This is a genomic window from Adlercreutzia sp. CNCM I-6215 (genome assembly GCF_977072315.1).
In genome coordinates this window covers 57,314-112,039 of sequence record NZ_CDRVMA010000010.1, presented here as the reverse complement: position 1 = coordinate 112,039, position 54,726 = coordinate 57,314, and the positions used below count along the sequence as shown (strand labels likewise).

Annotated in this window: 44 protein-coding genes (1 of these 44 running past the window's edge); 31 read left to right on the top strand and 13 right to left on the bottom strand. The window is 64.3% G+C overall.

Features of this window, described 5'->3' with window-relative positions:
- Nucleotides 1-214 precede the first annotated feature (214 nt).
- Nucleotides 215-451: a hypothetical protein gene (locus tag ACW4LP_RS08885; protein WP_114548826.1), complete on the bottom strand. Its 237-nt coding sequence runs from the start codon at nucleotides 449-451 to the stop codon at nucleotides 215-217.
- 212 nt (nucleotides 452-663) lie between these two features.
- Here ACW4LP_RS08885 and ACW4LP_RS08880 point away from each other — a divergent pair, with 212 nt between their 5' ends.
- Together ACW4LP_RS08880 and ACW4LP_RS08875 are read left to right on the top strand one after the other, a co-directional pair.
- Nucleotides 664-1,218, top strand: a complete 555-nt coding sequence (locus tag ACW4LP_RS08880; RefSeq protein ID WP_455803739.1) for a DJ-1 family glyoxalase III — start codon at nucleotides 664-666, stop codon at nucleotides 1,216-1,218.
- A 292-nt stretch (nucleotides 1,219-1,510) separates the two neighbouring features.
- The gene (locus tag ACW4LP_RS08875) at nucleotides 1,511-3,223 is read left to right on the top strand and encodes an FAD-dependent oxidoreductase (protein WP_455803738.1); all 1,713 of its coding nucleotides are present in this window, start codon (nucleotides 1,511-1,513) and stop codon (nucleotides 3,221-3,223) included.
- A gap of 99 nt (nucleotides 3,224-3,322) precedes the next feature.
- Here ACW4LP_RS08875 and ACW4LP_RS08870 read toward each other — a convergent pair whose 3' ends face one another.
- Nucleotides 3,323-4,942 (bottom strand): response regulator transcription factor, encoded by a 1,620-nt coding sequence (locus tag ACW4LP_RS08870; RefSeq protein WP_455803737.1) that lies wholly within the window; start codon nucleotides 4,940-4,942, stop codon nucleotides 3,323-3,325.
- Between the two features lie 48 nt (nucleotides 4,943-4,990).
- Complete coding sequence (locus tag ACW4LP_RS08865) at nucleotides 4,991-6,094, bottom strand: endonuclease/exonuclease/phosphatase family protein (RefSeq protein WP_455803736.1); 1,104 nt, start codon at nucleotides 6,092-6,094, stop codon at nucleotides 4,991-4,993.
- A gap of 321 nt (nucleotides 6,095-6,415) precedes the next feature.
- Here ACW4LP_RS08865 and ACW4LP_RS08860 point away from each other — a divergent pair, with 321 nt between their 5' ends.
- The 4 genes from ACW4LP_RS08860 to ACW4LP_RS08845 all read left to right on the top strand — a co-directional run bounded on the left by ACW4LP_RS08860 (nucleotide 6,416) and on the right by ACW4LP_RS08845 (nucleotide 11,913).
- Nucleotides 6,416-7,054, top strand: a complete 639-nt coding sequence (locus tag ACW4LP_RS08860) for a TetR/AcrR family transcriptional regulator (protein WP_022740496.1) — start codon at nucleotides 6,416-6,418, stop codon at nucleotides 7,052-7,054.
- Nucleotides 7,055-7,278: 224 nt separating this feature from the next.
- On the top strand, nucleotides 7,279-9,348 hold the full coding sequence (locus tag ACW4LP_RS08855; protein WP_455803735.1) for a glycoside hydrolase family 2 protein: 2,070 nt from the start codon (nucleotides 7,279-7,281) through the stop codon (nucleotides 9,346-9,348).
- Complete coding sequence (locus ACW4LP_RS08850; RefSeq protein WP_455803734.1) at nucleotides 9,323-10,735, top strand: galactokinase; 1,413 nt, start codon at nucleotides 9,323-9,325, stop codon at nucleotides 10,733-10,735. Before ACW4LP_RS08855 ends, ACW4LP_RS08850 begins: the two co-directional genes overlap by 26 nt.
- Nucleotides 10,732-11,913 carry a hypothetical protein gene (locus ACW4LP_RS08845; protein WP_455803733.1) on the top strand — a complete coding sequence of 394 codons (1,182 nt, stop codon included), beginning with the start codon at nucleotides 10,732-10,734 and terminating at the stop codon, nucleotides 11,911-11,913. Before ACW4LP_RS08850 ends, ACW4LP_RS08845 begins: the two co-directional genes overlap by 4 nt.
- Here the strand turns inward: ACW4LP_RS08845 and amrA are convergent.
- Nucleotides 11,910-13,364, bottom strand: a complete 1,455-nt coding sequence (gene amrA / locus ACW4LP_RS08840; RefSeq protein WP_455803732.1) for an AmmeMemoRadiSam system protein A — start codon at nucleotides 13,362-13,364, stop codon at nucleotides 11,910-11,912. The genes ACW4LP_RS08845 and amrA overlap by 4 nt on opposite strands.
- A 259-nt stretch (nucleotides 13,365-13,623) precedes the next feature.
- Here amrA and ACW4LP_RS08835 point away from each other — a divergent pair, with 259 nt between their 5' ends.
- Nucleotides 13,624-14,751, top strand: coding sequence for an aldo/keto reductase (locus tag ACW4LP_RS08835; protein WP_455803731.1), 1,128 nt, complete (start codon nucleotides 13,624-13,626; stop codon nucleotides 14,749-14,751).
- A 76-nt stretch (nucleotides 14,752-14,827) separates the two neighbouring features.
- Here the strand turns inward: ACW4LP_RS08835 and ACW4LP_RS08830 are convergent, their stop codons facing one another.
- Complete coding sequence (locus ACW4LP_RS08830) at nucleotides 14,828-15,622, bottom strand: DUF3800 domain-containing protein (protein ID WP_418980409.1); 795 nt, start codon at nucleotides 15,620-15,622, stop codon at nucleotides 14,828-14,830.
- A 189-nt stretch (nucleotides 15,623-15,811) separates the two neighbouring features.
- Between ACW4LP_RS08830 and ACW4LP_RS08825 the strand changes: the two genes are divergently transcribed.
- From ACW4LP_RS08825 to ACW4LP_RS08810, 4 genes are all read left to right on the top strand, one after another.
- A complete protein-coding gene (locus tag ACW4LP_RS08825) occupies nucleotides 15,812-16,846 on the top strand; it encodes a hypothetical protein (protein ID WP_114548818.1) in 1,035 nt (344 codons plus the stop codon).
- Between the two features lie 334 nt (nucleotides 16,847-17,180).
- Complete coding sequence (locus ACW4LP_RS08820; RefSeq protein WP_455803730.1) at nucleotides 17,181-17,822, top strand: DUF4230 domain-containing protein; 642 nt, start codon at nucleotides 17,181-17,183, stop codon at nucleotides 17,820-17,822.
- Nucleotides 17,823-17,847: 25 nt separating this feature from the next.
- A complete protein-coding gene (locus tag ACW4LP_RS08815; RefSeq protein ID WP_181815534.1) occupies nucleotides 17,848-18,288 on the top strand; it encodes an XRE family transcriptional regulator in 441 nt (146 codons plus the stop codon).
- 81 nt (nucleotides 18,289-18,369) lie between these two features.
- A complete protein-coding gene (locus ACW4LP_RS08810) occupies nucleotides 18,370-20,079 on the top strand; it encodes a protein kinase domain-containing protein (RefSeq protein ID WP_455803729.1) in 1,710 nt (569 codons plus the stop codon).
- Nucleotides 20,080-20,127: 48 nt separating this feature from the next.
- Here ACW4LP_RS08810 and ACW4LP_RS08805 read toward each other — a convergent pair whose 3' ends face one another.
- Nucleotides 20,128-21,072, bottom strand: a complete 945-nt coding sequence (locus tag ACW4LP_RS08805) for an AEC family transporter (protein WP_455803728.1) — start codon at nucleotides 21,070-21,072, stop codon at nucleotides 20,128-20,130.
- Between the two features lie 431 nt (nucleotides 21,073-21,503).
- Here ACW4LP_RS08805 and ACW4LP_RS08800 point away from each other — a divergent pair, with 431 nt between their 5' ends.
- The gene (locus ACW4LP_RS08800) at nucleotides 21,504-22,340 is read left to right on the top strand and encodes a deoxyribonuclease IV (RefSeq protein ID WP_455803727.1); all 837 of its coding nucleotides are present in this window, start codon (nucleotides 21,504-21,506) and stop codon (nucleotides 22,338-22,340) included.
- An 8-nt stretch (nucleotides 22,341-22,348) separates the two neighbouring features.
- Here the strand turns inward: ACW4LP_RS08800 and trhA are convergent, their stop codons facing one another.
- From trhA to ACW4LP_RS08785, 3 genes are all read right to left on the bottom strand, one after another.
- Entirely contained in the window at nucleotides 22,349-23,089 is a 741-nt protein-coding gene (trhA, locus tag ACW4LP_RS08795; RefSeq protein ID WP_455803726.1) for a PAQR family membrane homeostasis protein TrhA, read from the bottom strand.
- Nucleotides 23,090-23,110: 21 nt separating this feature from the next.
- On the bottom strand, nucleotides 23,111-23,947 hold the full coding sequence (locus ACW4LP_RS08790; RefSeq protein ID WP_278981985.1) for an epoxyqueuosine reductase QueH: 837 nt from the start codon (nucleotides 23,945-23,947) through the stop codon (nucleotides 23,111-23,113).
- 98 nt (nucleotides 23,948-24,045) lie between these two features.
- A complete protein-coding gene (locus ACW4LP_RS08785) occupies nucleotides 24,046-24,561 on the bottom strand; it encodes a ferritin (protein WP_161127646.1) in 516 nt (171 codons plus the stop codon).
- Between the two features lie 250 nt (nucleotides 24,562-24,811).
- Between ACW4LP_RS08785 and ACW4LP_RS08780 the strand changes: the two genes are divergently transcribed.
- Nucleotides 24,812-28,006: an ABC transporter ATP-binding protein/permease gene (locus ACW4LP_RS08780; RefSeq protein WP_455803725.1), complete on the top strand. Its 3,195-nt coding sequence runs from the start codon at nucleotides 24,812-24,814 to the stop codon at nucleotides 28,004-28,006.
- On the opposite strand, the gene ACW4LP_RS08775 is transcribed toward ACW4LP_RS08780, so the two are convergent.
- Nucleotides 28,007-28,378 carry a phage holin family protein gene (locus tag ACW4LP_RS08775; RefSeq protein WP_022740483.1) on the bottom strand — a complete coding sequence of 124 codons (372 nt, stop codon included), beginning with the start codon at nucleotides 28,376-28,378 and terminating at the stop codon, nucleotides 28,007-28,009.
- Nucleotides 28,379-28,422: 44 nt separating this feature from the next.
- Between ACW4LP_RS08775 and rlmD the strand changes: the two genes are divergently transcribed.
- The 9 genes from rlmD (at nucleotide 28,423) to ACW4LP_RS08730 (ending at nucleotide 39,796) form a co-directional block, all read left to right on the top strand.
- Nucleotides 28,423-29,835, top strand: a complete 1,413-nt coding sequence (rlmD, locus tag ACW4LP_RS08770; RefSeq protein WP_455803724.1) for a 23S rRNA (uracil(1939)-C(5))-methyltransferase RlmD — start codon at nucleotides 28,423-28,425, stop codon at nucleotides 29,833-29,835.
- 59 nt (nucleotides 29,836-29,894) lie between these two features.
- Nucleotides 29,895-31,019 (top strand): tRNA lysidine(34) synthetase TilS, encoded by a 1,125-nt coding sequence (gene tilS, locus ACW4LP_RS08765; RefSeq protein WP_114548810.1) that lies wholly within the window; start codon nucleotides 29,895-29,897, stop codon nucleotides 31,017-31,019.
- Entirely contained in the window at nucleotides 31,012-31,758 is a 747-nt protein-coding gene (locus ACW4LP_RS08760; RefSeq protein WP_173112145.1) for a Maf family protein, read from the top strand. Before tilS ends, ACW4LP_RS08760 begins: the two co-directional genes overlap by 8 nt.
- A gap of 227 nt (nucleotides 31,759-31,985) precedes the next feature.
- Nucleotides 31,986-32,534 carry a hypoxanthine phosphoribosyltransferase gene (gene hpt / locus ACW4LP_RS08755; protein WP_114548831.1) on the top strand — a complete coding sequence of 183 codons (549 nt, stop codon included), beginning with the start codon at nucleotides 31,986-31,988 and terminating at the stop codon, nucleotides 32,532-32,534.
- 15 nt (nucleotides 32,535-32,549) lie between these two features.
- Nucleotides 32,550-34,898: an ATP-dependent zinc metalloprotease FtsH gene (ftsH, locus tag ACW4LP_RS08750; RefSeq protein ID WP_455803723.1), complete on the top strand. Its 2,349-nt coding sequence runs from the start codon at nucleotides 32,550-32,552 to the stop codon at nucleotides 34,896-34,898.
- Between the two features lie 391 nt (nucleotides 34,899-35,289).
- Nucleotides 35,290-36,603 carry a dihydropteroate synthase gene (gene folP, locus ACW4LP_RS08745; RefSeq protein WP_114548808.1) on the top strand — a complete coding sequence of 438 codons (1,314 nt, stop codon included), beginning with the start codon at nucleotides 35,290-35,292 and terminating at the stop codon, nucleotides 36,601-36,603.
- A gap of 2 nt (nucleotides 36,604-36,605) precedes the next feature.
- Nucleotides 36,606-37,451 carry a biotin--[acetyl-CoA-carboxylase] ligase gene (locus ACW4LP_RS08740; protein WP_114548807.1) on the top strand — a complete coding sequence of 282 codons (846 nt, stop codon included), beginning with the start codon at nucleotides 36,606-36,608 and terminating at the stop codon, nucleotides 37,449-37,451.
- Between the two features lie 39 nt (nucleotides 37,452-37,490).
- Complete coding sequence (locus ACW4LP_RS08735) at nucleotides 37,491-39,029, top strand: MATE family efflux transporter (RefSeq protein ID WP_455803722.1); 1,539 nt, start codon at nucleotides 37,491-37,493, stop codon at nucleotides 39,027-39,029.
- 122 nt (nucleotides 39,030-39,151) lie between these two features.
- Entirely contained in the window at nucleotides 39,152-39,796 is a 645-nt protein-coding gene (locus tag ACW4LP_RS08730; protein ID WP_114548806.1) for a biotin transporter BioY, read from the top strand.
- A 250-nt stretch (nucleotides 39,797-40,046) separates the two neighbouring features.
- Here ACW4LP_RS08730 and ACW4LP_RS08725 read toward each other — a convergent pair whose 3' ends face one another.
- On the bottom strand, nucleotides 40,047-40,742 hold the full coding sequence (locus ACW4LP_RS08725) for a response regulator transcription factor (RefSeq protein ID WP_455803721.1): 696 nt from the start codon (nucleotides 40,740-40,742) through the stop codon (nucleotides 40,047-40,049).
- Nucleotides 40,743-40,878: 136 nt separating this feature from the next.
- On the opposite strand from ACW4LP_RS08725, the gene ACW4LP_RS08720 reads away from it, so the two are divergent.
- From ACW4LP_RS08720 to ACW4LP_RS08700, 5 genes are all read left to right on the top strand, one after another.
- Nucleotides 40,879-41,649 carry a type III pantothenate kinase gene (locus tag ACW4LP_RS08720; protein WP_114548805.1) on the top strand — a complete coding sequence of 257 codons (771 nt, stop codon included), beginning with the start codon at nucleotides 40,879-40,881 and terminating at the stop codon, nucleotides 41,647-41,649.
- Between the two features lie 213 nt (nucleotides 41,650-41,862).
- Nucleotides 41,863-43,551, top strand: coding sequence for a formate--tetrahydrofolate ligase (locus ACW4LP_RS08715; protein WP_114548804.1), 1,689 nt, complete (start codon nucleotides 41,863-41,865; stop codon nucleotides 43,549-43,551).
- A 170-nt stretch (nucleotides 43,552-43,721) separates the two neighbouring features.
- On the top strand, nucleotides 43,722-44,336 hold the full coding sequence (locus ACW4LP_RS08710) for a cyclodeaminase/cyclohydrolase family protein (protein ID WP_227070346.1): 615 nt from the start codon (nucleotides 43,722-43,724) through the stop codon (nucleotides 44,334-44,336).
- Nucleotides 44,336-45,196 carry a bifunctional 5,10-methylenetetrahydrofolate dehydrogenase/5,10-methenyltetrahydrofolate cyclohydrolase gene (locus ACW4LP_RS08705; protein ID WP_114548802.1) on the top strand — a complete coding sequence of 287 codons (861 nt, stop codon included), beginning with the start codon at nucleotides 44,336-44,338 and terminating at the stop codon, nucleotides 45,194-45,196. The genes ACW4LP_RS08710 and ACW4LP_RS08705 overlap by 1 nt, the downstream gene beginning before the upstream one ends.
- 111 nt (nucleotides 45,197-45,307) lie before the next feature.
- Nucleotides 45,308-46,747 (top strand): LuxR C-terminal-related transcriptional regulator, encoded by a 1,440-nt coding sequence (locus ACW4LP_RS08700; RefSeq protein ID WP_455803720.1) that lies wholly within the window; start codon nucleotides 45,308-45,310, stop codon nucleotides 46,745-46,747.
- A gap of 39 nt (nucleotides 46,748-46,786) precedes the next feature.
- Here ACW4LP_RS08700 and ACW4LP_RS08695 read toward each other — a convergent pair whose 3' ends face one another.
- Nucleotides 46,787-48,484: an FAD-dependent oxidoreductase gene (locus ACW4LP_RS08695; protein ID WP_114539608.1), complete on the bottom strand. Its 1,698-nt coding sequence runs from the start codon at nucleotides 48,482-48,484 to the stop codon at nucleotides 46,787-46,789.
- Nucleotides 48,485-48,834: 350 nt separating this feature from the next.
- On the opposite strand from ACW4LP_RS08695, the gene ACW4LP_RS08690 reads away from it, so the two are divergent.
- The 3 genes from ACW4LP_RS08690 to tsaD all read left to right on the top strand — a co-directional run bounded on the left by ACW4LP_RS08690 (nucleotide 48,835) and on the right by tsaD (nucleotide 52,897).
- Complete coding sequence (locus ACW4LP_RS08690; protein ID WP_114548801.1) at nucleotides 48,835-49,653, top strand: formate/nitrite transporter family protein; 819 nt, start codon at nucleotides 48,835-48,837, stop codon at nucleotides 49,651-49,653.
- A gap of 103 nt (nucleotides 49,654-49,756) precedes the next feature.
- Nucleotides 49,757-50,269 (top strand): tRNA (adenosine(37)-N6)-threonylcarbamoyltransferase complex ATPase subunit type 1 TsaE, encoded by a 513-nt coding sequence (tsaE, locus tag ACW4LP_RS08685; RefSeq protein WP_114539610.1) that lies wholly within the window; start codon nucleotides 49,757-49,759, stop codon nucleotides 50,267-50,269.
- A 105-nt stretch (nucleotides 50,270-50,374) separates the two neighbouring features.
- A complete protein-coding gene (gene tsaD, locus ACW4LP_RS08680) occupies nucleotides 50,375-52,897 on the top strand; it encodes a tRNA (adenosine(37)-N6)-threonylcarbamoyltransferase complex transferase subunit TsaD (RefSeq protein ID WP_114548800.1) in 2,523 nt (840 codons plus the stop codon).
- 151 nt (nucleotides 52,898-53,048) lie between these two features.
- Here tsaD and ACW4LP_RS08675 read toward each other — a convergent pair whose 3' ends face one another.
- Nucleotides 53,049-53,414, bottom strand: a complete 366-nt coding sequence (locus tag ACW4LP_RS08675) for a NifB/NifX family molybdenum-iron cluster-binding protein (protein ID WP_455803719.1) — start codon at nucleotides 53,412-53,414, stop codon at nucleotides 53,049-53,051.
- Nucleotides 53,415-53,908: 494 nt separating this feature from the next.
- Here ACW4LP_RS08675 and kdpA point away from each other — a divergent pair, with 494 nt between their 5' ends.
- Nucleotides 53,909-54,726, top strand: partial view of a potassium-transporting ATPase subunit KdpA gene (gene kdpA / locus ACW4LP_RS08670; RefSeq protein ID WP_331880081.1) — the beginning only. The gene runs 970 nt beyond the window's last position; only the first 818 of its 1,788 coding nucleotides appear in the window; it begins with the start codon at nucleotides 53,909-53,911; its stop codon lies off the right edge, out of view.

Here is a 54,726-nt window from a genome sequence, read left to right as displayed (position 1 = left end):
TTCGACGAGGGAGGGCGCAAGGTGTACGATACGATAGCCGGCCGCAGGAGGCGGCTGGGGCTGGCCGCCTAGGCCGTCCGGAAAAACGTCCGCACCCCCAAACAAGGACGTAAAAGTGTTAGAACTTACACAAATCAGGACGTAATGGGAGATATTACCGTGGTGCGCCGTTGGCCTCGGCGAGAGTGGACCCGGGCGAGGCCGAGTAGATCGGCTAGCCGTTCTTCTTCTCCTGCTCCCACACGAAGCGGAGGTTGTCGGGGCCTTCGGCCCACTGGCGCGAGGAGAAATCGAACAGCAGCTCGTAGGTGCGCGATGAGGCGAAGGCGTCCAGTGCATCATCGAAGGGAGCGCCGGTGTCGTCGCACCAGTCTTCCAGCATGGTTCGCATCACCACAACGGCGCACGCTTCGCGCTGCTCGTCGGTCACGGCCTCTTCGTCAAATCCCATAGGGCTCGCTCCCCTCGAACGTAAGGCATTCGAGGGGAGCGTAACTGCCGTGGTAGAGGGTGAGATCGTCTTTCAAAGCTAGCATAGCGAATACCCTTTTGCGGTAAGGTAGGTCTCGATGTTGTCGAGGGCTTGCGGGTTGAACTACAATGGGGCGCTGGACAGAGGCGCTCATTGCGGGGTGCTGGAAGGCTCTCTTGAAAGGACAAATTATGGCGAAATCGGCAGTGGTATTTGTAGCGAACGGGTGCGAGCCCGTGGAAGTGGTGGCCCCGGTGGACGCCCTTCGGCGCGGCGGGGTGGACGTGGTGCTGGCCGCCGTGTCCGACGATCTGACCGTGCGGGCGGCTCAAGCGGTGACGCTTCAGGCCGATGCGCCGCTTTCCACCCTCGATCTGACGCAGTTCGATATCGCCATCGTGCCCGGTGGCTCGGTGGGCGTGGACAACCTGGGCAAGAGCGCCCGTGTGGTGGCCGAGCTGCGGCGCCGCATGGAAGCCGGCGAGCTGGTGGCCGCCATCTGCGCCGGGCCCATGGTGCTCGCCAACGCGGGGCTGCTCACCGGGTGCAAGGCCGTGTGCTACCCCGGTTGCGAGGAGGGCTGGCCGGCTGGCATCTACCAGGCGGGCAAGGACGTCTTCGTCGACGGCAACCTTATCACTGCCACGGGCCCCGGCACGGCGCTGCCCTTCGGCATCCAAATTTTGCGCACGCTCGAAGGCGACAAGGTTGCCGATGATGTGGCTTCGGGAATGCTGCTGAAATAATCATCGCATTGCCATAGCGCGACGAGGGTTGCGCGGCGGCGGGCGAAGGGGCGGCGCAGGAAGCGCAACCCCTTCGCCCGTCGTGCGTTTCGGGTCGAAACCTTCTCACCCATTCTCGGGTATATTTTACGTTTTCCCAGGTGACCGCTGGGTGAATACCCGAATGCGGGCGATGTGCGGCCTGCTGCATTCCACTTAAGATGTGTCTCGTTCGGTTCGCTTATGGGAGGGCCGGATGCGTGCCGGTTCACGTAAGGGAGGGCCGGGCGCGAACCGTCTTTAGGAGGATGCAATGGAAACCAATCTTTCCCGTCGTGGATTTCTGACCGGTGCCGCCGCGGCCGGCGCCCTGGCCGCCATGGGCCTTGCGGGCTGCGCACCGACCCCCGCGGCCGAGGGCAGCACGAAGACCGCCGAAACCGGGGCCGCCGCTCCCAGCTGGCGCGACAAGCCGGAGATGCCCACCGAGTTCGTGGAAACCGTCGATGCCGACATCGTGGTCGTGGGCGCGGGCAACGGGGGCCTTGTGGCCGCCACCACCGCCGCTCAGAACGGCGCGAAGGTGGTCGTGCTGGAGAAGGCCGGCGCCATCGCCGCCGCTCGCGAGGCCATCGGCGCTCTGAATTCCAAGCTCGCCCCCGACCATCAGGAAGACGTGCCGACGCTTTTGAACCACGCCAACCAGACTCAGGCCGGCGACGCGAACATGCTCATGTACAAGACCTGGGCCGAGAAGTCCGGCGAGATGATCGAGTGGATGGCCGACACACTGGGCCCCAAGGGCATGCTCTTTCCCTTTGAATGGCATTGCCCGGACGACCCGCACGCCTACTACCCGGCCATGTGCTACAACCCCTGCATCGGCGAGTACAACCCGGACGGCCCGAACTACAACTCCTACGCGCACCTGGAAGTGATGCGCGACGTGTTCACCGAGGACCTCGGCGGCGAGATCCGCTTCGAGTGCCCGGCCCAACAGCTCGTCATTGACGAGTCTGGCCGCGTGACCGGCGTGGTGGCCGAGGGCAAGGAGGGCTTTATCCAGGTGAACGCCGCCAAGGGCGTCATCATCTGCACCGGCGGCTACGGCGCCAACAACGAGATGCTGGCCGATCTGGCTCCGGGCAACTCGGCCTGGTGCGCCCTGCGCGATTCGGTGACCGAGACCGGCGACGGCATCCGCATGGCGCTGTGGGCCGGTGCCGAGCTTGAGGCCGGGGGCGCCTGCATGATCTGGAACCGCGCCATTCTGCCCGACGGCTTCGAGTTCAACGAGGATCGCATGGGCGGCGACATCTTCCTGCCCGGCAGCCAGCCCTTCTTGCACGTGAACGTGAACGGCGAGCGCTTCATGAACGAGGATCAGTGCTATCCCATGAGCTACGCCGCCGGTGCGAATCAGCCGAAGCACTACAGCTGGATCGTCTGGGACGGCAACTACTGGGATGACATCGCCCAGTTCGACACCTGCGGCTGCTCCCGTCTGTACCCGGCGCCCTCCGGCACTGCCTTCAACGCCGACGTGTACGACTGCGAGGCCATGTCCAAGGAGCACCTGGACGAGTTCTGGCTGAACCCGCGCCTGGAGGCCGGCACGCTGAAGAAGGCCGACACCTTAGAGGCGCTGGCCGACATGATGGAGTTCGACGCCGACCAGAAGGCCACGTTCCTGGCGACGGTGGAGCGCTACAACGGCCTGGTGGCCGCAGGCGAGGACACCGATTTCGGCAAACCGGCCTACCGTCTGTCCGACGTGGAGACCGCGCCCTTCTACGCGGCGCGCATTGGCGGCGAGCTGCTGGTGACCATTCACGGCGTCATCACCGACGTGAACTCGCGTCCGCTCAAGAACGACGGCACGCCCATCGAGGGCCTGTACGTTTGCGGCAACGACCAGGGCGGCTTCTATCCGCACAACTACCCGAGCAACTTCACGGGCATCAACGCTGGCCGCACGGCCACCTTCGCCCGCATCGCCGCCAAGCACGCCTTGGGCGTCGAATAGGGCGACCGCTCGCTTTTCCCGAGCCTGCCAACCCTCCCTTCAGCAGGCGTTTTTCAGGGCTCCCCTTCGAGGGAGCCCATTTTTGCGTTTTGGCCAAAATCACCGCCGGACGAGGTCGATGAGCTCTTGGCGGGAGTGGACGCCCAGTTTTGCGTAGATATGCTTGGCGTGGGTGGCCGCCGTCTCGCGGCTGATGATGAGCTCGTCGCGGATGTAGGGGATGGAACGGCCCTGGGCGAGCAACGCGAGCACCTCGGTCTCGCGCGGCGTGAGGCCGCCGACGCGGGCGAGCTCGTCGATGCGCGCCGCGCCGTGCACCTCGCCAGATGCGTCGGCGGTTGGTGCGGTAGTGGGCGCCGGTGCATCCGGCTGAGGCTCACCGGGCTGGTCCATGGCATCGTGGGCATCCGGCGATTCGGTCACGATGCCCTTCCCATGCGCGTGGGGCTGATCCTTTGCGGTCTCGGGGATGCGCAGGAATGTGGAGGTCTCGCCCATGACGGCCATGGTGACCGTCACGAGAACGACGATGCACCCCACGCTCACCGCGGTGAGCCCCGCCGGCTGTGCCAACATCAGCGGTTCGAAAACGATCCACAAAACGACGCCGAGAAGGTCGCCCGCATGCACGAACAGCCACCCCAAGCTGGAGGCCTGGGCGGGGGTCGCGCGGCCGGCGGCAGCGTAGTTGGCGAAGTAGATCTGGGCGATCAGGCAGAAGGTGAAACGGCCTCCAAGCGATGCGGCCACGGCAACAAGGGCGCCGGCCTGCCCGAACAGGATGACGGCCGCAAATCCGATGACCAGGGTGGGGCATATCCAGCGGTAGAGGAAGAACAGGGATATGCGGCGCGGTCCCGATACGGCCATGGCCGCTACCACGGCCATCATGAGCGCGCTGAACAGCAAGATGGCTTGAAGGGGGATGCCTTCCACCCGCTCCGCGCTCATCATGCCCGCGATGCTCACGATAGAGAAAACGACGAGGATGCCGACCCCCGTGCGCCCGAGTCCCGCCAAAGGGGAGCGACGCTCGGTTGCGAAGCGATGGGCGGTTGCGAGCGCATCTTCGGTTCGGGCGGCTTCCGACGTCCATACGAGATAGAAGCACAGGCCGGAAAAAAGCGGCAGCGCCGCGGCGACGGCGGCGGGCACCCAACCGTCCATGGCGGACACCAACAGCACGATGAGAGCCGCGGACACGGCGGAAACCGGCGCGAGCCATTCCGCTCGATCGCGGGGAATGACGGCGTAGTACTCGCCCCACATCGCCCACAGAAGCGCGCTTCCGATGCCCGTGGCCACGGCGCCGATGCCGAAGAGCGCAGCGTTCAGCCCTGGATCGGCGACGGAGACGAACATGAAGGGAGTGCTCGCGGCCGTAAGGGCGGGGGCGACGACGAAGAGGGGACGATGGCTTGTGGGCGAGCCGATGCGCGGCTCGGCGAGCACGATGGCCGCCAGGGTCGCCACCGACGCGGCCAAGGGGAGCACGGCGTAGAAAAGCGCGGCGCCCATCGAAGAGGGTCCGGAGGGCGCGCCAGCCGCAGCGCCGCCTCCGCCGGGTATTTCGTCCCCGCTCAGCACGCCGGCTGCGTTGGTGTAGAACACGCAGAACACCCAGGCGAGCAGAAACGCCCATCCCAGCTGCCGCAGCGGCGCGACCTCTCGGCGCTCGTCGTTCTGCGGCGCCAGCCATGTTTCGAAGCGTTCCTTCACAGCCCTCCCTTTCCAATCCCCCTCATTGTAGCGCTAATGGCGCGAAGGCTACCGCAGCATGAACTTCATGGCGACGGGGTTGTGGTCGGAGTAGGCGAAGTCCAGATCCACGGTGGAGCAGTCGAGGCACTCCACGTTGTCGGAGTAGATGAAGGTGTCCATGACCCAGCGGTCGTTGGTGCCGTCGTAGGGGCGCCCGGCGTCGCGGCAGGTGGCGGCATCGGGGAAGGCGGCGGTGCCCGTCTCGTCCAGCTTCGCCTTGGCGGCCACGGTGAAGCCTTCGGGCACGCCATCGAAGTCGTAGGGCTTCGCCCAGCTTTCCACGGCCTGGGCGGCGTTGCCGTACACCTCGCCGGAGACGCCGATCATGTCGTGGTTGTAGTCGCCGCCGGCGATGACGTAGTTGCCGGCGGCCCGCTCAGCCGTCATGTCCTCGTAGAGCTTCTCGCGCTGGGCCGCCATGATGGAAGCGTCGGCCCCGTAGGCGGACAGATGCACGTTGAAGAGCACGAGCTCGGCGTCGCCCGCGGGCACGCGTACGATGGAGTAGCAGCGATCCAGGTCGAGGAACTTGCTGAAACTCTCGGAAATGGGCAGGCTCTTGCGCACCGGGTCGCCCACGGGCAGGCGCGAGAACGTGGCCAGCCCCGCGCGGTTGGCGCCGTGAGGTGCGTAGAGGGGCCAGGCGAGGAAGGCCGAGTCGTAGTTCTGGCAGAACACCGACCAGTCGCTGGGGAACTGGGTGCGCAGAAGCTCGTACTCGTCGATGTGGTGGCTGCGGGTGCCGTCTGTGTCCACTTCTTGGAAGAGAACGAAACCGGGCGAAAGCGCACGTATGGCCTCAGCCGAGCCGAGAATGTCCTCGCGCACCACCTCCGGGCTTTCCGCCACCGATCCTGTGCCGCCGTCCATGAAGAAGTCGAAGTCGCGGTTGTAAGCGCCGAAACCGAGGTTGGCTGTCACCACGGTGAACTCCTCATCAGCGGAAACGACCGGCGCAGCCTCGTCGGCAGCCAAAGGCGCGTCCACGGTGAGCGCCAGATTGTCGGGGAGTCGCTCGTAGGTGACCATGACGTAGGCGACGTAAACAAGGGCCACGGCCAGAAGCGCGCCGAGCAATGCGAGCAGAACCGTTATTATGCGTTTGGCCACAAAAGGCTCCTTTGACGAGGGAAAAATCCATTCGGGTCATTGTACTTCACCCTGATACACGGGTCATTGTGGAATACCCTAGCTTAACCATATCGTTAGGCAGTCGCATTAGATGACTAAAAACTCACCATTGAATTTTAATCTGAACACTCTGTATCCAGATAATGACAGGGAGGTAACAGAGACCTGACGCGACAGCGACAAGCTAGAGGAAGCTATAAGGTACGCTCCATCGGATTGCACAGGTAGCAAGCATTCCCTTTGGCACCCTTCTTCTCGCGGGTTGGTCGCTTGGGTGCGCTTAAAGACAGGAGGTCCCTCATGCAGTCGAACAAGAAGAGCACCCGAGGTGTGGCGACGCGCGAGGTACTCCGCAGCAACGACACGGCCAAGCGGTCGGCGGAGATCGTCGTCGCCGCGCGCGAGCTGTACGAGGAGAAGGGCCTGGCCCGCACCTCCATTCAGGACATCACCAACCATGTGGGCGTGACACGCTCGCTGTTCTACCACTACTTCCAGAACAAGGAAGAAGTGACGAGCGCCGTGCTCGACCAGTACATCACCGATTTTCTGGAGGCCATGCAGCACTGGCACGAGAGCCAGACGGCGTTGGCCACCGACGAATCGCTGCACTCCATGGTGAAAATCATGCGCATGGTGCTGTTCGAGAAGAACACCTTCCGCATGGCCCTTTCCACCCAGGAGAATGCGGCGCTGTACCTGGATTTCCTCAATCGCTTCGCCGCCCAGGGCGCCGAGTTCATGGTGACGCACCCCATGGTGGAGCAGACGAAGTACGGCGAGCAGTCCGACCATCTGTACGAGACGTTCTACGTGCTCATTGTGGGGCTGGTGAGCTATCTGCGCTCGCATCCGGATGTGGAGGACGAGGTGCTCATCGACGTCGTCACTCGCATGCTCAACATCGAGCAGGCCGAGGAGGCCCGCGAGCTCGCTTAATTCGGGGTTCCGCACTGCTTCTGGTTGGAAGGTCGGCGATCTTGCCAAGCTGCTCTGGCGCTCTTCGCGGCCGGATCCTGCGTCGCGCCGCCGTTGCGCGGCGGTATGGCGAATCGGTTACGATCTGTGCGCCGCGCCGCCTATCGGCTATCATCTTACTCGTAAGGTAACGGGCCCGCCCGCGTAAGCGGCGGGCCCGTGCGCGATTGCGGGAAGGAGGGGCCATGGACATCAAACGAGTGCTGGCGAGCGCGCCTCGCGACCACGATCCGGGCGCTGCCCGTCCGCTGCTCACGCGCTGGGGCGAGGCGTTGGATCCGGAAACCGTGCGCGGCGAGCACCCGCGCCCGCAATTCGCCCGCGACCGCTTCATATCCCTCAACGGTTGGTGGGACTACGCTTTCGTTCCCATGGGAGCTCATCGTACCGTGCGGCCGCCCGATGCGTTCGACGGGCGCATCCTCGTGCCCTTCTCGCCCGAGTCTCTGCTGTCGGGGGTGGGTCGCCAGCTTCAGCCCGACGAGCTCCTGTGGTACGTGCGCCGGGTGCCCGTCCCCGCCATGGGCGAGGGCGAGCGCTGCCTGCTGCATTTCGAGGCCGTGGACTTCGCCTGCGCCTGCTGCGTGAACGGCCAGGTCGTGGGCACTCACGAGGGCGGGTATCTGCCGTTTTCCTTCGACATCACCGAGGCGCTGCGGGCAGAGAAGACAGCCGGCGAGGGGAGTGCGGAAGCGCGTTTCCAGGGCGCGGAAGCAATGACTGGGGACGTGGCGGTTGAAGGTGCCGGAGACGCGAAAAGCGACGCCTGCGGGGAGGGAAAGGCCGATCTCGAAGAGGCGGCCGACTTGGCTCCGGCGCCGCCGCGGGAGTTCGTGGTCGCCCTGTGCGTTCGCGACCCGAGCGATGCGGGCACCCAGCCGCGGGGCAAGCAGAGGCTCAAGTCGGGCGGCATCTGGTACACGGCCCAAAGCGGCATTTGGCAGCCGGTGTGGATGGAGGTCGTTCCCGCTCGCCGCGTGCTGGCCCTGGCGCTGCATCCCGATGCCGATGCCGGCATTCTGACGGCGGATGTCGATGTGAGCGGAGACGCGGGCCTGGTGCGCATCTACGTTTGCGACCCGACGGGCCGCCAGGTGGGCGCCGGCGCCGCTTTCGCCGAAGAGGGCTCGGTGCCGGTGGGGGTTGAATCCTCAGGGCAAGCAGGGCCGGCCCGTCGCGTGCGCTTGCGGCTCGATCTCGGTGAGGTGCGCCGCTGGAGCCCCGACGATCCGTGCCTCTACGATATCGTCGTGCGATTCGGCACCGATGCGGTGCGCAGCTACACCGCCTTCCGCACGGTGAAGGTGGCTCCGGACGGCGCCGGCCGCTTTCGCTTCTTCCTGAACGGCGAGCCGCTGCTTCTGCGCGGGGTGCTCGATCAGGGCTACTGGTCCGACGGCCTCATGACGGCTCCCTCCGACGAGGCGCTCGCCTTCGACATTCAGGCCATGAAGGACGCCGGCTTCAACATGCTGCGCAAGCACTTGAAGGTGGAGGCCGACCGCTGGTACTACCATTGCGATCGGCTCGGCATGCTGGTGTGGCAGGACATGGTGTCGGGCGGCGGCGCTTACGACGGGTGGGAAACCAGCTACAAGCCGACGCTGTGGCGCGGAAGTTGGGACGGCTACGAGGACACCTCGGCATCCCATCAGCGGCGCCTCGGTTCCGATGACGACGCCTACCAGCGCCAATGGCTGCGGGAGTGCCGCGGCACGGTGACCCACTTGCGCGCTCATCCCTCGGTGGTCACCTGGGTGCTGTTCAACGAGGGCTGGGGGCAGTTCGACGCCCTGGCCTGCGCCGAAGAGGTTCACCTGCTGGATCCGACGCGTCCCATCGACGCCGTGAGCGGCTGGTACGACCAGGGCGCGGGCGACTTCCAGAGCGTGCACAACTATTTCCGTCCGCTTGCGGTCTACCGCGACCGGCGCGACCTGACGGGTTACGCGCGGCTGGCGGGCGGTCGTGCCTTCACGATTTCGGAATTCGGCGGATTGGTTCACGCCGTGGCGGATCACAGCGCCTTTGCGGGCACCTACGGCTACGGGGCCACCGACACGCCGGCCGAATGGCGCACGGAGGTGCATCGGACGCTGGACGCTGCGGCGGCTTTGGAGGGGGCGGGGCTTTCCGCCTATGTGTACACGCAGCTGTCGGACGTGGAGGAGGAGTGCAACGGCATCCTTACCTACGACCGGCGGGTGAACAAGCTGAAGGAGGACGGCGATGAGTGCGGTAGCGCTGAGATGTGATGCCGATGCCGACCGCATGTTGGCGCATCTGCGGGAGCGGTTCGCCGAGGTGTTCCCCGTGACGGGGTCGGCGGGCGACGGCGCCGGAGGAGACGCCGGCGGAAATCCCGACGAAGGCGCCGATGGAAGCGCTGACGCGGCCGTCCGGTTCGCGCCCGTGGCGGATCGGGGCTCTTTCGCGTTCGCCTCGGCGCCGGGGCGTCTGGAAGTGGCGGGCAACCACGTGGACCACCAGGGCGGCCGCGTCATCTCCTCGGCCATCGGCGAGCGAACGTGGGGGCTGGCGTCCGAGAACGGAGGACGCCTGGTGCGGGTGGCCATGGAGGGTTTCGGCACCGATGTGATCGACTTGGACGATGCGGACTGGTGGGCACCCCATGGTGTGGAGACCCAGTCCTCCGCCGCCCTTCTGCGCGGCATGCTGGCCGCTTACGATGAGGCCGGCGGCACGTTGCGCGGTTTCGATCTGGCCACCTGCTCGGAAGTGCCCGCCGGCTGCGGCCTGTCCTCCTCGGCCGCCTTCGAAGTGATGGTGGGCGCCGTTTTAGAGGGGCTGTTCGGCCCCGGGCCCTTCGCGGGCGTGCCAGCGCCGACGCCGGGCCGGGACGCTGCGGAAGGGGAGGGGGATGGCTTCGTTCCCCTGAATCCCGTGGCGCTGGCCCTGGCGGGCGTTACCGCCGAGCAGCGCTACTTCGGCAAGCCCTGCGGCGCTCAGGATCAGCTGGCCAGTGCCTGCGGCGGTACGGTGCTGCTCGATTTTGCGTCGACGGTGCCCCAGGTGACGCCGCTTGCCTTCGACGCGACGGGCGTCGGCTACGCCGTGGTGCTCATCGATTCGCGCCAGGACCACTCGGTGCACACCGAGGAGTTCGCCTCCGTACCCGCCGACATGCGCATGGTGGCCAACCACCTGGGCGTCGCGCGTCTGGGAGACACGACCGCGGACGTGCTGCTCGCGAACCTGCAGGATGTTCGCGCGGCGCTGGGCGACGGGCGCGCCATGCGGGCGCTGCACTACTTCGACGAGGTGGCCCGGGTCGATCGGCAGCGTGAGGCTCTGGAGGCGGGGGATTTCCCGCTGTTTCTGAAGTGCGTGCGCCTGTCGGGGGCCTCGTCGGCCCAGTTTTTGCAGAACGTGTCCCCGCGCGATACCGGCTCCGGGGAGCGCCAGCCGGCCATGCTCATCCAGGGGCTGTGCGCGCACCTGCTCAGCGAAGAGGGCGCCTGGCGCATCCACGGCGGCGGCTTCGGCGGCTCGGTGCTGGCACTCGTGCCCCGAGCCGAGGTCGCCGACTTCATGGAGACGATGGACAAGCTGCTCGGCTACCGTGCCTGTCGCGAGGTGGTCGTGGGCGGCCCCGGCGTGCTGGCGAGGCGGCTGCCGTGAGCGGAGTCGCAAGAGGCGTGGAAGGTGCCTCAGAGTATGCCGTGGACGAGCGCGGCAATCCTTTCTGGATATACAGTTCTCCGGCGGGGCCGCTGGAGATCACCATCAACCTGGCCAAGCCCGAAAAGGATCCGCGGGATATCGCCGCTGCTGCGGGGGCAACCCTCGGTGGCGCAGCGCTTGAGGCGACGCCTGCTGGGGAAGGCGAGGCTGCGGCGGCAACGGTGGAGGGCGACGCGAGGGAAGGGGCTCCCTCTGTCCCGACGACCTGCGACTTGTGCTGGGAGCCGTCGGGGGAGGACGGTCCGGCGCACCTGCGGCGCTCGGGCGCGCCCGTGACCGAGGTCGCCCTCGGCGGCGAGCCCTGGGCCTGGTGGTTCTCTCCCTACGGCTACTTCCCCGAGCACCTCATCGTGGCGTCTTGCGAGCACCGTCCCATGGCCATCGATCACGGCACCATCGCGCGGCTGCTCGATTTCTCGGACGCCTATCCGCGGTGGTTCATCGGTTCCAACGCCGATCTGCCCATCGTCGGCGGTTCCCTTCTGGGGCACGACCATTTCCAAGGCGGCGGCCACCGCTTCCCGTTGATGAATGTGCCGATTGCGCGCGCGTTTTCCATCGAAGGCTTGGAAAGCGTGGAGGCTGGCATCGTGCGCTGGCCCGCGTCCGTGGTGCGACTGCGCAGCCGCGATCGCTCCGCTCTCGCTGAAGCGGCTTGTCGCGTCCTGGATGCCTGGCGTCCCTTCAGCTTCGAGGAATGCGATATTCGGGCTTTTTCGCTCGTCCCGGACGACGGCCGCGAAGGCGCCGTGAGCGCTTCGGGCGCCCTGGCCTCGCCCGCGCGTTTCGTACAGCACAACACGGCGAATCCCATCCTGTGGCGCGAGGGCGACGACTACGTGATGGATCTCGTGCTGCGCAACAACCGCACGACGCCGGAGCACTCCTTCGGGCTTTTCCACGTGCCGGAGCGACTCTTCCACATTAAGAAGGAGAACATCGGCCTCATCGAGATCATGGGCCGCGCCATCCTCCCCACGCGCCTGGCAGCCGAACTGCCTGTTATCAAGGACGAATGCAGCCGCGCCTTCTACGAGATTCTCGTGGCCACGGGCGTCTTCAAAGACGATGCCGCCGGCCGCCGCGGCTGGGAGGCCTTCCTCGCGACTATCTAGGAGCGCCGCGGCTTACCGCCGGCGGTGTGGCGGACGACCTCGAAGCGCTCGAGGTGCACCTGCTCATCCGGCCGGATGCCCGCTTTCTGCTTGGCGATGGCAATCTGGTCGAAGACGGTGTCGACGCCTTCCAAATCGGGAAGCAGAAGGCCCCGGCGATGTCCGCGGGTCACGATGACGCCGTAGCGCTCAGGGTCGAGCTGTTCCAGGTTGTCGACGGCCTCCGGTTCGCCGAGCACGTCCACGGAATATTCGAGGTGGGGAAGTTCCTCGGGGCGCACGGGGGCGAAGCGCGGATCCTCGGTGGCCGCCGCCACGCCGTTGCGGATGATCTCCTCGGCAAGGCTTTTGCGCACCGGCGCGATGGTGCCGATACAGCCGCGCAGCTGCCCGTGCTCGTGTAGGCTCACGAAGGCCCCGGCGCGCCGGCCCGTCAGCTCCTCGGGTGCGTCGGCGGGAAGGGGGAAGACGGTGCCCTGCGCGACGATGGACTCCACGCTCGCCCGGGCAAGGGCCACGATGGGGTCGTCTCCGGGGCGCGGCGGCCACGCCGGCGAACCGCCGGGAGCCCCGCCGATCTCGCGATCCTCTTCCCGCACGATTTCGGACGCCGCTTCCTCTTCGGTGCTCTCGGGAGCGTTCTCAATCTCGAAGGCGGCCACGGCGTAGCCCACGCCGAAGGGCTCCTCGTAGCTTAAGAGCACGGAAGCGAAAGGCTCGCCGGTCGCCTCTAGGGCGCCGGCCATGATCTGGAAGGAGCGCAGCCCGCACTCGGCGGCACCATCGCAGAGGGCGGCGTCCAGGCCGAACAGGCCTTCCAAATCCCCATGGGCGAAAAGCTCGGTCACGATACGATCGAACTCGGGTCCTTCCGGGGCGAACCCGTAGGGGCCGTCCTCCTTCAGCTTGTGGGACACGTCCCCGCTTGCGACAAGCACGCAGCGGCGGTTCAAGGAGCGGGCGGCCTCGGCAATGGCCCGGCCCAGGAAGCGGTGATCGGCCTCGGAAAGCCCCGAGAGCCCCATGCGCACCACGGCCACCGAGCCCAGGTCGACGGTCTCTTCCAAGAAATGGAGCGGCACGAAGGTGGCGTGGTCGATGTCGGCCATGGACGCCGGGGCACCGGCCGAGGGAATGCCCCGGCGGTGCAGGCGCGTGGCCACGTCCTTGGCGAAGGGAAGGTCGGTGCGGGTCGTCATGCGCTCGCCCGGCTGCCCGAAGGCGGCCATCGAGCCAGTTTCCTCCGGCGTGTCGGCGATGAAGAACCCGTCGCGGTAGAGCGGCGCGTGGGGCGAGGTGATGACGATAAGGTCGGGTCGGTGGGCGGCCACGCGTCGGGCGACCTCGCGGTAGGCGGCGATGGTATCGGCGATGGCCGTCTCCTGGCCGCGCCCGACGGCGGGCACGATGAGCGGCGGATGGGGCACGGCGTAGGCGGCGAGCAGGGCCATGGGGTCACCTTTCTTTCCGGGCGGGCTGGCGAACGCGGGCGGGCGAGCAGCGCGCGAACGCTGAGGCGCGAACGCTTAAGCGGCGCGTTCCCTTGCCCTCCCGCGACGATGAGCGCTTTCATCCATGATGGCCTACCCGGTCCGCGTTTCCCGCCGAATCGCCAAACCGTCACGCGATCGTGGTCGTTGCCGGACTTCTTGACTTAGAGCCGACTCCAATCTTTACTATTCTCCGTATCAATGATTGAGAGGAGAATTCATGACCGCATCTTATGACGGCGTGGCCAAGCTCGGCTTCGGCGCCATGCGCCTGCCCCTGACTGATCCCGATGATGTGACGGCCATCGACATCGAGCAGCTGAAGGCCATGGTGGACGAGTTCATCGCCAAGGGCGGCACCTATGTGGACACCGCCTTCGTCTACCACGACGGGCACTCGGAAGGCGCCCTGCGCGAGGCGCTCGTGGAGCGCTATCCGCGCGACGCCTACACCCTGGCCACGAAGTGTTTGGCCTGGGCCTGCGCCAGCAAGGAGGAGGCCCAGGCGTGTCTGCCCACCTCCCTTGAGCGGCTGGGGGTCGACTACATCGACTACTACCTGCTGCACAACCTGGGCGGCGCGCGCACGGTCAAGTTCGACGAGTACGACATGTGGAACTACGTGGCGAAGGCGAAGGCCGACGGGCTCGTGCGTCACGTCGGCTTCTCCATGCACGACGGCCCCGAGACGCTCGATGAGATTCTGACGGCGCACCCCGAGGTGGACTTCGTGCAGCTGCAGGTGAACTATCTGGATTGGGACGACCCGGTCACCCAGTCGGCGCGCTGCATGGAAGTGGCTGCGGCCCACGGCAAGCCAGTCATCATCATGGAGCCGGTGCGTGGCGGACGCCTGGCGAATCTGCCCGAGCGCGGTGCTGCGGTGCTCGCCGCCGCTGATCCGGATGCGAGCCAGGCCAGCTGGGCCTACCGTTACTGCCTCGATCTGCCGGGCGTGCTCACGGTGCTCGCCGGCGCCTCCACGCTCGAGCAGATGCAGGACAACATGCGCACCTTCCAGACCCGTAAGCCGCTGACGGATGAGGAGCGCGGCGCCATCGACGGTGCCATCGCGGCCCTGCGCAGCGTGGACCTCATCCCGTGCACGAACTGCGGCTACTGCGTAAAGGACTGCCCCGAGGGCGTGAAGATTCCCATCGCCATGAACCTGCTGAACCTGGAGCGCACTACCGAGGACAACGAGTTCGTCAAGGGCCTCTACTCTTGGCAGGCCGCCGAGGGGCCCGCTTCGAAGTGCATCCAGTGCGGCACCTGCGAGGCCATGTGCCCCCAGTCCATCGACATCATCGACCACCTCGCCGAAGCCGTAGAGCATTTCGAGGGATAGGGGAGCGTCTTTTAGACGGGAGGGCCACAGTGGCGGCCCTCCCGTCGTTTACCGCCCAAGCGAATGGTGTCCGAAGCTACGAGCGCAGCATCTTCCTTCGTGCCTGCTTTAGCCAGTTTTTCTTGAATGATCCGACCCCGCCAAAAAACTTGTCGTAGGTAGCTCCGTTTTCCTTGGCGGCATATTTGACGGCAGCAAGCTCAATGGTGCAAAGATAGTCGGCCACCTGGGCCAGTCGGTATTCAGTCATTGTTGTGCGCTTCTTTACCACGGCCTCTTTGGAAAGAGTCGAATAAATCGCCTCATCTAAAGCTTTCTTCACTATGGCCTGGCCGTTGTCATAGTAGAGCTTTACATGATCGAAGCCTTGGAAGTAGGCGAGGTGATCCGCTATCATCTCCGACGCATCACGCCTCATGCGCGCAGCAAGTTTCTCAATGTTTGGGAACTCGCTTCTCTTGTAGAGGAAGGTCTTGTACTGGATGGGGAGGCGTTGCACTAGGACGTTGAAGGAGACGAGTAGTTTTTTGCGCTGGGTTAACCCTAGGTTTTCGTAATCGTCGTGACCATTCAAGAGAGGTTCTGAATGGAAAGGAATGTTAGGAAGATCTGCAGCAGCTAAGGTCTGCTCATAGGCCTGAATCTTGCTGGTGATTCTATCGGATTGCTCATGTAGTACGAAGGTGAGCAAATAGTATCGGGTAGCAATACTTTTATCGCCACTTTCATCAACGAAAAGTGATAATTCGCGCATTGTCTTTGTTCCCCTAATATAAAAGTTGCCGGGGGATAAGCCCCCGGCGCTTGGAGGTAGCGCTATGTGCACCACCAAGAAAAGCTTATACCATGCTTTGAAAATCCTGACAAGCACTTTTTGGCTCCTGTTCTCATGAGCTCGCAGGGGCCGATATTCTTCTGAAATGTTCGAGCCTGACCTAGTTCGTACATCTCCGAAATTCAGTTGGCAACTGAGGAAATCCTCCTTCGTGTTTCTCATAATTAGATTCGCTCTATTTGCTTGCAGAATGGTTTTGTTCTCGAAGAAGAAGGGAATGCCCTAATGAAGGAGCAGCTAAATATAACAATGCTCTGCGCCGTTTTGGCGTTGAGCGGAGCGTGTCTCGGAGGGTGCGGGATGCAGGGTGGATTCGTTGGCGAGCCGTCCGATACTACTGCGAGCCAGATCCCTCCGATGGCTGAAGACGCAGAGGGTGACAATGACTCTAAAGCTGAAGAATCGCAGACGGCCGCACCGTTCAATCTTGACGGGGTTATCGAGCAGACGGTGCTGCTCGACGATGACGCGCTAACTATCGTAGCGGAAAAGCTAGAGTATCGAAACGATATGGCCTACCTTACGCTTTCGATCACCAACAACACGGAAGGGGAACTCGACGTCATGACCTCGACGCTGGGCTACAGCGCCAATTACGTGAATGGATGCATGATGACGGCAGGTCATCTGAGTGTGCAGCTCCCAGCTGGGGAAACAACGGAGGAGGAGATTGGCTATTCCCTCTGGGAATTGCAGCTGTACGGGATGAAGGGCATAGGGGCGCTTGGATTAGGTGTTCGCGCGGTTAACGATGAATTCGAAGAGGTTTTCAAGGGTATTATTGAAGTGGCGACATCCCTTTACGGAGAGGACTCGATTGATTCAGGCACTTTCGCTGGCTTCCTCGATAGTCCTGCTTTTGCTCAAAGACTTGGATACGATGTCGAAGCGGCTTCGTCGATCGACCATAGCCTCGGCGCCGCCGGTCTTGATGCTCTTTCGGCCTTCTTGCTCACCAATCAGGAAGGTGAAAAGGCTGTTATGGTTGAGCTCACGAATAATACTGATGATGCCCTAATCGTACATGTGAGTGATGTGTCCATTGATGGGGCGTTGGCTTACGAAGGGCCATGGACGGTAGACACGGTTGCTCCTGGAAAGCGCTTTGTCATAGACGATTTGCTTCTGAGCTCTATGGTGGAGGACAAAGCCGATCGGTTCGATCTGTCCAAGGTGGGTAATGTGAGTATGACCATTTCGATAACCGATGCTAATAGGAACACGATCCTAGATTCAGCCGAACTGACGGTCTCTTTTTAGCCGAAGAAGATATTCTTCCGAAGTGCCACAATCACCACAACTGCTAAGGCTTTGTTCTGGGATCTGACGGCGACCGCGTGTGGCTGTGGCGCATGGCGCGGTCGCTCAGGCTCGCACCATGCGCTATAATTCCCTCTACCACAACTGCCGTCGATGATGGCGCAACAACTGAAGAGCAATATGCGGCCTGGAAGGCATCTGCTTTCTTCTGGGTTGATTGCTCTGTTGCAACGCCTTGGCAGTTGTGGTGACTGTGGCGGATGCCTTCCAGATTGTCATCTGCAAAGGTTCCCGCCGATCGCCTGTCCTGTGCTGTTCGGAAAGGGGCTCCGTTATGCTGGATTCCAAGAAAGTTACCAAAATCAATAAAGTCCTCGCAAAAGGAAAACTTGTAGTGCTTGGCGCTCTTGTGGGCATTTTACTGGGAGTGGGAGGCACGATTTTCTTTCAGAACTGCAACCCTCCCGATGAAGACAAGGGTGCCGCCGCAACGGCGGTCTTCGGTCGTTTTGTGGAGCAGACCGAGCTCGTGGGGATATCCCAGGATTATTGCATAGTCGACAAGTATCCCGACGTGGAGACTTTTTTCGACCTTTTCGACCTTCCCTGGACGGCTAATAGCGTATGGTATCGCTATGCGGGCACGTTGAAAGCGGGTGTGAACATGGACACAGCTGAAATGTGGCCCGATGGCACAGTCGTCCACGTGACGCTCGATCAGCCGTACATCATCTCCAATACGCCTAACATGGATATTTCCGGTGTGTTAGAAGAGAACAACAACATTCTCAATCCCATTCATGTGGAGGATGTCGATGAGATTCACCGCGAATGCATCCGCATCAGTGAAGAGAACGCGGTTGAAGGAGGGTTGCTCGAAGAGGCCCGGATTCAAGCGGAAAGCGACATTACCACGCTTTTCAAGTCAGCGCTAGGCGATGAGTATAATGTCGTATTCGACTGGCGTGCGGCATAAGGAGGGCGTTACGCAAGAAGGGCCCATGATCGAAGAACGCTTGACAGAGGACTTGCTGGCGCGGTTGCTTGCGGCACCGAACCCTGATAGCTATCTTGGCGAAGGGCTTACGTTGCAGCGCTCCCTTGCCGACTATCTGCATGAACTGCTGGCGGCTAAAGGCCTGAAACGGGCCGACGTGTATCGGGCCTCGGGATTGAATTCCACGGTTGTCTACGATGCGTTCTCGGGCAAAAGCCGACTGGGGCGCGACAATGCGCTCATGGTGGCGTTCGGGCTGGGCTGCTCGCTGCGCGAGACCCAGCGGCTTTTGAAGTTGGCCGGTGCGGCCGAGCTGTATCCTAAGGTGCGTCGCGATGCTATCATTATCTGGTGCATTGATCGCGGAATGTCGCGCGAGGCCTGCGACGACGAGCTGTGGCGCTTCGGCGAGAAAACGCTTTTGGGCACGTGCCCGCTGCAATAAGGCGATGCGTAACTGGTTGGAAGTCGAGAGAGAAGGACGAACATGGCGATGGGACCTCGGGAGGGGCGAGTGCTCCACGCCATGAGCATCGATGACGCCTATGAGGTGCAGCGGGTGCTTTCTTCGGGCTCCGGCGGCCGAACCGAAGTCGTGACCATCGATGGCTTTGGTCCCTATTTGCGCAAGAAGATTCCGTCGCCGTTGGTCGATCGCCGGGTGTGGGCCGCTTTGTCCGAATGCGTCGGCTTGCGTCTGCCGCATGTGGTTGCGACCTATGAAACGCCCGATGAATTTGTCGTTGTGTGCGACTTCGTGCCGGGCGACACGCTCTACGAGGTTGTGAGCGCGCAGGGGCGTCTCCCCGTCTCCGAGGCGGTGCGCATTGCGCTTGAAGTGTGCGAGGCAGTTGAGGAGCTCCATCGCCGCGGTATTGCGCACTGCGATATATCGCCGCGAAACGTTCTTCTGGCTGCCGATGGAGCGCATCTCATCGATCTGGGCATCGCGCGGCCTTTTGGAGCCGAGCCCTCTTCGGAGACTCCGAACCTTGGAACCCACGGGTTTGCGGCGCCCGAGCAGTATGGGTTCGCGCCGGTCGATGAGCGCACGGACGTTTATGCTGCAGCGCGGCTGCTGGGATTCATGCTTACGGGGCTTGAGCCGGGGGATGCCTATCGGGTGGCACTCGTGGATGAATCTGTTGTGCCTACCCCGCTGCGCGCCGTAATTGAGCGCGGGAGCGCCTTTGAGCCGAGCGCTCGTTTCCAGACGATACGGGACTTCGCCTGTGCCGTGCGAGAAAGCGCGAAAGGTGCTTTCTCGCACGGTGCCTCTCAGGCGCGAGAGACTTCCTGCGAGGCTGCGGACACATTCGGGGCAGTCGGGGACGAGGGCGATAACTGCTGTGGCTCCGCCGCGTCCTCGGGCATCCGCGTTCCTGCTAAGAAACGACGAACCGCGTTTGTCGCGGCCTCCTGCATCGCTGCAATCCTTATTGTTCTTGCTGTGGCGATCGGCTACGCCGCCTTGTCGGATGTGTTGGCGGAGGTAGGCGCTGGGCGCGATGGGGGCTCTGTTCATCAAGCGAAGGACGATCATGCGTCGAGCAGTGATGCCCTGCCTGTCGATGGGGAAGCCCCTGAGGCGGCAGATAGATCGTCGTCGGACGGATTGCCTCCAGCGGGCTTCTCGGAAGAAGAAATGGTGTTTTCCAAGGAGGATCTCGTTGTCGCAGAGTCCTCGTGGCGCATGTCGAACGGGTGCATCTCTTACGTGGTTGCCTTGAGAAACGAGAGCAAGGACATGGCGGTTGATTATCCTGCCTTCAATATTGTGGGACGAGACTCCGAAGGGAAGATCGTTTCGTCGGAGGAGCAGGTTCTTCCTAGGCTTAATCCCGGCGAGACAATGTACTTCGCGTCTATTGCCGGTACGGGGACGGTGACTCCCCATTCGGTTGATTTTCTACCGATCGCACCTGATGACTACCAGGTTCACCGGGCCCAATCCGAGAGCGCGGTGTTTCGCGTGGCGGACGTTTCGGCCACAACCGATGCGCTTGGCGGAACGGTTTTCGTTGGCGAAGTGACCTGGGAGGGCGGCGAAAGAGACGAAGACGCCGCAGGTGACGCTCTCGTGATGGTAGCTCTGAGGGATGGTGCGGGAAAACTGATTGGCGGGACGATGGCGCTCGCAAGCTGTCCCGAGCGCGGTGTTCCGGCGGGTTTCCAAACGTTGGGAGAAGAGATGCCGGATTATGCGAGTTTTGAGGCATATGCTTACGCATGGTAGCGGTCGTCTTTGCTCGAGGCTGCTTCTCCCAAGTAGTGGTTCTGTTTCCTAGATCACCGCGCCTACGAAGGCGGCCAGAATGGGGATGCTCGCTATAGCCAGCACGGTGGTGACGAAGGTTCCCTGGGCCATGACGCGGGAGTTGCCGCCATACTGGTAGCAGAGCATGGTGCCGTTGGTGGCCACGGGCATTCCCGCCAGCACCACGGCCACCGAGAACATGAGTCCCGCCGGCACGAATGCGTGGAAGACGGCCCAGATGATGGCCGGCATCACGAGCAGACGGAACACCGAGCAGGTCCAAAGACGCGGGCCGCCGATGAGGTCGCGCACCGGCAGGTTCGCCAGCGACGAGCCGATGATGAGCAGCGCCGCCGGCGTGGTGATGGAGCCGAGCGTGTTCAGCGCATCTCCCAGAATCGGCGCGTAGTGGATGCCGCCTAGCGTGAGAAGCACGGCCGCCACGCACGACAGCATGACCGGTGTGACGAAAGTTCGCCAGGTGGTTTGCACCTTCACGTCGCCGTCGGTGTCCTGGGTGAGAAACCACGCGCCCACGGTGAATACGAAGAAGTTGAAGGGCAGGTTGAGCACGGCGGCGTACACGAGGGCATCGGGGCCGAAGATGGCCGAGAGCACCGGATACCCGATGAATCCGACGTTGCCGAAGCAGAGCATGAACCGGTACACGCCCCGATGCCCGTCGGGAATGCGCAAAAGCAGCGTGAAGGCGTAGGCCACAGCAAACATGACGAGGTTGCTCGCCACGGAAAGCCCCAGGCACAGCCATACTTCCGTTTGCGTGGGCAGCTCGGTGGCCGTGAGCACCGAGCCCAAAATCATGCCCGGCAGCGCGATGTTGATGACCAGCTTTGAAAGCATGCGGTCGAACTCGTCGTTCATGAAGCGCAGCCTCTTCGCGGCGTAACCTACCCCCACGATGACGAACAGCGTGACGATCTCTTGAAATATGCCGATCATGCCCGCGGTCATAGGGCGAAGCTCTCTTTCTCCGATTGCAGAACGCTCGCTCGATCCTTTGCGACCCTCGTCGGTCTTCTCGAGCAATTTGCAGGACAGATTGTGGCAAAAAAATCGAGTTGTTAGACTTTCAAGGGTGCGGCAAATGGATTTATGGAACGATTTGGGTCTCTTCAGGCATCGGATGCGGCTTCTTTCAGTGTTTTCGGCGTTACTGGCAGGTGCTGAATGAATCGAAATGTCTAACAACTCGAAATTCTTGCCCAAATTTGGACTTCCGATTGTCTCGCAGGCGAGGGCGAGGATGTCGCGACGCGCATTGCGGTTCCGACATCGCGTCCCCGCGTTGTAGAGGCTACGGGTTTTCTGGAAAGCGCGCGACGATGCGGCTCGTTGGCGTATACTGGCCAGCGCTGCGTTAGCTTCGTCGAAAGGATGAGCCCGTGTTCACCATCGGTTGTCATTTGTCCAGCGCCAAGGGGTATCTGAAGATGGCCCAGGATGCGGCCTCCATCGACGGGAACACGTTCCAATTCTTCACGCGCAATCCGCGCGGCGGCAAGGCCAAGGCCATCGATCCGGCCGATGTAGCCGCATTTCACGAGTTCGCTGCCGCCCACGGCATCACGACGTTTCTGGCCCATGCGCCCTACACCATGAACCCGGCAGCGGCCAAGCCCGAGACGCGGCAGTTCGCCATCGAGCTCTTAACCGACGACCTCATGCGTATGGAAAACACCCCCGGCCAGCTGTACAACATGCATCCGGGCTGCCATGTGGGCCAGGGCGCCGAGACGGGCATCGCGCTCATCGCCGACGCGCTGAACCAAGTGCTCGCGCCGGAACAGTCCACCACGCTGCTGTTGGAAACCATGGCCGGGAAGGGCACGGAGGTCGGCGGTCGCTTCGAAGAGCTGGCCGCTATCATCGACGCCGTGGAACTGAACAAGAAAGTGGGGGTGTGCCTGGACACCTGCCATGTGTGGGACGGCGGCTACGACATCGTCGGCGACTTGGACGGCGTGCTGGAAGAGTTCGACCGCGTCATCGGGCTCGACCGCCTGCGCGCCATCCACTTGAACGACTCGAAGAACCCGCTCGGCGCCCACAAGGACCGCCACGCCCCCATCGGCGAGGGCTGCATCGGCTTCGATGCGCTCGCCGCTGTGACGAACCACCCGACCCTGCGCGATCTGCCCTTCTTCTTGGAAACGCCCCAGGACGACCTTTCCGGCTGGGGCCGCGAAATCGCCGCCCTGCGGGCAGCGCATGCCGAGTAGCTGCCGCGTTAAATCACGAAGAAGTACACGCTAAAGAACTGCAGGCAGCTGGCGGCCAGCACGAACAGGTGAAAAATCGAGTGCATGTAACGCACCTTTTTGAAGATGTAGAACACGGCGCCCACGGTATAGCTGATGCCGCCGGCAACTAAGAGCCAGAAGCCTGCGGGGGCCAGCTCGGCGAACAGCGTCGGAATGAAAAACACGATGGACCAGCCGAGGGCCACGTAGAGCACGGCCGATATCCAACGGGGACGGTAGGTCCAGAAGGCTTCAGAGGCGATGCCGACAAGTGAGACGGCCCAGACGAAGGCGGCGAGCCAGACGCCGCCCACATGTCCCAAGGTGATGAGGCAGTAAGGGGTGTAGGTACCGGCGATGAGCAGGTAGATGCCGGAATGGTCGAGCACTTTGAACACGCGTTTGGCGCGTTCTGCTGCCAGCGCGTGGTACAGCGTGGACATGAGGTACTCCAGCAGTTGCGCGATGCCGTAGACGAGGGCCGCCGCCAATAGGATGCCGCCGCCATCTGACACCGACTTCACGATGAGAAGCACGAGGGCCGCCACGGCCAGGCCCGCCCCTACGCCATGGGTGACGGCGTTGAAGATCTCCTCGCCCAAGGTGTACTCGCGGCCGGGCTTTTTTCCGGAGCGCTTGATGAGCTCGCGAATTTCCGGCGACACCTTGGCCGCCGCCGCAGCGGCGTTGGGGGAGAGCTCGGGGTGGGCAAGGCGAATGTTGGGCACGATGACTCCTTTGGGTATGAGCTACTGCTGCTCGCGCAGGGCCTTCAAGATGGCGCGCTTTTTGGCCTGCTTGTCGGCGTAGGCCTGCTTCTCGGCGCGGGTGCGGGCGCGCTCGGCTTCGGCGGCAGCGCGCTCGTCGGCGTGGGCTGCAAGCTCCGCTTCGCGGGCGGCTCGTCGGGCGGCGCGGCGCTCCTCGCGCTCGGCGGCGGCCTCGGCGTCGGAGAAGCGGCAGCCGCAGTAGTTCTGGCGGTACATGCCGCCCTCGCGCGAGCGCCGGGTGGCTTCGTCGTAGAAGGGGCGGTAGTCGGCGAAGCGGGCCTCGATGCCCTCGCGGGCGCAGGCGCGCTGAAGTTCCTCGCGGATGATGCGGGTGTACTGGTAGGGGCTCACGGAAAGCGTGGTGCCCAGGGCGGAGTACCCGTGCTCGCGGGCGTAGCGGGCGGCCTCCTCGAAGCGCAGGCGGTAGCAGGCCCGGCAGCGGGCCTCCCGCGCCGCGCGGGCGGGGGAGGCGTCGCCTTCGAGGTCGCCTTCCTCGTCCGCAATCACTCCATACTTGGCTTCGGCGGCATTGCCGATGCGGCCGGCGGTGGTCTCCCACTTGTCGGGGTCGTAGGCGCCTTCCACGACTTCCAAATCAGCGTCCGCGGCCCACTCGCGCAGGGTGGCCAGGCGGTGGGCATATTCCTCGGCAGGGTGGATGTTCGAGTTCGCGTAGAACACGACGGGTTCCACCCCTTCCGAGCGCAAAATGCGGACCGGCTCCAAGGAGCACGGTCCGCAGCAGGCGTGCAGAAGAAGCCTGTCCTCGTTCTCGGGCGCAGGCTGCATAGCTGAATCGGTTTTCGTGGTCTCTGTCATGACGCCTATGCTAGCACATTGTCGTCTGGCAATGTGCCGGTGAAAAAAAACGAGCCGCCCGCAAAAGGCGACTCGTCGATAACGATATGCTGCGAGGCCTACTTGCCGGCCAGGGGGCTCGGCACGGTGTAGACGCGGGCGGCGCAGGCCTGATCCAGGTCGTACAGGCCCTTCGGGTCGCCGCCGAACAGCTTCATGTTGGTGATCATGGTGTCGGCGTTGTCCTCTTCCTCCAGCTGCTCGTCGATGAACCAGCCGAGGAACTTCTGGGCGCGGTAGTCGTGGGCCTCAAGCGCCGCGGCGTAGATGTCGTTGATGAGCGAGGTCACGTACTGCTCGTGCTCCATGGCGGCCTCGAGCGGCTCCAGGAAGTTCGCGAAGGTCTTGTCGGGCATGTCGATGGCCAGAAGCTTCACGGCCTCGCCGTTCTCATGCAGGTAGTTGCGGAAGATCATCGCGTGATCGCGCTCTTCCTGAGCCTGGATCTCGAAGTAGTTAGCGTAGCCGGACAGGCCCTCCTCCTCGTAGTAGTCGGCGAAGGAGAGGTACAGGTAGGCGGAGTACAGCTCCTTGTTGATCTGGTCGTTGATGAGCTCGTAGACCTTGGCGTCCATAGTTGTCCTTTCTCGTTGGTCGGCGCGATGCCGTCTGGCGCAGCGGGGCGTTGAGCGTGGGATCCGCACCCGCGCAGCCGGCGCGGAACGCCGACGCTTCTTGGTGAACCGCATGACAGGATACCGCGAAAACCCTTAATCTTCGTGGCAAATCTATGCAAATAACCCGCTTTTAACGAAAGCGCCAGACGGCGCGCACCGCCGCACCTTCATAATGGCTCCCGAGAATTGAAGGAAAGGGAATGCGCGCATGCTGCAGCTTAAGAATATCTGCAAGTCCTACACCACGGGCGACTTCACCCAGGTGGCCTTAAACGACGTCTCCATCTCGTTCCGCGACAACGAATTTGTGGCGATTCTGGGTCCGTCGGGCTCGGGCAAGACGACGCTTTTGAACGTGATGGGAGGTCTTGACCACTACGACTCCGGCGACATGATCGTCGACGGCATTTCCACCCACCGCTACAAGGACCGCGATTGGGACACTTTCCGCAACAACCGCATCGGGTTCGTGTTCCAGAGCTACAACCTCATCCCGCACCAGACCATCCTGCAGAACGTGGAGCTGGCGCTGACGCTCTCGGGCGTGGGGAAGGCCGAGCGCACCCGCCGCGCCAAGGAGGCCCTGGCATCGGTCGGGCTGTCCGAGCACTTGAACAAGAAGCCGAGCCAGCTTTCGGGCGGTCAGATGCAGCGCGTCGCCATCGCCCGCGCGCTCATCAACGACCCGGAGATCGTGCTGGCCGACGAGCCCACCGGCGCCCTGGATTCCCATACTTCCGTGCAGATCATGGACCTGCTCACGCAGATCGCCAAGGATCGCCTGGTCATCATGGTCACCCACAACCCGGAGCTGGCGGCCGAGTACGCCACGCGCACGGTGAACCTCGCCGACGGCGTCATCCGCTCGGATACCGATCCCTACTTCCCCACGGAAGAGGAGATGCACGCCTCGCGCAAGCCCATCCGCAAGACCTCGATGAGCTTTCTCACGGCGCTCGCGCTGTCGGCGAACAACCTTATGACCAAGAAGGGCCGCACCATCATGACGGCCTTCGCCGGCTCCATCGGCATCATCGGCATCGCGGCCATACTCGCGCTCGCCAACGGCGTGGACAACTACATCGAGCGCACCGAGGAGGAGACGCTGTCGGTGTACCCGCTGCAGATCATGTCCACGGGCTTCGACATGACGGCGCTCATGGGCATGGCCGTCGATGGGAGCACGGGCGACGGGGGAGATGCGACGGGCGAGGGCACCGGCGACGACCCGCTTGCGGAAATGGGCCTTCAAGGTGGCAAGAACGGGGACGAGAACGACCCGGCCGCCGACGGCAACGTGCCCGAGACGCGCATGGTCACCGACATGTTCGCGAGCCTGGAGAACAACGACCTCGCCTCGCTCAAGCTGTTCTTCGACGAGAACGGCGGCGACATCAACAGCTACGTGAACTCCATCGAGTACTCCTACAACGTGGTGCCCCAGATCTTCGACGGCAACACCGAGGACGGGGTGCGCCAGATCAATCCGGACACGACGTTCTCCGCCTTCGGTATGGGCTCCGGTTCGTCCAACGCGCTCATGTCGTCCATGTACTCCACCGATGTGTTCAGCGAGATGATGGGCAACACCGCCATTGTGGAGGAGCAGTACGACGTGAAGGCGGGCCGGTGGCCTTCCGCCTACAACGAGTGCGTCGTGGTGCTGACCGCGAACGGCACGGTGCCCGATCTGGTGAGCTATGCCCTGGGGCTGCGCGATCACGCGGTGTTGGAGGACATGATCGACCAGTTCATGAACGAGGAGGACGTGGAAAGCCCCGACGACAACCTCACGTTCACCTACGACGAGATCATGGGCGTGTCGCTGAAGATGGTGCCCGCCGCCGACTTCTACACCTATGACGAGGAGAACAAGATCTGGGTCGACAAAACCGGCGACGAGGAGTACATGAAGGGGCTCGTGGACGCCGGCGAGGAGCTGAAAATCGTCGGCATCGTGCAGCCGCGACCGGACGCGAAGGCCACGGCGCTTTCCATGGGCATCTACTACACGCCCGAGCTGACGCGCCATCTGATCGAGCAGGCCTCCGAGACCGCTATCGTGCAGGAGCAGCTGAATTACCCGACCATCGACGTGTTCAACGGCAAGGAGTTCACCGAGGAAGAGGAATCGGGCTCGGATTTCTCTATGGAGAACCTGTTCAGCATCGACGAGGAGGCGCTGCAGAACGCCTTCAAGTTCGACGAGTCGAAGCTGAACATGGACACGCATGCGCTGGGCGAGGGGATGTCGGCGAGCGATCTGCCGGCGATGCCCGGGCTCGATGCAAGTGCGTTGAACCTGGATGTGACCTCCGCCTTCAACAGCGACGCCATGGGCGAGATGATGGGTGCGGCGCTGGCCGGCTACACCCAGGCCCTCGGCGCCGCCTATGCCCAGGCCGCGGCGTCGGGCACGCCGCCGGACTTCCAGACGCTGGCGCAGTCGACGCTGGAGTCCTACGCCCAAAGCCCCGAGCTGCAGGCCATTATGGGGCAGTACGCGGCGCAGATCGTCGATGCCAACGCCCTGCAGAAGGAGATGGCAACGAAGATCTCCGCAGCCCTGGAATCTTCCATGAAAGCCTACATGGAGCAGGTCATGGCCACGATCACCGCCAAGACCCAGGCCTCGGTGCAGAAGGTGATGGGCGACATGGCGGCGAGCATTCCTCTGGCCATGTCCGTGGATACCGGCGCTTTCCAGAACGCCTTCCAAATGAAGATGACCGAAGAGGAGCTGACCGAGCTCATCATGTCGCTCATGAGCAATGGGACGCGGTCCTTCGATGCGAACCTGAGCAAGTTGGGTTACGCGGAGCTTTCTAAGCCCTCGCAGATCGACATTTATCCGGATAATTTCGAGGACAAGCAGCAGGTCATCGCCATTCTGGACGACTACAACGACCGCATGGTGGCCTCGGGGCAGGACGACAAGAAAGTTTCCTACACGGATTTCGTGGGCACGCTCATGAAATCGGTCACGACGATCGTGGACATGATCAGCTACGTGCTCATCGCGTTCGTGGCCATATCGCTCGTGGTGTCGTCCATCATGATCGGCATCATCACCTACATCTCGGTGCTCGAGCGCAAGAAGGAGATCGGCATCCTGCGCGCCATCGGCGCGAGCAAGGGCGACATCTCGCGGGTGTTCAACGCCGAGACCATCATCGAGGGCCTGACGGCGGGCCTTATCGGCGTGGGGGTCGTGGCGCTCGTGTGCATTCCGGTCAACGCCATTGTGTACGGGCTTCTGGACGTGCCCGACATCGCCATGCTGCCGCCGGTGGCGGGAGCGATCCTCGTGGCCATCAGCGTGTTCCTGTCGTTTGTCGCCGGCCTGTTCCCCGCCATGGCCGCCGCCCGCAAAGACCCGGTTGAGGCGCTGCGCAGCGAATAGTTACGCGTCGTTGCCGATGAGGCCGTTGACGAGGGCGGACACCAGCGAGATGACGATGGAGGCCACAAAGGCGCTGCCGAAGCTGGCGATGTAGAAGCCGGCGCCGAACAGCCCGTTGGCGAGCCATGCGGCGATGTAGAGCAGAAGCGTGTTCACGACGAGGTAGAAGATGCCCAGGGTGAGCACGGTCACAGGCAGTGAGAGGATCTGCAGAATCGGCTTGATGGACATGTTGATGAGCGACAGAATGAGTGCGAAGAACACGATGCCCACCCAGGATGCGCTGTTGCTCAAGATCTCGATGCCCGGCACGAGCCACACGGCGGCGGCGACGGAGATGGCGGTGACGATCCAGCGAATGATGAAGTTCATAAGTGCCTCCTTTTCCTGTGGCCCCATTATGTCAAAATGAGGCCATGACGAGAAAACATGACAACAACCCGAAACGCACCAGTAACCGCCCCGCCAAACCCAAAGCGCTCCGGGCCAACCTGCCGCGCCTTAAACGCTCCGGGGCCGATCCCGCAGGGGGCAACCTCGGTCACCCCTTGTCCCAGACCACCAAGGATGCGGGGAAGGGCTCGGCGTGCGCCCTCTGTCCCGCCTTCGGGCGCTGCGGCGGCTGCAGCCGGCTTGATGTTCCCTATGCGGATCAGCTGCTTGCGAAGGAGCAGCAGGTGGCCGCTCTTTTCGAAGGCATCGCCCCCGCCGACGCCCTGCTGCCCATTCTGGGCATGAACGACCCTTTCCATTACCGTAACAAGGTGATTTCCCCTTACGCCCCGGCCAAGGGCGCAAAGCGCAAGGGGAAAGATGCCAAGCTCACCCGCGCCGACATCCTCACGGGTATGTACGAGGTTGGCACCCACCGGCTCATCCCCACCGATACCTGCGCCATTGAAAACGAGACGGCCAAGAAGGTGACGCTCGCCATCCGCGACATCATGGCCCGCTGGGGCATGGAGCCCTACAACGAGGACACGGGCGCGGGCTTCGTGCGCCACGCCGTGGTGCGCGTGGGGCACAAGAGCGGGGAAGTGCTCGTCACCGTGGTGACCAACGGCGAGGAGTTTCCCGCGTCGAAGGCCTTCTGCCGCGAGCTTGCGCGCCGCGTGCCCGAGGTGACCACCATCGTGCAGAACGTGAACACGCGCCAGACCAATGTCATCTTGGGCGACAAGGAGCGCGTGCTCTTCGGCCCCGGATTCATCTTGGACACGCTGTGCGGACTCACGTTCCGCATCTCGTCGCAGTCGTTCTACCAGGTGAACGCCACGCAGACCGAGGTGCTTTACGACGAGGCCATCCGCTTGGCGAATCTTACGGGCGTCGAGACGGTTATCGACGCCTATTGCGGCACAGGCACCATTGGGCTGGTGGCCGCGAGCCGTGGGGCGGCCCGCGTTATCGGCGTCGATTCCGTGGAGGCGGCCATCCGCGACGCCGCCAACAACGCCCGCCACAACGGTGTGGAAAACGCCGAGTTCGTGGCGCAGGACGCCACCGCTTTCATGAAGGAGCTTGCAGCATCGGAGGAGCGTCCGCAGCCCCTCGTCCTGCTCATGGATCCGCCGCGGGCCGGTTCCACGCCCGAGTTCCTCGCGGGCGCCGCGGCGCTTGCCCCCGAGCGCATCGTCTACATCTCGTGCAACCCCGCAACCCAGGCCCGCGACGTGCGCCAGCTGGTGAAGAGCGGCTACGAGATGCGCGCCATCCGGTCGGTGGACATGTTCCCCCACACCGACCACGTAGAATCCATCGTCATGCTGGAACGGGAAGACAGGCGCGGAGGGGCACGGGGTGGTGCTCACCGAGCGAGGACTGTTTGAGCGACTGAGCATTACCCCGCGCCCCGGCCCCGGTGAGTTGCAAGAAGAAGGAAGGGAAAATGACTGACTTGATTGAAGGAACCCTCGAAAAGGCCCGTGCCGCCATCGCAACTCACGACCTGGCGGTGCCCGATGCCGCCGTCCTGCTCATGGTATCCGGCGGCTCCGATTCCACGGCGCTGGCGTATTTGGGCGCTGCCCTGCGCGAGGCGGGCGATGTGGGACCGGTGGCCATGCTGCACGTGAACCACCAGTTGCGCGGCGAGGACGCCGATGCCGACGAGCGCTTCGTGGCGGCTTTGGCCGAGGCGCTGGATATCCCGCTGTTCATCTGCTCCATCGACATCGCTGCCGAAGCCGAGCGCAGCCGCGAGAACGTGGAAGCCGTGGCCCGGCGCGAGCGCTACCTGGCCGCCAACGAGGCGCTGCGCTCGATGTGCCAGCACGAGGGTCGTCCGCTCTCCGAGGCGCGCATCTTCACGGCTCATACCGCCGACGACCGCATCGAGAACTTCTACATGCGCTCCATCGTGGGCACTGGCCCCGGCGGTTTCCGCAGCATGCTCTACCGCAACGGACCCGTGGTGCGTCCCCTGCTCGACATCACCCGCGACGAGCTGCACGACTACCTCTCCGCTCGCGAGGCGGCGGGGGAGACCGTGGTCCGCGATGAGTCCGGCGCGCTCTGGCGCGAGGACGCCACCAACGCCCACACCGACCGCTTCCGCGCCTATGTGCGCCACAAGATCGTGCCGGTGGCCAAGGAATGGAACAGTGCGCTGCCCGAGGTGCTGACCCGCTCGATGAACCTCATCGCCGACGAGGACGACATGCTGCAGAACATGGCCGAAAAGCTGGCCGAGGAGTCCGCGGAATGGGTGGCCGAGGACGACACCTTCGGCATCGACCGCTCCGAGGGCTTCCGCCTTCTGCCCGCTTTTGGAAAAGCGGAGCGCCCGCTGCAGCGTCGCGCGGTGCTGCGTCTTTTGGAAGCGATGCTCGGCCCGGATGCGCGGGTGGAAGCCGCTAGCGTGGAAGCCGTGCTCGCTGGCTTCGCGAATGGCGCGCCCAACAGCGGGTATGTGGCCAATATCCAGTATGATCTGGCCGTGAGCGCGAACAAGCGGGGTGTCCTCGTGGAGCCCATGGCCTATTTCCGAGCAAGAAGGAAGAAGCATGACTGAGAGAACCGACGAATTTGCCAACGAAGTCGCCGCGAAGGTAGCTGCCGATGAGCTGCAGCAGGCCGTGGAAGAGGAAGCGGAAGCGGAAGCTGCGACTGCGCCCACCTTCGAGGTGATCCTCGCCTCCAGCAGCCCGCGCCGCCGCGAGCTTCTGGATGCGGCCGGCGTGAAGTTCACGGTGCGCACGCCGGCGACCCCGGTGGACGAGTCGCTGGAGCCCGATTTGGCCGCCGACCCCGAAGAGGCCGCCAAGAAGCTCGCCGAGCGCAAGGCCGGCGCGGTCATTCAGGAGGTGCTGGCCGAGAACTACACCGGCATGCTCATCGTCATCGGCGCCGACACCATGGTGGTTCTCGACGGCAAGATCTTCGGCAAGCCCCGCAGCGCTTCGGACGGCAAGCACATGCTGCGGCAGCTGTCCGGCCGCACCCACGAGGTCATCACGGCCGTGTCCGTCTGGATGGTGGCCGCCCCCAACGCCGAGGACGTGTCGCTGGGCTTCCGCACCTTCGCCGACAAGAGCTACGTCACTTTCCGCGACCTGACCGACGAGGAGATCACCGAGTACCTGCGGAAGGGCGAGTCCTTCGACAAGGCCGGCGCCTACGCCATCCAAGGTGAGGGGGCGGCGCTCGTTGACCACTACGACGGCTCCCTCGACACCATCATCGGCCTGCCTACGACACGCCTCATCAAGGAATTCCCCGACCTCGTGAACGCCGAGGCCGCAGAATGCTAAGCGATCAATGTTGGCTGAGTCTTGCGGTTGCGTGACGCCGGGCTCTGGCATGCCGCCAGTATCGATGCGGCCCTTAGCGGCTCGATGACAATTAGCGCACATAATTTGTGGCGTTGCTGTCTTACGGCTGTTCGAGAAAAGGTCTTTGGTAAACTGGACTGCGATTAAAGAGCGCTGCGGCGTTTGCGCGAGGAGCGCGCGCTGCGGGCAAAGAGAAAGTGGTTCACGTGCATAACGACATCTCAGAGATACTTTTCTCCGAGCAGGATCTGGCGATACGCGTGCGCGAGCTGGGCGAGGCCATCACTCGCGACTATGCCGATGTTGCCGGGGATGCGGGCATTGTGGTCGTGTCCATCCTGCGCGGCGGGGCGGTGTTCACCTGCGACCTCATCCGCGCCATCGATCTACCGCTGGAAGTGGACTTCATGGCCGTGTCCTCCTACGGCAACGGCGCGAAGAGCTCCGGTGTGGTGCGCATCCTGAAGGATCTCAGCACCGACATCCGGGGGCGCCACGTCGTCATCGCCGAGGACATCATCGATTCAGGGCTCACGCTGAAGTACCTCCTGAAGAACCTGCAGTCCCGCGAGCCGGCGTCGCTTACGGTGGCGGCGCTCATGCGCAAGGACACGCCGGCCCAGGCCGACATCCCGTGCCGCTATATCGGCTTCGAGTGCCCCGACGAGTTCATCGTCGGCTACGGCCTCGACTTTGCCGAGCATTACCGCAACCTCCCCTACATCGGCGTTCTGAAGCCCGAGATCTACCAGTAAAGGCAGCAATCAACTATGGCAGACAACAATCCCAAGAAACCAATCCCGCCGGCGTCGACCCAGCGCACCACGATGGTCATGGTCATCATCCTCTTGGCCGTGGCGTTTTTCGTGGGCAGCCAGTTCATGCGTACCGGCGCCATGGGCACCACCGTGACCGATCAACTCATCACCTCCGAGTTCACCCAGGCGGTGGAGCAGGGCCGCGTGAAGTCGGTCACCTACTCCGCCGGCGACTACACGGTGTCGGGCACCTACTTCCCGGCGGCCACCGCCGGCGCAGAGGCGGCCGGCGCCTTCAACGGGGCCTTCGACTCACTGAACGCCCTCATGGCGACCGAGCACGGCGATGACGGCAAGGCGCTTGGCGGCGTGGCCACCACGACGCTCGATCCGGCCACGCTGGGCAAAGAGCACAACTACACCTCCACCTACGTGGGCTCCGATTCGCTCGGCGAGCTTCTGGCGGCACATCCCGACATCTCCTATCAGGTGACGTTGCCGAGCCCCTTCCTGGAGGTTCTGGCCACGCTTCTGCCTATCCTCATCATCGGTGGCCTTCTGATGTTCTTCTTCTACAAGATGCAGCAGGCCAACAATTCCCAGATGAGCTTCGGGAAGAACAAGGCGAAGAAGACTCTGGAGGAGCGCCCCGATGTGACGTTTGCCGATGTGGCTGGCGTCGATGAGGCCGTGGAGGAGATGCAGGAGATTAAGGACTTTCTGGCCAATCCCGCCAAGTACCAGTCCATGGGCGCGAAGATTCCGCGAGGCTGCCTGCTCGTGGGCCCTCCGGGCACCGGCAAAACCCTGCTCGCGCGCGCTGTGGCCGGCGAGGCGGGCGTGCCGTTCTTCAGCATCTCGGGCTCGGACTTCGTCGAGATGTTCGTGGGCGTGGGCGCGAGCCGCGTGCGCGATCTGTTCAAGGACGCGAAAGAGGCTTCCCCCGCCATCATCTTCATCGACGAGATTGACGCGGTGGGGCGCCAGCGCGGCACGGGCCTCGGCGGCGGCCACGACGAGCGCGAGCAGACCTTGAACCAGCTGCTCGTGGAAATGGACGGCTTCGAGTCCAACGACTCGGTGGTGCTCATCGCGGCCACGAACCGCGCCGATGTGCTCGATCCGGCGCTTTTGCGCCCCGGCCGCTTCGATCGCCAAATCGTCGTGGACACCCCCGACGTGAAGGGCCGCCAGCGCATTCTGGAAGTGCATTCCAAGGACAAGCCCATCGGGTCGGATGTGGATCTGGCGAAGATCGCGAAGATCACCCCGGGCTTCACCGGCGCCGATCTGGCGAACCTCATGAATGAGTCGGCCCTGCTCACGGCGCGGCGCGGCAAGAAGATCATCACCATGCGCGAGGTGAGCGAGTCGATGGAGCGCGTTATCGCCGGCCCGGAGAGCAAGGGCCGCGTGATGAACGAGAAGACCAAGCACACCATCGCCTACCACGAGAGCGGGCACGCGCTCGTGGGGCATTTGCTCGACCATGCCGATCCGGTGCACAAGATCTCGATCATCTCGCGCGGCCGGGCGCTGGGCTACACCCTCTCCATTCCCGACGAGGACAAGGTTTTAAACTCGCTTTCCGAGATGAAAGACGAGCTGGCGGTGTTCATGGGCGGTCGCGTGGCCGAGGAGATCTTCTGCGACGACATCACCACCGGCGCCTCCAACGACCTTGAGCGCGCGAGCAAGATGGCCCGCGCCATCGTCACCCAGTACGGCATGAGTCCTTTGGGCACCCAGGTGTTCGGCCAGCCCAACCACGAGGTGTTCTTGGGCCGCGACTACGGCAACACCCAAGATTACTCCGAGGAGACGGCCCGTCGCATCGATGAAGAGGTGGCCAAGATCATGAAGGAGGCCCACGATAGGGCCCACGCGATTCTGTCCTCCCACGCCGATCAGATGGATCTCATGGCCAGCGTGCTGCTCGAGCGCGAGACCGTGGAAGGCGAGGCCTGCGAGGCGCTGCTCGACAACAAGTGGGACGAGTACCTGGCGCGCGAGGACGACATCATCGCCGCCAAGGAGGCGGAAGAGGCCGCGGCCCGCGCCAAGGACGCCGAGCTTCTGGCGGCTCAGGGAGAGGGCGACGGCGCGAACGGCACGCCGGGCGCAGCGGGTGGCTCGGGCGCAGCGGTCGATCCCGACGCCGGCGAGACGCTGGCCGACCCGAATTGGAGAGACGAGCCGGTAGAGCCGGGCGACCAGGATCCGAACGCCCCCTTCCGCACTCCCGCCGAGAATGCCGATCGCTCCGATATGCCCACCCAGGCCGAGGTGAACGCGGAAATCGACCGCGAGGACGACATGGATTCCTCCGCCGATGCTCCCGACCCGGACAAGAGGGATTAGCGGCCGGCTTCTCCGGGGGGCTGAGAGCGAGACGCGATTTCCCGATTTCCACCTGAATGGCCCTTAGATTGGCGCGATTTCCCGATTTCCACCTTCCAGCGCCCGCTGCGAGGTGAAAATCAGGAAATCGCGCCTCTTATTTTGGCGTCGCCTTGCTATGGCTGTCTTGCCTTGGCTGCTTTGTCATGGTCGCCTTGCCGCGGCGTTCTTGAAAGCGGCGCGCCGCCTCCGGGCGTTCTTTTTTGTGCGCGAGCCCAATCTTGAAGCCCACTCTAAGAGATAATACGGTACACTCATCAGAAACCAGTGTACACGGGCCTTTTGCGCCGTTACACTTATCGGCTAAGAATCAAAGGGAGGAAACGCCGAGAAAGACGAGGCTTCAGCATTCATGATCTGGCATTGCGGACAATACGACTTCGACACCAGCACGCCCCTCATCATGGGTATTTTGAACGTGACCCCCGATTCCTTCTCCGACGGCGGGGCGTACCTCGATCCCGAAGCGGCCGTGGAGCACGGGCTTGACATGGTGCGCGCCGGGGCCGCCATCGTGGATGTAGGCGGCGAGTCCACGCGCCCGGGCGCCACGCCCGTCACGCCTGAAGAGGAGTGGAATCGCATTGGGGATGTCGTCGCGGCCCTCGTGGAGGCCGGCATCTGCGTGTCGGTGGACACGCGTCATGCCGAGGTGGCGACTCGCGCTCTGCATGCCGGCGCTTCCATCGTCAACGACGTGTCTGGCTTCCGCGATCCCGCCATGGTGGAAGCGGTGCGTCGCTGCGGTTGCGGGTGTGTGGTCATGCACATGAAGGGCGAGCCGGCCACCATGCAGAACGACCCCGTCTACGAGGACGTGGTTGCTGAAGTGCGCGACTACCTGCGCGATGCGGCCGCTGCCTTGGAAGCGGCCGGCGTCGATCGCTCCCGCATCTGCGTCGATCCGGGCCCCGGCTTCGGCAAGACTCCCAAGCAGACCATCGAGCTTATGCGCAACCTCCACGAGATCGTGCATCTGGGCTATCCGGTCATGGTGGCGGTCTCGCGCAAGCGCTTCGTGGGCGAGGCCTACCAGGTGGAGGAGCTTCACGACCGCGACGTGGCCTCGGCGGCCGAAGCGCTGCTCGCCTGCGAGTTGGGGGCGAGCGTCGTGCGCACCCACAATGTGGAGATGACGGTCGCCGCGCTGAAGGACTTGCGGCCGGCGGTGCTCTTGGGCCTGGGGTCGAACGTGGCGCTGGTGGCCGAGCCCGGCGAGGAGACCGAGGCGAAAATCGCCCAGCTCAATCTTGCCGTGGGCCATCTGTGCAGCCTGCCCGACACCCAGATCGTGGACATGTCCTCGTTCTACGAGAGCGAGCCGGCCTACTACGAGGATCAGGATGCCTTCGTGAACGCCGTCGTGCTCCTGCGCAGCGGCCTTCCGCCCAAAGAGCTTTTGGGGTATTTGCACAGCATCGAGAACTCCCTCGGCCGCGTGCGCGCCATTGAGAACGGCCCGCGCACGCTCGATATCGATATTCTCGACTACCAGATGTACGTTGCGTCCGACGACGAGCTCACGCTTCCGCACCCGCGCGTGACGGAGCGCGATTTCGTCGTGAAGCCTGTGCTGGAGATTCTGCCCGGCTGGGAGCTGGCGGATGGAACTCCCGTGGGGCGCGTGCCCGAGGCCGAGCGCGTCGGGAAGGCGAGGAGGATCTAGCCATGAAGCTGACGGTGCTTGACGAGGTGACCTCTACCAACGAGGTCGTGAAGAACGCGTTGCGCGAGGGAAAGGCCGAGGGCCTCATCGTGCGCGCTCGGCGCCAGCTGAGCGGTTACGGCCGCCAGGGCCGCGAATGGGACAGTCCCGAGGGCGGCCTGTACATGTCCATCCTGCTGCGCCCCGACGTGGCCGGCAGCGGCTTGGCCACTTTGAGCCTGGTCGTGGGCCTTTCGGTCCAGCGCGCCTTAGGCCAGGTGGCGGCGCCGCAGTTCGAGGACGGCATCCAGGTGAAATGGCCCAACGACGTGATTTATATGCCCGCCGACTGCCAGCGCGCCGACGAGTACCGCAAGCTCTGCGGCATCTCGCTGGAGGCGTGCGGGGGCGGCGTGTGCGTGGGTATCGGCATCAACGTGTTCCGCCCCGAGGTCGACCGTCCCGTGCAGGGTCGCAACGTTCCCGAGTACATGGCGGATATCATGCCGGCCCCTGAATCCGTCCCGGGGCATTTCGTGTCACTGGCCCAGGCCATCGCGGCATTGCCGGAGCGCGAGCAGGCTGCTCGTCGCGAGGAGGTCATCACCGACATCCAGCGCGAGGTCATCGCCCGCATCCTCGTGAACTACGGTCGTTGGCGCGAGCTCGGCTTCATGCCGACGTTGGGCAGCTACGAGGGCTCGTCCTTCCTCACCGGTCGCGCGGTGCGCATCGAGGACGCCGCCGGCACCGCTACTTTGGAAGGCACGGCCACTGGCGTCGACGAGCGCGGCCGCCTTCTCGTCCGCACCGCCGACGACACCGTCCCCGTCGCCTCCGGCGAGGCCCACGTCATGGTGATGCCGTAAGGGCTACAATAGCGCCGAAGAGAAGAAAGGCGCGAAGGCATGAGTGACGAGAAGAAGCTTGACGGGGAATTGAAAGAGGGCGCAGCTGCGCAGGGCGAGCGCGAGCTTGGTGTGGACGCCCAAGCAGCCGGAGATCCGCGCGGGGAGCGGTTGCGCGCCTCGTCGGCGGGTGACGACAAGGTGCTGCGGATGGGGACGGCCTCCATTCCGCGGCTCATTACGGAGTTCGCCATTCCGTCGGTGGTGGGCATGCTCATCAACGGCTCCTATGCCATCATCGACTCGGTGTTTCTGGGGCACGCGGTAGGGGAGATCGGCCTTTCGGCCATGACCGTGGCCAACCCCATCATGATCGTGTTCATGGCCATCGCCATGCTCATCGGCAACGGCGGCAACGCGCTGGCGGCCCTGCGCCTCGGCGAGGGCAAGCGCGACGATGCCGAGCGCGCCCTGGGCAATGTGGTGTCCTTGAGCCTCGTTGCTGCCGTCATTGTGCTCGTCATCGGGTGGAATCCGGCGCTGGTCTCCTGGGTGCTCGATTTGGCGAGCGCCACACCGGAGGTGCGCCCCTACGCCCAGACGTTCATCCAGATTCTCTGTGCCGGCTTCATCTTGCAGTGCATCGGCCTTGGCGTGAACAACTTCATCCGCACCTGCGGCGCCCCTAACCGGGCGCTCGGCACCATGGTCATCGGTCTGGTGGGCTCGGTGGCCTTCAACGCCCTGTTCGTTCTGGCGCTCGGCTGGGGGGTTATGGGCAGCGCTCTGGCCACGGTGCTCGGCTGGGCCTGTTCGTGTTTGGCGGTGCTGCAGTACTTCTGCCTGCGCAGCGACGTTCCCATGCGGCTGCGCTTGCCCGCCATGCGCCTGAGCTTTTCCATGGATCGCACCATTCTCGCCTTCGGGCTGCCGAGCTTCTGTGTGCAGGCGGGCATGGCCATCGTGAACTTCGTCATCAACTTCCAGCTGGTGAAATACGGGGCCCTGACGCCCATCGGCGCCGACGACGCGTTGGCGGCCATTGGCGTGGTGCAGCGCATCGGGCAGTTCTCGGTCATGCCGCTCATCGGCATCGCCATCGCCCTGCAGCCGCTGCTCGGCTTCAACTACGGCGCTCACAACGTCAATCGCGTTCGCAAGACGCTGTGGTACGGCATTGGGGCGGCGTCTTCCATCTCGGTGCTCATGTTCATCATCGTCGAGGTGTTCGCGGTGCCCATCGCCCATGCCTTCGGTATCTCCCACGACGGTCTCGTTGATTTCACGGCTTTCGCCATCCGCGTGCAGTTCCTCATGCTGCCCTTCGTGGGCTTCCAGATCGTCAGCTCGAACTACTTCCAGGCCACGGGCCAGCCGGCCAAGTCGGTGTTCCTCACCTTGACGCGCCAGATTCTGTTCCTCGTGCCCTTGCTGTACCTGACGCCTGTGGTGCTGCCGCAGCTGTTTCCGCAGTTCACCGGATTGGACGCATTGTACTTCGCGGCACCGGTGGCTGACTTCCTCTCCATCTTCACCACGGCCATCTTCGTGGCCTGGGAAATGGTGCGCCTCCGCAAGCTCGCCGCGATGTACGATTAGGTTTTGGGCACTTGCACAAATTTATTGGCATGGTGGCCCGTTAGCCGCTGAAAGAGCAGTGCGCGGGCTCTGGGACGCGCTCGACCCCTACGATGGACTCCTTCGAGTGGAAGGAGAGATGCATGGAATCAACGAAGACGCGCAGCGAGGCGACCCAGCGAACGCGGTCGGTGGTCTTTGTCGGCTTGACCATCGCCATCATGGCGGTATCGGCCTGGGTGGTCGTGCCCTTGGGTCCCATTCCCTTCACGCTGCAGATGTTCGCCATCACGTTTGCCATAGTGGTGCTGAGTCCCAAGGAGGCCATTGCGGCCATCACGGGCTACTTGCTGCTGGGTGCGGTGGGGGTGCCCGTGTTCTCGGGCATGCGCGGTGGAATCGGTGTTCTGGCCGGGCCGACGGGCGGCTTTCTGTGGGGATACCTCTTCGGCGTGGCGGCTGCCGCGCTGTTTTTGCACGCGGTGCGCACGAGGCTCGGTATGGCCGGCGGCAAGAATGCGCCGCGGCTCACTCGCGCGGAGAAGACGGCCATGACGCCGCTCCAGCGCGCGGGTGCGTTTCTGCGCAGCTTCGGGGTAGAGATTATCGCCGGCATCATCTTTACGGCTATCGCTTACGTGTGCGGGTGCGTCCAGTACATGGTGGTGGGGCACGTGGATCTGGCCACGGCGTTCCTCACGGCGGTGGCGCCGTTTATGGTCGTTGACCTCTGCAAGATCGTGGCCGCCGTCATCTGCGCCGACGCCGTCCGCGCCGCCGTGCGGTAGGCGTCTCGTCGCTGCTAAATCCTCGAGCAAATGCCAGTTGGGCCCCGAAATGGTCGTCCGCGTGTTGCCATAACGGGGCCGAACTGGCATTTGCTTGCCATTTCACCCCTTAACGGGCATCGCAGCACGCCATAACGGGGCCGAACTGGCATTTACCCTTAGAAAACGGTCGGTAGAAACCCGTCGCTAAAAGGGAAGGCTCCCGCTCGGGAGCCTTCCCTTCATGGGAGCAGATTTCTCGCGAGTTGGCTTACGCCTTGAAGCGGTAGCCGTAGCCGCGTACCGTTTCCGCGAGGGCCGGATCGTAGCCGGCGGCGTGAATCTTGTCACGCAGACGCTTGATGTGGGTGTCCACCGTCTTGGTCTCGGTGAGGTACTCCCAGCCCCAGGCGTCGCGGAGCAGATCCTCGCGGGAGACCACCTTGCCGGCGTTCTTCATGAGCGAGGCCAGAAGCTCGAACTCGCGGGGCGTCAGGTCGATCTCGCCGTGGTCGCCGGCGGCGGTGTGGGCGTCCTCGTCCAGCGTGATGCCCGAAGCGGTGATGGAATTGCTCGCGCCGGGGAACTCGCCGCCCTGGCCGCGGCGCAGAAGCGCGCGGACGCGGGCGATCAACTCGCGCACGCCGAAGGGCTTGGCGAGATAGTCGTCGCCGCCGATTTCCAAGCCGACGACTTTGTCCAGCTCGGTGTCGCGGGCGGAAAGGAACAGCACGGGGGCCGTGGTCTTCGAACGCAGCCGACGGCACAGCTCGTAGCCGTCCATGCCCGGCAGCATAATATCCAAGATAAACAGATCATAGTTGTTGGCGCTTGCCAACGCGAAGGCGTCCTCGCCGTTGTCGACGACGTCGGTCTCGTAGCCCTCCTTTTTCAACGCGTAGCTGACGAATTCGGTGATGGAAGGCTCGTCGTCAACGACAAGGATGCGGCTCGGTGTCTCTATCATGGTCTTGCCTTTCTCTCGTCATATCGACGAATGCCCGTCGGGGGCATATCGTTGAGACATTGCTATAATCTCTCATGCGCTAACTATACGCAAATAAGCCCGCAGGGCCGGAAAACTGAGGAAGATTGTCATAATTATGTTACTTGCTATTGACATCGGTAACACCCATACCGTAATCGGGGTCTACGCGGGGGATTCTCTGCGCGCGATGTGGCGAATCGCCACCAATCGGAAGGCGGCGGCCGACGAGCTGCGCATCGTCTTCTCCACGCTGTTTTCCCTCGAGAGCCTCGATCTTTCCCAGGTGCGCGCCTCGGCGGTCGCCTCGGTGGTGCCCCAGCTGACCAAGGCCTGGATGCAGGCCATCAAGGACGCCACCGGCGCGCGGTCGCTGGTGTGCAATGCCGAGACGGCCGAGGGCCTTTTCGACGCCGATTACCCCAACCCCCGCGAGATCGGCGCCGATCGGGTGGCCGATGCGGTGGCGGCCCGGGCGATCTACGGGGCGCCGGTGGTGGTGGTCGACTTCGGAACGGCCACGAACATCGAGGTCATCGATCGCGACGGCCGCTTCCGCGGCGGCGTTATCGCGCCGGGCGTGCAGACTTCGGCCAACGCGCTGTTCACTCACGGCGCTCAGCTGCCGGACATCGCGCTGGTGGCGCCGCCGGCGGTCATCGGCACCAACACGGTGGAGGCCATCCAGTCGGGCATCATGCTAGGGGAGGCCGATCGCGTGGACGGCCTGGTGCGCCGCATCTTCGACCAGCTGGGCTATTCGGCGAAGGTCATCGCCACGGGCGGTCTGGCGCCGGTCGTCGAGCGCTACTCGAGTACCATCGACGAGGTGAACACCGAGCTGACGCTGGAAGGCCTGCGCCTTATCGCCGATCGCGCCTACCGCTAGGGGCTGTTGGGCGCGGATGCCTTCGGGAATCCCCGCAATGAGGGGAAGTTGCGCCCTTTGGGGATAGAGGGGCGACGGGGCGCGGCCGCATCGCTAGAATGGGAGCGTCAGCGTTTGGTCGGCAGGACGATTCCTTCCGCCGGCGCTGCGCCATCTATCGATGAGGCTGCCAGGTACGCCTGCGCGCCGCGACATGAGAAAGAAGGGCCCGACGTGTTGACCGACATTGAAATTGCCCAGGCGACCGAACCGAAACCTATTGGCGAGATCGCTGCCATTGCCGGCGTCGACGAAAAGTACCTTGAGCTGTACGGAAACTACAAGGCGAAGGTCGATTACAACCTGCTGCGCGAGGAGGAGCACGCCCCGGGCAAGCTCATCCTGGTGACCGCAATCAATCCCACGCCGGCCGGAGAGGGCAAGACCACCACGACGGTGGGCCTGGCCGATGCGCTTTCGCTGCGCGGCAAGAACGTGGTCGTGGCGCTGCGCGAGCCGTCGCTCGGCCCGGTGTTCGGTATCAAGGGCGGTGCGGCCGGTGGCGGCTACGCCCAGGTTATTCCCATGGAAGACATCAACCTGCATTTCACCGGCGACTTCCACGCCATCGGTGCGGCCAACAACCTGCTCGCGGCGCTGCTCGACGCGCACATCCAGAACGGCAACGAGCTCGGCATCGACGTACGCAAGATCACCTGGAAGCGCGTGGTGGACATGAACGACCGCCAGCTGCGCCACATCGTGGACGGCCTCGGCGGCAAGGCCCATGGTGTGCCCCGCGAGGACGGCTTCGACATCACCGTGGCCAGCGAGGTCATGGCCATTTTTTGCTTGGCCACCTCCATCACCGACCTGAAGGAGCGTCTGGGCCGTATTGTGGTCGGCTACACCTACGACGACAAACCCGTCACAGCCCACGATCTGAAGGCCGAAGGCGCCATGGCCGCGCTGCTGAAGGATGCCCTGAAGCCGAACCTCGTGCAGACGCTGGAGGGTACCCCGGCCTTCGTCCACGGCGGTCCCTTCGCCAACATCGCCCACGGCTGCAACTCCATCATGGCCACGCGCATGGCCATGGCGCTCGGCGACTACTGCGTCACCGAGGCTGGTTTCGGCGCCGATCTGGGCGCGGAGAAGTTCCTCGACATCAAGTGCCGCCTCGCCGGTCTTAAGCCCGATGCGGTGGTGGTCGTCGCCACGGTGCGCGCGCTGAAGAACCACGGCGGCGTGGCCAAGGCCGATCTCAACGAGGAGAACCTGGAGGCGCTGGAGGCGGGCCTGCCGAATTTGCTGCAGCACGTGGAGAACATCACCAACGTGTACAACCTGCCCTGCGTGGTGGCCATCAACGCCTTCCCGACCGACACCAAGGCCGAGCTGGACCTGGTGGAAGCCAAGTGCCGCGAGCTGGGCGTGAACGTGGCTTTGTCCGAGGTGTGGGCGCGCGGTGGCGAGGGCGGCCTGGCCCTGGCCGATGAGGTGGTGGCCTTGTGCGAGAACGGGGATGAGGCCGGGCGCTCCGCCGACACCTTCACGTTCTCCTACGAGGACGACCTGTCCATCGCCGAGAAGATCGAGGCCATTGCCAAGCGCGTCTACCATGCCGACGGCGTGGTGTTCGAGCCCGCGGCGCAGAAGGAGATCGCGCAGCTGGAGGCCCTGGGCTTCGGAGAGATGCCCGTGTGCATGGCCAAGACCCAGTACTCGTTCTCGGACGACGCCACCAAGCTGGGCGCTCCCCGCGATTTCCAGATCACGGTGCGCCAGGTGAAGGTGTCCGCCGGCGCCGGCTTCATCGTGGCGCTCACCGGCTCCATCATGACCATGCCGGGCTTGGGGAAGGCCCCCGCCGCCCATAAGATCGATGTGATGGAAGACGGCACGATCACGGGGTTGTTCTAGCATTTACGTAGTTGTCCGGGCTCGGACTCGGAGCGGAAGTGCCGTGCTCAAACAACATTGAAGTGCACCGTCGGAGTTCTGCTCCGGACGTGCTTCGTGCACTTCAATGAACTGCGCGCGGCACCACCGCACCGAGTCCGAGCCCTGCTTTTTCGGAAAGAAGGGTTTGCGTGGTCGATACCGAGTTTGTGGAGGCGCTGGCTTCAAAGGCCCCGACTCCCGGTGGAGGCGGGGCCTCGGCCTATGCGGGGGCGCTTGCGTCGGCGCTGGCTTCCATGGTGGGCAACCTCACCGTGGGCAAGAAGAAGTACGCCGATGTCGAGGAGCGGATGCGGGCCGAGCTCGTCGAGCTGGACGACACGCGGGCGCACCTGCTGTCGCTCATCGACGAGGACGCTCGCGCCTTCGAACCCCTCGCTGCCGCTTACGGGATGCCCAAGGACACCGATGCTGAGCGTGCGGCCCAGAACGCGGCGCTGCAGAAGGCGCTCGTGGGCGCCTGCGAGGTGCCGCTTGAGATCATGGCCTGCTGCCTGCAGGTCATCGAGTCCTGCGTGTTCGTGGCCCGGCACGGCTCGGTGCTGGCTCTCTCGGATGCCGGGGCGGGCGCCGTGCTCGCCAAAGCAGCGCTTATGGCGGCGAGCCTGAACGTGGTCATCAACATCGGCTCCATGGATGATGTCGAGCGGGCCGACGTCTACCGCAATCAGATGGAGGACCTTCTCGCCGCAGGGGGCGCCATGGCCGATGAGGTGTACGCCGATGTCGTGAAGAGGCTTAGCTGATGGCGAGGATTCTGTACGGCAAGGAGGTATCCTCGGCCCTGTGGGAGCGCCTGCTGCCCCGCATCGACCGCTTGCGGGCGCACGGCGTGGCGCCGACGCTCGCCATTGTGCGCGTGGGGGAGCGGCCCGACGATTTGTCCTACGAGCGCACCTGCGCCCGCCAGGCCGATCTCCACGGCATCGCCGTGCGTCGTTTCGTGCTGCCAACGGAGGCGACGCAGGCTGAGCTGGAAGCGGTCATCGATGCCGTGAACGCCGATCCGCGCATCCACGGCTGCCTTATGTTCCGTCCGCTTCCGCCGCAGATGGACGAGCGCGCCGTGTGCGATCGCCTGTCCCCGGCCAAAGATATCGACGGCATCGGGTCGGCGTCGCTGGCCGGCGTGTTCGCCGATACCGGCGAGGGTTTCCCGCCGGCTACGGCCCAGGCCTGCCTGGAGACGCTGGATTTCTACGACATTCCCGTTGCGGGCAAGCGAGTGGTGGTGCTCGGGCGCAGCCTCGTGATCGGCCGACCGGTGGCTATGATGCTGCTCGCGCGCCACGCCACCGTGACGCTGGCCCATTCCCGCACTGCCGATGTGGCCGCCCACACCCGCGAGGCCGACATCGTCGTGTGCGCCACCGGCCGCGCCCGCGCCTACGGTCCCGAGTACTTCTCGCCGGGCCAGACGGTGCTCGATGTGGGCATCAACTTCGATGCCGCCGGCAATCTCTGCGGCGATGTGGACTTCGGCGCCGTGGAGCCCGTGCTGGGGCCCGAAGGCGCCATCACGCCGGTGCCCCGAGGCCTCGGCGGCGTGACTACGAGCGTCACTATGGCCCACGTGGTGCAGGCGGCCGAGGCTGGGCAGCGCTAGGGGCGGACGACTCGTGAAACGTGCCTTGCCCCTTGGGGACAGATGGCGGGTATAATGGTGGCGGCCCCCATGGGGCCGCGCGCGACCGGTTCTGATTCGAGAGGAGAGAGGTTGAACAAGCTGCGCATCCTGCTGCTCGCGCTGGCCTACGCCTGCTTTTGGTCGCTGTTCGTGCTGTTCCCCTACCCGGCGAACGTGCTGCCCGAGTCCCATGCCTCCTACGTCGCAGGCCCCGTCTTCGCCAGCAACCTCATCACGCTCGTCACCATGGCCCTTATGGGTGGGGTGCTCGTGGTGTTTCGCGACAGCCTGGCCGAACGGGTGGCCGGCAGCACGGCGGCCATCGTCGGGTCCGGCGCCTTGCTGCTCGCCTGCGCGGCCGCGCTCGTTGCCAGCGCCGATGCCGGAGCGGTCCCGCGCTGGATGATGGCTGCCTACCCCGCCATCATGGCGCTTTACGGCGTAGTGATTGCCCTGGCCCTCGCGGCGGCATCGCGGCGCTTGACCCCTCGGGACAACGCCGTCGTGCTCGCCCTCTCCCTGCTTCTGTCGTTTCTAATCGGCGAGGCCATCGTGGCGCTTACGGATCCCCTGCCCACCGGCGACATCTCAAACCCTTTCATGTTCGCCCTGAGCAGTATCTTCCTGGTGATTCTCGGCCACATTGGCTGCGATGCCCCCAAAGCACCGCTTCCGTCCCGCCTCGCGCCGTCCCTTTCGGGGCGCGCCGCCGTGCCCGCGACGGCCATTCTGCTTTGCTACCTACTGGGAAGCGGGGCGTTCATGAGCCTCTCGTCGGTGGCTCGGGGCGAGACCTGGTTTTCCGATGGATGGATTCACTGTGCCTTCGCCCTCGTGCTCTATCCGGCCTTCTGCCTCTTCACCCTCGCCGCATGGCGGCAGCGGCGCGCGGCCTTTCCGTGGCTCGGCTTCTTCATCCTCTGCATCGCCTGTCTCTACTGCACCGCCCTGCTCTACTCGCCGTTGGCTGTGCTGTGCCGGGCCTTGATCCTGTCAAGTCGCCCCATGGCCATCACGCTGCTGTGGGTGGCGGTTCAAGAGGGCATGGGAGCGCGGGACCTCCCTTGGTGGCTGGCTGCGGTCGCTGCGCCCATGCTCATCGTGGCCGTCGACTGCGCCATCCATACCGTCGGGCTTATCGGGCTCTCTCCCGGACAGATGGACTCGGTGGTCAACGCCGTCATGCTCGTCACGGCCTTCGCCATGACGCTGGGGATGCTCTGGTTCGTGCGCCTGCGCCCTGACGGTGCCGAGCCCGCAAGCTCCGAATGCGCTGCAGGCGCCGCCGATGTATCGGAGATTCTCGCCGCCATGGCCGATGCCCATGGGCTGAGCGAGCGGGAGGGGGAGGTGCTCGGGCTGCTCTATCGCGGCAACACCCAGAAAAAGATCGCCGAGCGCCTGTTCCTTTCGGTGAGCAGCGTGCAGACCTACGCGAAGAGCCTCTATCGGAAGCTCGGCGTGCACTCGCGCCAGGAGCTGATCGACATGGTTAACGAGGCCGCGAATGGAAACGACCGGGCCCGCTGAGGGGCCCGGTCGCAAAGGGAGGGACGAGGGGTTCTTGGCTTACCAGACGGTAATAGCCGTGGCGCAGAGGGGGCTGTCCCAGGCGTAGCCGCCGTCTTCACCGACGAAGGAGTCGGCGAGGTCCTCGAAGCTCGCCGGGTGGGCGGGCGTCATGTCGCCGGTCAGCGCGTGGATGACCGTGTAGCGCCCGGCGGTGAAGATGTGCGAGTTCGAGAAACCGCCCGGCATGCTCCAGTTGATGCCGCCGCAGGGGTTGCCCGCCTGGATGCCGGCGGCGTACAGGCCCGGGATGGGGGCGCCCTCGGTGTCGATCACCCGGTAGCGGTTGTCCACCATGACGCCGGCGTTGATGCCCGACATGCCCACATCGCCCTTGATGCAGAAGAAGGGGGGAGTGTCGATGGCCGCCATATCGGATCCGGCGACGCCGAAGTCGTCGTCGCAGCCCTTGGCGCACAGCTCGTTGTAGCGCTCGATGCTGGCGACGCCGTCGGCTACGGGAATGCCCGCCGCCTCGCAGAGCTCCTCCAGGGTGTTGCCCGATACCACCGTTTCCGGATCCATCCAGGCGCTTCCCTCGCCCACGAGGGCCACCGGCGGCACGCCGGGAATGCCCTCCACGGCGCCCTCGGTCTTAGAGTCGAAAATGCGGAAGTGGATGCCGCGGTCCTCGGGCTTGTAAGTGGCGGACATGGAGATGTTCAGGCTGCTCATGGGGATGGTCTCGTTGCAGAAGCGCTTGCCGTGGACATCGAGGGCCAGGAAGGGGTAGAACATAAAGGGGCCGATGTAGTTGGTGTGGATCTGCCGCGCATGGCCGAGGGGCGCCATGCGGCCGCCCGCCAGAATACCGAGGATGTGGCCGTCGCCGGTGTGGTTCACCAGGCACAGGGGGAACATGGCGGCGTCGCGCAAATTGCGGTCCACCATGGACTCGTTGTTCATGTAGTCGCCGGCGGCCAGCACGACGCCCTTGGTGGCGTTGAGCTTGACGTAGCTGCCGTCCTTTTGCTTGCCGATGGCGCCCGTTACGGTGCCGTCCTCCTCCTGGACCAGCTGCACGCAGGGGGTCTCGTAGTAGAACGTGGCGCCGCCCTCGGCCGCCTTCTGGGCCAGGGCCACCATAAGATCCTGGTTCGAGGCCTGGGTGGCATCGCACACGGCGACGACGCCGCCATCGTCGTAGCGGATGGAGCTGTCGGTGAGGAACTCGATGGGCTCGATGCCGACCGAGCGTCCCTGGCTGATAACCCAGGGCACGGCCTCCTCGGCATATTCCACATAGTAGTTGAACAGCTCGTTGTTGATGCGCCAGTCGTTGAGGCGGGCCCAGTCGCTGCGCCACCGCACGATGCCGGCGGGGTTCGAGTGGGCCTTTACGACGAAGGAGCAGCCGTTGCCGTTGGCCGAGACCGTGGCCTCCTTCTGGAGGCAGGCCACCTTCGCGCCCTCCTCCACGGCGGTGAGCACGGCGGGCACGCCGGCACAGCCGGCCCCCACCACGACGATGTCGTAGGTTTCCTCGGCGGCAAATTCCGTAATGGGCTCGCGTTCCACGATGCTGAACTCGAAGTCGCTCTCCTTGAGGTCGGCCGGCAGCTCGCCAGCCGCCGTGCTGGCGAGCGCGTCGTTGGCTGCCGGAGTCGACGGGGCGCAGCCGGCGGCGCCCAAAAGCGCGGCGCCCGCCGCCAGGCCGGCCCCGCCCTTGAGGAACGTCCGTCGATCCATGTTCTCCATGTTTCCCTCCTTGGGGTCGTTGCACGTGGGCGCTTCTCCGCGCCCGGGGCGGCTTGTGCCGCCTCGGTGCCCATACTGCCCCTCTTGCCGCTTTCGCGCTTCCCATGGAAAGGGGGGTAATGTGTCGCGCCCTTTCCCATAAAATGGTGATATGACTGTATGAGCGGCACCTTTTGGGTCGCCATCCCCGCTGTGGCCGCCGGCGGCCGTCCGCCGGTCGCTTCCGTCCGCCTTCGGCGGCCCGCGACGCCGCTGCCCGATTGGGGCGGGCCCGCGGGGGTCGGGCGCGGCTTCTCGTGGAATGATGGGAGGCGTACCGATGCGCGACGATTGACCGAAGAGGAGCAACCATGGCCATCTTCAGCCCCACCGAGATCACCGACAACTACATGAGGGCCTCCGTGGGCAAGGCCGCCTCGCCGGCATGGCGGCTGTTCCTGCTGGCGGTGGCCGCCGGCGTGCTCATCGGGCTCGGCGCGGTCACCTCGTCCACGGCCGCCCACGGCCTGGAGAACGCCGGGCTCGTGCGGCTCATGTCGGGGCTCATCTTCCCCGTCGGCCTCATGATGGTCATCCTCATGGGCACCGAGCTGTTCACGGGCAACGCGCTCATGGTGACCGCCGCCATCGACGGCCAGATCACCTGGGGACGGCTCTTCCGCAACTGGGGCATCGTGTTTCTCGGCAACCTCGTGGGGGCCGTGGCCCTGGCCGCCTGCATGGCGTTCTTCGGCCAGCTGAACATCGGCGGGGGAGACTTGGCGGTGTACACGGCCAAGGTGGCCGCCGCGAAGAACGCGCTGCCGTGGATGAACGCCTTCGTGCTGGGCATCTTCTGCAACCTCATGGTGTGCATCGCCGTGTACCAGGCCAACACCGCCCAGGACACCGCCGGCAAGGTGCTCGCCATCTTCTTCCCCATCATGGGCTTCGTGCTGGCCGGCTTCGAGCACTGCGTCGCTGACATGTACTACGTGCCCGCGGGCATTTTCGCTTATATGAACCCGGCGTACACGGGGCTCATCGATGCGGCGGGCATCAATGTGGCCCTGCTCAACTTCGGCGACTTCATCTTCGCGAACCTCATTCCCGTGACCTTGGGCAACATCGTTGGCGGCGTGGCCGTGGGGCTGGTCATGTACGCCTGCCATGGCACGAAGAGGGCGTAGAAGAATCTGCCGAATTCTTCAGGAATGTGGGTAATTCGGTCAGGTTTTGCGGCTTCCCTGCGGGTGCTCTTGCGAAGCGCGGCCGACGGCCTATGATGGGAGCATGGCGAACGGACTGACATATCAGCGCACCACTACGACCCCCGAGGCTACCAAGCAGCTGGCGGCGACGCTCGCGCCCTATCTGCATGCGGGCGACACCATCGTTCTGACCGGCGATTTGGGGGCGGGGAAGACCCAGTTCGTGCAAGGAGTGGCCGCAGCCCTCGGCGTGCGGGCGGCGGTGACAAGCCCCACCTTCAACATCCTTTTGGAGTACCACGACGGGCGCCTGCCGCTGTACCACTACGACCTGTACCGGCTGGATGCGCGCTGGCAGCTGGAGGACATCGACTACTACAGCGCCATCGACGGCGACGGAGACGGAGCGGCCTTCGTGGAATGGGCCGAGAAGTTCCCCGAGGACATGCCCTACGACTATCTGGAGATCGCCATCACAGCCGACGGCGACGGCGCACGGCGCATCGTCGCGCACTCCTTCGGCTCCCGCTCGCGCCAGCTTCTGTGCGTCTGGGCCAACGATTCCAAATCGCGCTTGGGAAAGTGCCAGCTGTAGAGAGACCTCGGGCAGTTCGCTATCTTGGGTTCGCTATCTTGCGGCGCGCGGGCAGTGGGGTACAATAGGCCGCACTGATTTGTCGTTTTCGGGAAGGTTCTCCCTTTGAATACACAGCGTTCTTTCGTACTTGCCTTCGACACGGCCAACGAGGTCATTGCCATTGGGCTGGGAAAGCTTGATGCCGCCACGCAGTCGATCGAGTGCGTGGCGAGCGTGGAAGTGGAGGCGCGGCGGGCGTCGAACACCCAGCTACTGCCGCGTATCGATGAGCTGTGCGCCCAGGCCGGCGTGGGCCGCGGCGAGATCGCCTGCGTGGCCGTGGGGCGCGGACCGGGATCGTTCACCGGGGTGCGCATCGCCCTGGCCTGTGCCAAGGGCATCGCGTCCGCGTTAGAGGTGGGCCTTGTGGGCGTCTCGTCGCTGGACGCGGTGGCCTGGGGCGCGTGGAAGGCGAGCGAGCGCGGGTCATTGCTCGTCGTGGCCGACGCCATGCGCCGCGAGGTGTATCCCGTGGAATACCGCCTGAGCGACGCGGGGGCGGAGCGCGTGACCGCCGACCGCGTGATCAAGGCGGATGCCTTCGCCGAAGAGCTCGGCGCGACAAGTGCCTCCGATCGCCTGATCGCGGGCGATGCCCTGCGCAAGTACGTGGAGCTTTTCGAAGGCGCGGGCATCCTTCTGCCCGAGGCGCTGTGGACGCCGACGGGCGCGGGCCTCTTGATGGCGCTTCGGGCCTCATGGCGCGCGGGGGAGTGCGATCCCTTCGACGCCGAGCGCCACGATCCGGCCTTCGCCCTGCCCGTGTACACGCGCCTGTCGGACGCCGAGGAGAATGAGCGGCAGCGCCTGGCCCGGGCCGACGGCGCCCTGGCGGGCAAGCGGGGCTCGAAGCACGTGACCATGAACGACACGGCCATCGCCAACGCCCGGGCCAACGGCGAGGGCATCGCCTACAAGCCGCTCGATGCGTGTCATGTGGCCGATGTGGCGGCCCTGGAGGCGGCCGTGATGGGAACCGATGCGTGGAACGAGACGCTCGTGGCCGACGAGCTGGGCCGCGCCGACCGGGTATGGTGGGCCGCCTACGCCGCGGACCCGAAGATGCCGCTTTCCGCCGAGGCGCCGCTGGTGGGCTATGCCGGCGGCTGGGTGGTCGATGGCGATCTGCAGATTCTGAAGGTGGGGGTGGATCCCGCGTGGCGCCGTCACGGCATCGCTCGGGTGCTGCTCGCCCGCGTGGCCGACGACGCCCGCAACCTGGGGGCGCGCACGAGCTCGCTGGAAGTACGTGCCGCAAACGCCGGGGCCCAAGCGCTGTATGCGGCCCTCGGCTACGAGGTGCTGGGCCGCCGCCCGCGCTACTACTCCGACGGCGAGGACGCCCTCATCATGCAGGGCCCTCTGCCCACCATCACCCTGGCAGCGGTTCCGAACGGCGAGAGCGTCGCGGACGAATCCCGCAGGGGCGCCTCTTGCGCCGCCCTCGGCCGCGAGGATGGAGCGGCTAACGCGCAGCCCGGCCATGCTTCGTATCCAGGGGCGACCGAGGTCGCCCCCTACGGGGAGAGCGACGTGATCGCGACAAATCATCCTCTCATTCTGGCCATCGAGTCTTCCTGCGACGAGACGGCCGCCGCCGTCATCGACGGCGGGGGAGTTTTGCGCTCGGACGTGGTGGCGACCCAGGTGGATTTCCACGCCCGCTTCGGCGGCGTCGTCCCCGAAATTGCCAGCCGCAAGCACATCGAGGCCATCTGCGGCGTGTGCGACGAGGCGCTCGACGTCGCTGCGGCGAGCCTGGGGCGATCGAGCCTCCGCTGGCGCGACCTGGACGCCGTGGCGGTCACCTACGCGCCGGGACTCGTGGGCGCACTCGTGGTGGGCGTGGCCTTCGCCAAGGGCGCGGCCTGGGGCGCCGACATTCCTTTTATCGTGGTGAATCATTTGGAAGGGCACCTGTACGCCAACAAGATCGGGCTGGAGGATTTCGCGCCGCCGGCGGTGGTCTCGCTCGTGTCCGGGGGCAACACTCTGCTCGTGTACATGGCCGATTGGGGCGACTACCGCGTGCTCGGCACCACCGTCGACGACGCGGTGGGCGAGGCCTTCGACAAGGTGGCCAAGGCGCTGGGCCTGGGCTACCCCGGCGGCCCGGTCGTCTCGAAGTTCGCCGCCGAGGGCGACCCGGATGCCATTCCGTTCCCCCGGGCCATGCTGCATTCGGGTGATTTGCGCTTCTCGCTCTCGGGCCTGAAGACCGCCGTGGTCACCTACATCAACAACGAGCGCGCCGCCGGGCGCGAGCTCAATGTGCCCGACATCTGCGCGAGCTTCACGGCGGCTGTTGTGGACGTGCAGGTGGCCAAGGCTCGCATGGCCCTGCGCGAGACGGGGGCGCCCACCTTCTGCCTCGGCGGCGGCGTGGCGGCCAATCCGACCTTGCGCGCCGCCTACGAGCAGATGTGCGCCGAGGAGGGCGTGCGCCTCGTGATGCCGCCGCTCGCCTCCTGCGGCGACAACGCCGGCATGATCGCCGAAGTGGCGCTCGACCGCTATCGGGCCGGGGCGTTCTCGCCGCTTAGCACCGACGCTTTGGCCCATGGCGACTTGGAGGTGCCGTACTAGCGGCTCCGGGCGTCAGGGTTCGGGCGTTTCCGATTGCCCTTAGCGGCCCGGAGCGTTGAGCCCAAAACAAAAGCCCGAAGAGTCGGCGACTCTTCGGGCTGGGCGAGCGATGGGGCAGGTGCCCCGTGGCCTTTGCGGGCCGAGGCCTTCTCTAGTGGCGGCAGGCGTTGGCGGGATCCATGAGCGCGACCTTGCCCTCCGCGACCAGGCGGGCCACGTTACCGACGTTGGGCTCGGTGGTGTCGGAGTAAACCTTGATGCCGGCGTTGGTGAAGCGAGTGAACGGCGGCATGCCCATGCCCACGGTGAGAATGCCGTCGACGCCGATGCCGGAGACGAAGTCGATCACGCCGCCGCAACCCACGGCATCGTGATCGGCGTTCTTCACCGACTCGACGCTGACGATGTTCATGTCGTCATCGAACTCGACGACGGTCATGTACGCGGCGTGGCCGAAGTGCCCGCTGCGGATGCTCTCGAGGCCGGCGTCGGTTTCGCTGGGGATGGCGATCTTCATGCGAATGCTCCTTTGCTGTTGCGACTTGCCCTTTGCTCGGGCAAGTCATACGAGTCTTTCAGGGCGAATTATAGCTTGAGCTGCGTCAAACATGCGTTGAAAATCGGCGACGACCTCCGAAGTGGCGTCCGGTGCACCAGCGTTCGAGGCGCCGTTGCTTCTAGCTCGCTCGCGCTGTATCCGTTGAAAGCTGAATAGCGGGGCGGATGCGACGCAGACGCAGAGACGAGCTGCCGGACTGCAATCTTAATACTGTCTTAATGCGGGCGCATGAACCTTAACGGCGTCTTTAGCCCTTGCTGATTATGCTGACATTCATCGGGTGGTGCTCTTGCGCGCGAAGCGCGTTGCCTCCCGGATGTTGGCAAGCGGTCCTGCGGGATCTTGAGAGACAAGGGCAAGATCATGTTCGTGGTGACACCTATCGTGGGCGTGTTGGCGCTCGTCGCGATGGCGTATTTGGCAGTTTTGCTGCTGCGGGGCGGTGAGCAGCGATGAGCGCGATCGCGGGGTCGGAGTTTCTGCAGGCAGGCGTGCTGGTGGCGCTCGTCGTGGCCTGCGCCCTCCCGCTTTCGGGGTACTTGGTTGACGTGATGGAAGGTCGGCCCCTTCTCATTCGGCGTGCGCTGGGCCCGCTCGAGCGCTCTGCGTGCCGTCTTGTGAGCGCGCGCGAGGACGATGGCATGGATTGGAGGCGTTTTCTCGCCAGTGCGCTCGCCTTTACGGCGGTAAGCTTTATCGGCCTCTTCGCCCTGCTGATCTGCCAAGGCGCACTGCCTTGGAACCCCGAGGGCTTTCCGGGGCTTGCGCTCGATACGGCCTTCAATATGACGGCGAGCTTTGTGACGAACACCAATTGGCAGCCTATCGCCGGTGAGACGAATCTGAGCTACTTCTCACAGGCGGTTGGTCTGGCGGTGCAGAACTTCCTTTCGCCGGCCGTCGGCATCGCGGTGGCATTCGCGTTGCTGAGGGGCCTGGCATCTTCGGACGGCGGCAAGCTCGGGAACTTCTTCGTCGATGTCGTGCGCGCGGTGCTCTACGTGCTGCTGCCCCTGTCGCTGGTGCTCGCTTTGGTGGGAGTGTGGCAGGGATCCCCCCAGACGTTTCAGGGCTACGAGACGGTGCAGCTTTTGGAGCCGGTGAGCGTCGATGCCGAGGGGACTCTCGTCGATGCCGATGATCCGACGGCGGTGCAGGAGGTGACCGAGGCGGTCGTGCCGCTCGGTCCGCAATCGTCCCAGGTGGCTATCAAGCAGCTGGGAACAAACGGCGGCGGCTTCAACGGCGCGAATTCCGCCTCAGCTTTGGA

Bases quoted from the DNA above. Each gene is read 5' to 3' on its own strand.
- ACW4LP_RS08690 (WP_114548801.1), top strand. From the start codon at position 48,835: ATGGCCATCTTCAGCCCCACCGAGATCACCGACAACTACATGAGGGCC.
- ACW4LP_RS08805 (WP_455803728.1), bottom strand. From the start codon at position 21,072: ATGACCGCGGGCATGATCGGCATATTTCAAGAGATCGTCACGCTGTTC.
- amrA (WP_455803732.1), bottom strand. From the start codon at position 13,364: ATGGCCCTGCTCGCCGCCTACGCCGTGCCCCATCCGCCGCTCATCGTG.
- ACW4LP_RS08735 (WP_455803722.1), top strand. From the start codon at position 37,491: ATGAGTGACGAGAAGAAGCTTGACGGGGAATTGAAAGAGGGCGCAGCT.
- ACW4LP_RS08825 (WP_114548818.1), top strand. From the start codon at position 15,812: ATGAAGGAGCAGCTAAATATAACAATGCTCTGCGCCGTTTTGGCGTTG.
- ACW4LP_RS08815 (WP_181815534.1), top strand. From the start codon at position 17,848: ATGATCGAAGAACGCTTGACAGAGGACTTGCTGGCGCGGTTGCTTGCG.
- ACW4LP_RS08835 (WP_455803731.1), top strand. From the start codon at position 13,624: ATGACCGCATCTTATGACGGCGTGGCCAAGCTCGGCTTCGGCGCCATG.
- ACW4LP_RS08790 (WP_278981985.1), bottom strand. From the start codon at position 23,947: ATGACAGAGACCACGAAAACCGATTCAGCTATGCAGCCTGCGCCCGAG.
- ACW4LP_RS08775 (WP_022740483.1), bottom strand. From the start codon at position 28,378: ATGAACTTCATCATTCGCTGGATCGTCACCGCCATCTCCGTCGCCGCC.
- ACW4LP_RS08820 (WP_455803730.1), top strand. From the start codon at position 17,181: ATGCTGGATTCCAAGAAAGTTACCAAAATCAATAAAGTCCTCGCAAAA.
- ACW4LP_RS08855 (WP_455803735.1), top strand. From the start codon at position 7,279: ATGGACATCAAACGAGTGCTGGCGAGCGCGCCTCGCGACCACGATCCG.
- ACW4LP_RS08810 (WP_455803729.1), top strand. From the start codon at position 18,370: ATGAGCATCGATGACGCCTATGAGGTGCAGCGGGTGCTTTCTTCGGGC.
- ACW4LP_RS08720 (WP_114548805.1), top strand. From the start codon at position 40,879: ATGTTACTTGCTATTGACATCGGTAACACCCATACCGTAATCGGGGTC.
- ACW4LP_RS08760 (WP_173112145.1), top strand. From the start codon at position 31,012: ATGACTGAGAGAACCGACGAATTTGCCAACGAAGTCGCCGCGAAGGTA.
- ACW4LP_RS08740 (WP_114548807.1), top strand. From the start codon at position 36,606: ATGAAGCTGACGGTGCTTGACGAGGTGACCTCTACCAACGAGGTCGTG.
- folP (WP_114548808.1), top strand. From the start codon at position 35,290: ATGATCTGGCATTGCGGACAATACGACTTCGACACCAGCACGCCCCTC.
- tilS (WP_114548810.1), top strand. From the start codon at position 29,895: ATGACTGACTTGATTGAAGGAACCCTCGAAAAGGCCCGTGCCGCCATC.
- tsaE (WP_114539610.1), top strand. From the start codon at position 49,757: ATGGCGAACGGACTGACATATCAGCGCACCACTACGACCCCCGAGGCT.
- ACW4LP_RS08850 (WP_455803734.1), top strand. From the start codon at position 9,323: ATGAGTGCGGTAGCGCTGAGATGTGATGCCGATGCCGACCGCATGTTG.
- ACW4LP_RS08875 (WP_455803738.1), top strand. From the start codon at position 1,511: ATGGAAACCAATCTTTCCCGTCGTGGATTTCTGACCGGTGCCGCCGCG.
- ACW4LP_RS08705 (WP_114548802.1), top strand. From the start codon at position 44,336: ATGGCGAGGATTCTGTACGGCAAGGAGGTATCCTCGGCCCTGTGGGAG.
- ACW4LP_RS08860 (WP_022740496.1), top strand. From the start codon at position 6,416: ATGCAGTCGAACAAGAAGAGCACCCGAGGTGTGGCGACGCGCGAGGTA.
- ACW4LP_RS08725 (WP_455803721.1), bottom strand. From the start codon at position 40,742: ATGATAGAGACACCGAGCCGCATCCTTGTCGTTGACGACGAGCCTTCC.
- ftsH (WP_455803723.1), top strand. From the start codon at position 32,550: ATGGCAGACAACAATCCCAAGAAACCAATCCCGCCGGCGTCGACCCAG.
- rlmD (WP_455803724.1), top strand. From the start codon at position 28,423: ATGACGAGAAAACATGACAACAACCCGAAACGCACCAGTAACCGCCCC.
- ACW4LP_RS08675 (WP_455803719.1), bottom strand. From the start codon at position 53,414: ATGAAGATCGCCATCCCCAGCGAAACCGACGCCGGCCTCGAGAGCATC.
- ACW4LP_RS08880 (WP_455803739.1), top strand. From the start codon at position 664: ATGGCGAAATCGGCAGTGGTATTTGTAGCGAACGGGTGCGAGCCCGTG.
- ACW4LP_RS08885 (WP_114548826.1), bottom strand. From the start codon at position 451: ATGGGATTTGACGAAGAGGCCGTGACCGACGAGCAGCGCGAAGCGTGC.
- ACW4LP_RS08730 (WP_114548806.1), top strand. From the start codon at position 39,152: ATGGAATCAACGAAGACGCGCAGCGAGGCGACCCAGCGAACGCGGTCG.
- ACW4LP_RS08695 (WP_114539608.1), bottom strand. From the start codon at position 48,484: ATGGAGAACATGGATCGACGGACGTTCCTCAAGGGCGGGGCCGGCCTG.
- ACW4LP_RS08785 (WP_161127646.1), bottom strand. From the start codon at position 24,561: ATGGACGCCAAGGTCTACGAGCTCATCAACGACCAGATCAACAAGGAG.
- ACW4LP_RS08780 (WP_455803725.1), top strand. From the start codon at position 24,812: ATGCTGCAGCTTAAGAATATCTGCAAGTCCTACACCACGGGCGACTTC.